Genomic DNA, 46,283 nt, shown 5'->3' with positions numbered 1-46,283 from the left:
CGGCCTCTTCGCCCTCCAGCGGCCCCGCACAGCCCAGCAGCAAGCGATAATCCGGCGCGCCTTTCACCAGGCAGAAGAAGTGCTCTGCCGCTCGCAGCGGGTCGTCAATGCGCAGCAGCCCACGTTCATCCGCCCCGCGCAGCAGCGCTTCCATCCCTGCCAGCACACGCTTGGGCCCGGCCTCGTAGAAATACTCGCCAAAACTCGGGTCCAGGCTGCCCTGAGCCATGATCAGGCGGCTGAGCTTGACCGCTTCGTCACTGCTGATCAGTGCCTGGAAACCACGGGCAATGGTCAGCAGTACCTCTTCTACCGGTACACCCTCGGGGTACTCGAACAACAGGTCAGGCAGCTGGATCTGGCAGGTGGCCATGACTGCCGAGCAGAACAAGGTCTGCTTGTCGGTGAAGTGGCTGTACACGGTGAGCTTTGAAACACCTGCCGCCGCAGCGACCGCATCCATGCTGGTGTTGGCATAGCCAAGGCTGAGAAACAGCGCCTTGGCCGCTTCGAGAATCGCTTCGCGCTTGGCCAGGTCCTTTGGCCGGCCTGGGCCGATGGGTGCGTCGTTGGGCATTGTGGTCTGCATCTGGTTGAAGAGTCGTTCATCTTAACGGGTCAGGCGCCATCCGGCTAAAACCAACCCGCAAAACCTGCTGTTCGCCAGTAGACAGTTGATCGACACTGGTGTCGTCACGCAGGCATTGGATGTGTTGCTTTGTTTTATAAGGTACTGATTTATAACAATTAATTTGTTGGCATGAATCGTGTTGATAGAGCAGTAAGGGCACCTTGCAAGGGTGCCGAGCCTATCGAACAGGAGTCCCCATGCCACGTGAAATTCGTTTGAACGCCTTCGAAATGAACTGTGTCGGCCACCAGTCGCCCGGCCTGTGGCGCCACCCCAAGGACCGCGCCTGGCAGTACAAGGACCTGGACTACTGGACCGACCTGGCCAAGCTGCTGGAGCGCGGCAAGTTCGACGGCATCTTCATCGCCGATGTGATCGGCATCTACGATGTGCTGGGCGGTAATGGCGACGCGGCCATCCGCCAGGCGGCCCAGGTGCCGGTGAACGACCCGCTGGCACTGATCACACCCATGGCGCTGGTCACCGAGCACCTCGGTTTCGGCCTGACGGCCTCGCTCACCTTCGAGCACCCGTACCCGTTCGCCCGTCGGCTATCGACCCTCGACCACCTGACCAAGGGCCGCATCGGCTGGAACATCGTCACCTCTTACCTCGACAGCGGTGCGCGCAACCTTGGGCAGAAGGCGCTGAGCAACCATGACGCCCGCTACGACTACGCCGACGAGTACCTGGAGGTGCTGTACAAGCTGTTCGAAGGCAGTTGGGAAGACGGTGCGGTGGTGCGCGACCGCGAAACCGGCCTGTTCACCGACCCGCGCAAAGTCCACGAGATCCGCCACCACGGCAAACACTTCCAGGTCCCGGGCATCCACCTGTGCGAGCCGTCGCCGCAACGTACACCGGTGCTTTACCAGGCCGGTGCGTCCAGCCGCGGCAAAAATTTCGCTGCCGGCCACGCCGAATGCGTGTTCGTCGCCGCGCCGTCCAAGGTCATTTTGAAAAAGACCGTGGCCGACATTCGCCGCCGTGCCGCCGAGGCCGGGCGCGACCCGCGCAAGGTGCTGATCTTCAACATGCAGACAGTGATCGTCGACGATACCGATGCCAAGGCCCAGGCCAAATGGCAGGAGCTGAAAAGCTACGCCAGCTACGAAGGCGCCCTGGCGCTGATTTCCGGCTGGACCGGCATCGACTTCAGCAAGTACCAGCCTGACCAGGTGCTGGAGCATATCCACACCAATGCCATCCAGTCGGCGGTGGAAGCGTTTTCCACCGCCGACCCGAACAAGCGCTGGACCGTGCAGGAACTGGCCGACTGGGTCGGCATCGGCGGCTTTGGCCCGCTGATTGTCGGCAGTGCGCAGACCGTAGCGGACGAGTTGCAGGCCTGGGTTGAAGAAACTGATGTCGACGGCTTCAACCTGACCTATGCCCTGGCCCACGAAACCTTCCGCGATGTGGTCGAGCTGCTGGTGCCCGAACTACAGCAACGGGGGGCCTACAAGACCGAATACCGCCCCGGCACCCTGCGCGAGAAGCTGTTCGGTGACGGCCCACGGCTGCCGGCCACGCACCCGGCTGCCGGTTACCGCGACCTGAGCCGCCAACCCACCCCGGCCAGCATTACCGAGCCGGCCTGAGCCGACAGGGAGCCACGCGATGAATGTGCATGAATTTACCCCGCCGCAGGCTGATGCCGTGGCCGACAGCCACTTGCAGGCCCTGCAGCGCTGGGCCCGGGAGCGCCCAACCCGGGTCGCCCTGCGCCATCGGCGCCTGGGCGTGTGGAAGGCCTGGCGCTGGATCGACGTACAGCGAGAAGTCGAACGCCTGGCCGATGGCTTGAGCCAGCAGGGCTTTGTGGCAGGCGCGCGGCTTGCCTTGAGCGGCGCCTATGAGCCCAGCCTGGTGTTGCTTGCGTTGGCCGCACGGCGCCTGAATGGCCATACCCTGCTGATCCCCGCCAACAGCCGTGGCGAAGACTTGCAACGCCAGCTGCGCCTGGCCTACCCGGGGTTCGCCTTTGTCCAGCGCCGCGAACAGGTGGCGCAATGGCTACAAACGGGGTTGCACGGCCAGTGGCCGCTGCAGTTGTTTGTGCCGCAAGCCGATGCCGTGCTCACAGGCCAATGGCAGGTTCAGCCGCTGTCGGCGCTGTTTGTCGGTGCTGCACCTGCAGCGCAGCGTTTGGGGTGGGCACAGGTCACCCGGGACGAGGTGCTCTGGGTTGATGAAGGCAGTGAATGGCGCGAAGGCCTGACACACCTGCTCGACCGCTGGCTGGAGCGGGGTGAAGGCCTGGCGTTTCCGGAAACGGCCGAGTCGGCCAGCCGCGATCGCCGCGAAATCGCCCCGACGGCGTTGCTGCTGTCTGCTGAGCGGGTGCAGGCACTGGCCGATGAAATAGAGGCACGGCTGCCGCCTGCTGGCAGTTGGCAACGGCGGCTGTGCGACTGGGTGCAGCAAGATCCGCAACGCGGCCTGCGGCGCTGGCTGAAAACCCGCGTGCGGCAATTGCTCGGCTTCCAGCGCCTGCAACGCATCGATGTGCCCAGCGCCCCTGTTGCCTCGGGCACGGCACGGCCGGCCTGGCTGCGTGATTACCTGGAGCGTGCGGCATGAGCGCCTTGCTGGAGGTGCGCAACGTGTCGCTGTCGTTCAAGGGCGTCAAGGCGATATCAGACCTGTCATTCAGCGTAAGACGCGGGGAGATCTGCGCCCTGATCGGGCCCAATGGCGCCGGTAAAAGCTCACTGCTGAACATCCTCAACGGCGTCTATCGCGCTGATGCCGGCCAGCTGTTTTTCGCCGAACAGCCGCTGCGCCGCCCGCACCCGCTGACCGCCGCACGGCTGGGCATTGGCCGCACGTTCCAGAACAACGCGTTGTTCAAGAAGATGAGCGTGCTCGACAACCTGCTGACCGGGCTGTCGCGCTTTCAGCGCAGTTTCTTCCTGGAGCAGGCACTGGGTTTGCCACGTGCCCGCCGCGAAGCGCGGGCGTTTGCCGAACGCGCCGAGCAGGTGCTGGAGTTTCTGGAATTGCAGGCCTGGCGCGAGGTGGCCGTTGGCAGCCTGCCCTATGGCCTGCAGAAACGCGTGGAGCTGGGCCGTGCGCTGATCGCCCATCCGACGCTGTTGCTGCTCGACGAACCGATGGCCGGCATGAACACCGAGGAGAAGCAGGAAATGAGCCGCTTCATCGCCGATATCAATCGTGACCTTGGCACCACGGTGATCCTGATCGAGCACGACATTCAAGTGGTGATGGGCCTGTCCAGCCATGTGGTGGTGCTGGATTACGGGCGCAAGGTGGGGGATGGCTCGCCCGCCGACGTGCAGGCCAACCCCGATGTAATCGCCGCGTACCTGGGGGCAGCACACTGATGAACTTCTTCCTCGAAACCCTGATCGGCGGCCTGCTCGCCGGCACCATGTATTCGCTGGTGGCGATCGGCTTCGTGCTGATCTACAAGGCCAGCGGCGTGTTCAACTTTGCCCAGGGCGCCATGCTGCTGTTTGCTGCACTGACCTTCGTCAGCCTGCACCAGCAAGGCCTGCCGTTTGCCGTGGCGCTGGCCATTACCGTGGTGGTGATGATCATCGGCGCACTGCTGATCGAACGGCTGGTGCTGCGGCCACTGGTCAACCGCTCACAGATCACCTTGTTCATGGCCACGCTGGGCCTGTCGTTCATCATCGAAGGGCTGGCTCAAGGGCTGATGGGGGCTCAGGTGCGTGCGCTGGACCTGGGCATCGAAGACGTGCCGCTGTTCGTCGGCGACATCATGATCAGCCAGTTCGACCTGGTGGCCGCTGGTGTTTCCGCCGCACTGGTAGCGCTGCTGGCCGTGCTGTTCAACCGCACCCGCATCGGCCTGGCCTTGCGCGCGGTGGCCGACGATACCCGCGCGGCGTTATCGCTGGGCATCAACCTCAACCGCATCTGGCAGGTGGTGTGGGCCGTGGCGGGCGTGGTCGGGCTGGTGGCCGGGCTGCTGTGGGGCGCACGCCAAGGCGTGCAGTTCTCGTTGTCGCTGGTGGTGCTCAAGGCGCTGCCGGTACTGATCATCGGTGGGTTCACCTCGATTGGCGGGGCGATTGTCGGCGGCCTGATCGTGGGTGCCGCAGAGAACCTGGCCGAAGCGTACATCGGGCCGCTGATCGGCGGTGGCATCACCCCTTGGTTCGCCTACTTCCTGGCGCTGATCTTCCTTTACATCCGCCCGGCCGGCCTGTTCGGCGACCGAGCCATCGAACGGGTATGACCGCATGACCACGACTGCCGCGCGCCTGACAGCGCGCTTCGACGACGCACCGCTGACCCTGGTGGCCCGCCACCGCCCGTTGGGCCTGGCCCTGTTGCTGCTGGTGGCCTTTGTCGTGTTGCCCTGGTTGGGCAGCGACTACTGGCTGAATGCGATCCTCATCCCGTTCCTGGTCTTGTCGCTGGCCGGCCTTGGCCTGAACCTGCTGACCGGCTACACCGGGCAGACCTCGGTGGGGGCGGCAGGCTTCATGGCGGTAGGGGCCTTTGCCACCTACGGCTTGCTGCTGCGCGTGCCGGGGCTGCCATTGCCGCTGGCGCTGCTGGGCGGTGGCCTGATTGCCGGGGTGGTAGGGCTGGTGTTCGGCCTGCCCAGTTCGCGCATCAAGGGTTTCTACCTGATGGTCACCACCCTGGCCGCGCAGTTCTTCCTGGAGTGGGTGTTCGCCAAGTTCCCGTGGTTCTACAACTACGCCTCGTCCGGCACCATCAGCGCGCCGCGCCTGGAACTGTTCGGGCATAACCTGGCCACGCCAGTAGGGCGTTACCTGCTGACCCTCAGTTGCGTGGTGGTACTGACCTGGGTGGCGGTCAACCTGGTGCGTAGCCAGGTGGGCCGTAACTGGATGGCGATCCGCGACATGGACACCGCCGCCGCCGTCATCGGCATCCAGGTGGAGCGTTACAAGCGCCTGGCCTTTGCCGTCAGCGCGTTCTACCTGGGCATTGCCGGGGCGCTGTGGGCCTTTGCCTACCTGGGCACGGCCAGCGCCGGCAGCTTCGACATCAACCGCTCATTCCAGATCCTGTTCATCATCATTATCGGCGGCATGGGCAGCATTGCCGGCAACTTCATTGGCGCGGCCTTCATCAGCCTTACGCCGATTTTGCTCAGCCATGCCGGGCAGTGGCTGTTCAACGGCCATGTCGATGCCGGGCAATTGCAGAACCTGCAGAAGATCCTGTTCGGCAGCCTGATCATCTGGTTCCTGATCAAGGAACCCGAGGGCCTGGTGCGCCTGCTGGGCAACCTGCGCGAACGCATTCGCGTCTGGCCGCTGCGCTTCTGAGCGATCCCACACCCATCAACAGCACCTTGACCCGGCCACGGGAAAGGAGGTTCACAACACTTCACCTAAAAGTATCGACCATGCGAAAAACCAACATTCACGTACCTTTCAAACGTCACGCCGCCGCCCTGGGGCTTGCTCTGGGCCTTGCCTCGGCCTGGCAGCCGGTGGCCCAGGCCGCCAGCAACGAACAGTTCTTCCCGTTGGCCACCTACCGGGTTGGCGCTTACGCCTCCAGTGGCATTCCGGTATGGGCCGGGATGATCGACTACCTGCGCTACATCAACGAGGTCGAAGGCGGTATCAACGGCGTCAAGCTGGTCTGGCAGGAATGCGAAACCGAATGGACGGCCGAGAAGGGCATCGAATGCTATGAGCGCTTCAAGAATGGCCTGAACGGTGCGCCGGTGGCGTTGTACCAGCCTAACGGCGCACCGGCGGCCTACGCCCTGGCGGAAAAGGCCGAGGCCGACAAGATTCCGCTGATTACCCTGGGCTATGGCCGCACCGAAGCCACCGACGGCCGGGTGTTCCCCTACAACTTTCCGGTGATGCTGACTTTCTACAGCGAGGCCTCGGCGTTCATCAACTACGTGGCCGAGCGCGAAGGCGGGCTGGACAAGCTCAAGGGCAAAAAGATTGCCACCGTCTACCACGACTCCGCCTATGGCCGTGAAACCCAAGGGCCAATGGCGCTGCTGGCGCAGAAATACGGCTTCGAGAACATCCAGATTCCGGTGGCCGACCCGGGCAACGAACAGGCCGGGCAATGGCGCCAGGTGCGCCAGCAGAAGCCGGACTGGGTGTTCCTGCGTACCTGGGGTGTGTCCACGCCGGTAGCGATCAAGACGGCGGCACGTTTCGGCTTCCCGGTAGACCGCATCGTCGGCGACATCTGGGCCAGCTCCAACGAAGACGTGCTGCCGGCGGGCGAGGCCGGTAAGGGTTATCTGGCATTGACGCCCTATCCCGGCGGCGCCGATTTCGACATTCACCAGCGCATCCGCAAGTACATCGTCGACACCGGCAAGAGCGACCTCAAAGACCCGAAAAGCTTCGGCAGCGTGTACTACAACTCTGGCCTGGTGAACGCGGCCATCGCCGTCGAGGCCATCCGCGCCGGGCAGAAGAAGTTCGGCAACCGCCCACTGACTGGCGAGGAAGGGCGCTGGGGCCTGGAGCACCTGGACCTGGGCGATGCCCGTCTGAAGGAAATCGGCTTCCTTGGCCTGATGCAGCCGCTGAAGCTGTCATGCAGCGACCATGAAGGGGGTGGCGCGGCCAAGGTGCAGCAATGGGATGGCCAGAAGTGGACGCTGGTGACCGACTGGGTACAGGCCGACCGCGCCACCCTGCGCCCGCTGATCGATGCCAAGGCAGGCGAGTTTGCCCGTGAAAAAGGTGTTACCCCCCGCGAATGCGCCAAAGACGAGGCCGCCCCATGACCCACAGCCCGCGTGCTGCCGAGCGTGCCCACGCGCTGTTGGGCGTGCAGGATATCGAAGTGATCTACGACGGCGCGATCCTGGCCGTGGCCGGGGTTTCCCTGCGGGTCGGGCAGGGCGACATCGTCGCCTTGCTGGGTGCCAATGGCGCAGGCAAGAGCACCACGCTCAAGGCCATTTCCGGGTTGCTGCAAGCAGACCGTGCGCGGGTCAGCCGTGGCCACATCCACTTCCAGGGCCAGGACACCGCCGGCATCGCTGCCAACCGCCTGGCGGCCCAAGGCATTGTGCATGTGCTGGAGGGGCGGCATGTGTTCGCCCACCTCACGATCGAGGAAAACCTGCGTACCGGGGGCTTTCTGCGCAAGCCGGCACGGCGCGAACTGGAACAGGCGCTGGAGCGCATCTATGCCTGGTTCCCGCGTTTGAAAACCAAGCGCAAGACCCAGGCCGGGCTGACCTCGGGTGGCGAGCAGCAGATGCTGGCCATCGGCCGTGCGCTGATGACCCAGCCACGGCTGGTGCTGCTGGACGAGCCCTCGATGGGGCTGGCGCCGATCATCGTCGAAGAAATTTTCGACATTGTCGCCCAGCTCAATGTCAAGGAAGGCATGAGTTTTCTGGTGGCCGAGCAGAACATCAACGTTGCCCTGCGCCATGCCGATTATGCCTACATCCTGGAGAACGGCCGGGTGGCGGGTGAGGGGGCTGCTGTGGAGTTGGCTGCGCGCGAAGACCTGCAACATTTCTACCTAGGAGGCAAGGCTGGTTGATAGATCCTGGGGGCGCGCAGCGCCCCCGGAAGTGTTGTATCGCACGCAACAGCAACTGAACAATTTGCCTGTGAAGAACATCCAAACAATTTCATAAATTTATATAAGTATTTGAAATATATAGATTTTATTGGTGGCACGGTTATTGGAATAGCAGAGCGTCCCCGCCCCGGCGGGGTTATCCAACTCATAAGGACGTTCTGCCATGCGCTCGCGCAACTACCCACCCGTCACCCTCGCCCTGGCCATCGGCCTGACCACGCCGGCATTCGCCGAAGACGAAGGTTTTCTCGACGGCACTCAACTGCAAATCATCAACCGCAACTATTACTTCAGCCAGGACTACCGCAACGGCGATTTCACCCGTAACCCCAACACCGGCGAACGCCAGAGCCAGCACCGCGAATGGGGCCACGGCATCATCGCCAACCTGCAGTCGGGGTTCACCCAGGGCATAGTCGGCCTTGGCCTGGACGTGCAAGGCCTGGTCGGGCTGAAGCTGGACGGTGGCAATGGCACGGTGGGCAATGGTGTTGGTGTGCCGGGCATCGTTTCGCGCTCGGGCAGCAACTTCGATGGCGAGCCCAAGGATGCCTACGGCAAGGTCGGCGTAGCGCTGAAGGCGCGCGTGCGGGACACCGAACTGCGCTACGGCGATGTCAGCCCGACCAGCCCGGTGCTGCATGCCAGTGACATCCGCCTGCTGCCGCAGACCCTGCGCGGTTTCATGTTCAACGACCACTCACTGCAAGGCCTGAGCCTGCAGGGCGGCAAGCTGGAGTCCAGCAGCGACCGCAACGCCAGCAACCACCGGGGCGACCTTGGCACCGTGTACGCCGGGCGGCTGAAGGGCGCCAATGATGTGATGTACCTGGGCGGCGACTACCGCTTCAACGACCAGCTGAACCTGCGCCTGCACGCCAGCCGGCTGGACGATGTGTGGAACCAGCAGTTCTTCAACGTCGACTACGTACAGCCGCTGGGCGACAGCCTGACCCTGAAAACAGGCCTGGATTACTACCGCACCCGCGACAGCGGCCAGGCGCTGGCCGGCAAGATCGATAACGATTCCTGGAGCGTGCATGCCGGCATCAACGCAGGCGGGCATGGCTTCAAGCTGTCGTATACGCGCATCGACGGCGACACGCCGTTCGACTATGTGTGGAACACCTACGACATCCAGCTGGACGCGGCATCGCAGGTGTCCGACTTCAACAACCCCAACGAACGGGCCTGGGAAGCGCGCTACGACTACAACTTCGCTGTGCTCGGCCTGCCTGGCCTTTCGCTTACCGCCCGCTATGTGCGTGGCAGCGATATCGATGGCACCCGCGCGGGCGGCGCCTACAGCTACTACAACGGCATCGAGGATGGCCGCCACTGGGAGCGCAACCTGTGGGTGCGCTACGTGGTGCAGGGCGGGCCGGCCAGGAACCTGTCGTTCAACGTGATGCAAGCCACCCACCGGGTAGGCGGCGGCCATACCGCCGAGGCCAACGTCGACGAGTTGCGGGTGATCGTCGAGTACCCGCTGGACATCAGCCTTTGAGTGGCCCCGGCGAACTGTTTGCGGGGCAACAGACAATCTGCAGTTTGTCGGCCTCGGGGCTTTTCGAGCGCCTGGATAACTCACCTAACCATATGAATTTAAAGGCTTTGTAAGGTTGGCACAGGTTCTGCTCAACAGCTGTGGAACCTGTTACGCATGGAGCAGCACATGACGACCCTTTCACCCGCATCCAGCCTGCCTGCGCAGGCCCGTTCGGCGCCACGGCGCGCCGCCCATGTCATCCGCAGCGATGCCGAAGCCATCGAAGTCGCGCAGCGCCTGGCCGAGGAATTTGCCCAGGAGGCCGCCCTTCGCGACCGTGAGCGGCGCTTGCCGTGGGATGAGCTTGACCGCTTTTCCGACAGCGGCCTTTGGGCAATCACCGTGCCCAAGGAGTACGGTGGCGCGGGCGTGTCTTACGCCACGCTCAGCGAAGTGATTGCAACCATCTCGGCGGCCGATTCGTCCCTCGGCCAGCTGCCGCAAAACCACTTTGGTGTACTCAGCAACCTGCGCCTGACCGGCAGCGAAACGCAGAAGCGTGACTACTTCGCCAAGGTGCTGCAGGGCTACCGTTTCGGCAATGCGTTTTCCGAGTCGCGTGGTCAGTACGTGACCACCTTCCAGACGCAAATCCGCTTCAACGGTGGCAGCGCCGTGGTCGATGGCGAGAAGGCGTACTGCACCGGTGCCTTGTTTGCCCATATCGTTCCTGTTGCTGGCGTTGATGAAGAAGGGCGACCGCATATCGCCTTTGTCCCGCGTGATGCCGCAGGCCTCACCGTGGTCGACAGCTGGGACGGCTTTGGCCAGCGCATCACCGCCAGTGGCCAGGTGCGCCTCGACGGCGTGCGGGTTCCGGCGGGCGATGTGATACCGGCCTGGAAGGCCTACGACCAGCCCACCGCCGATGGCCCGATCTCGCAGATCATCCAGGCTGCTGTGGACACCGGTATCGCCCGTGGCGCTTTCGCCGCGACCTTGCAAGTGGCCCGCCAGGCAAGGCCGTGGGCCGACAGTGGCCTGCAGCATGGCTGGCAGGACCCGTTGAGCCAGGCGCTGATCGGCGAACTGGCCTGGCGCCTGCAGGCAGCCGAAGCCATCCTGCGTCGTGCGGCGCAGGCCGTGGACCTGGCGGTTGCCCAGCCTGACGAAGAGCACGTGGCGCAAGCCTCGGTGGTGGTCGGCCAGGCCAAGGTGCTGTCCACGGCCATTTCGCTGGAGGCCTCCAGCCGCCTGCTGGAACTGGGCGGTACGCGCAGTGTTTCGGCCAGCCGGGGGCTGGACCGCTTCTGGCGCAATGCCCGCACGCACACCCTGCATGACCCGGTGCGCTGGAAGTACCACCTGGTCGGTAACCAGTTGCTTAACGGCATCAAGCCGCAACGTCACGCCTGGAACTGAGGAGGCGCCCATGTCCAATACCCATTCCCACGGCCGGAACGACCTGGCCTATGCCCGTCAGGTGGAAGCGGCCCTGCTTGAGTTCTTGCGTGACCGCAATGCCCGCCACGAAACTCTGGTGATTGCCACGGTGGGTGAGGTGCGCATTGCAATTGATGCGGCCGATGCATTGCTGGAGCGGGCCGATGATTCGCAGGCGTCGGCAATTGCATTTCGCCTGGCGGCTGCCGAGGGCGCTCGGCTTGCTGGCGAGGCGTATTTCGAGTTGGCCGGTCGCAGCGTGGCGCGGCCAGAGGTGAGCGGTGGTGAGCCTGTGCTGGCCACCCAACGGCGGTTGTTGGGGGATCACTACCTCAATGGTGCGGCGTTGGCCGACGGCTTGGGTTAGCTGCTGATAGTGCCGGGGCCGCTTTGCGGCCCATCGCCGGCAAGCCAGCTCCCACAGGGGATGTGCAGCTCTTCAGTATTGCGCAGCCCCTGTGGGAGCTGGCTTGCCGGCGATGGGCTGCGCAGCAGCCCCAATGCGGTTACTCAGGACTGCTTGGCCCCCCCACCAATCTGCCACACATACGGCGGTTCAGTACCGTTCACATGCCAGTCGCCGACAATGCGCTCCTTGTAGATTACCGGGTTGTGCGAAGCCGCCGTGCGGGCGTTGCGCCAGTGGCGGTCGAGCTGGCGGCTGGTGCTGGTGGTGGAGGCACCCAAGGCATTGAACAGGTCGCTGGTGGCGCGCAGTACCAGGTCGATGGCTGCCACCTGGGCCTGGGCCGACTCCAGTTCGGCCAGCACATTGGCCTGCTGCTCTGCGGCCGGGTCATTGGCAAAACGTGCCAGGTAAGCCTGTTGGCTGGCCTCGGCGGCGCGCAGGGTTGCGGCTTCGGCGGCATAGACCTGGCCCGAGGCCTTGCCGATCACTTGCAGCACCTGTGGGTCCTCACTGACTGCCGCGCCGTTGCCGTGGCTGAACACCCGGGTGCGCTTGCGGGTCTCGTGGCTGAAGTCGCGCACGGCGGCACGCCCGGAACCGGTGATCACCGCCAGCAGCACCAGCTGGTAGAACGCGGTCTGGTATTTGAAGCGGGTGGCGAAGTCGATGATGTTCTCTTCCTCGACCACGGCATTTTCGAACACCGAGGTACCGCTGCCGGTGGTGCGCTGTCCGAATCCGTCCCAATCGTCGCTCTGGCGGATGCCGGGTTGTTGGGTGCGAATGGCTGCGATCACGTCGGCCCCGGTGTCGTCGCGGCGGGCGAACAGGTCGATCCAGTCGGAGAACAGGCTGCCGGTGCTGTAGTACTTGGTGCCGTTGACCACCCACTGTTCGCCCTGACGCGAGACGCGGGTGATGACATCGCCAATCTTCACCGCGCCGATCTCGGTCCAGGCGCAGCCCACCAGGTCACCCGCAACGAAGCGCTTGAACCACACATTTTGTGGCGCGCTGGCATGGGCGTTGAGGCGGTCCTCGACGAAGGCGAAATGGCCGCGCAGGGCCTGGGGCACGTTGGAGTCAGCTTCGGCCAGTTCGATCAACAACTGGAACAGCTGCGGCAACGAAGCGCCGCCACCGCCGTGCTCGACCGGTACGCGCACGGCACCAAAGCCGGCCTCCTTCAGCCAGCGGATCGGTTCGTGGGGCAGGGTGCGGTTGCGTTCGCGTTCCACGCTGCTTTCGGCAATGCGCGTGAAGATGGGCCTGAAGCGTGCTGCGAGCGTGGCGTAGTCGGCGCCGTTGGCGGGGACGGGCAGGTGTTGTTCGAGGGCAGTCATCGGAATACTCCAGGTACATGAAGGAGGGGGTGTACCGTTGATTGCACAGGTCGTGCCGGCTGGTGGAACGCCCGTGATACGGGGCTTGCGGCGTATATGAGGGATTTCTGGCTGTGGCGGGGTGGGGCAAGTTGTTGATTGGCTGTGGGCTGTGCAACAGCTGACGGCCGTTGAAAAACCGTCTGGATTTCTTTGTAACGCCAGCTTCCCGGCACCGACGGCCTGATTTAATATACTTGCCAGTATAAATATTCGATGTGCACCTCTGCGAAAGGATTCATCATGTTGCGCCATGCCTTGTCCATCGCTCTGCCCGCCGTTGCCGTGCTGTTACTGGCGGCGTGCGGTCAGGAAGCCACACCACCTGCAGCGCCGCGCCCGGCGCTGGTGGTGCAGCCGCAGCCGGCTGAAGCCGCTGCCGACAGTTACCCCGGTGAAGTGCGTGCGCGCTTCGAGCCGGAGCTGGCTTTCCGCATTGGCGGCAAGGTCAGCAAACGCCTGGTCGAGGAGGGGCAGCGGGTCAAGGCCGACCAGCCGCTGGCTGAACTGGACCCGCAGGACGTGCGCCTGCAACTGGAAGCCAACCGCGCCCAACTGGCAGCCGCCGAGGCCAACCTGGCACTGGTGCGCGCCGAGCGCGACCGCTACCAGAAACTGCTGGACCGGCAGATGGTCAGCCATTCCCAGTTCGATAACGCTGAAAACCTCTACCGTGCCGGCCTCGCCCGCTTGAAGCAGGCCAAGGCCGAATTCGATGTGGCCGGCAACCAGGCCGAATATGCCGTGCTGCGTGCCCCACAGGCCGGGGTGATCGCCAAGCGCCAGGTTGAAGTGGGCCAGGTGGTCGCCGCTGGGCAGACCGTGCTCACCCTGGCCGCCGATGGCGAACGGGAAGTGGCTATCGGCCTGCCAGAGCAGCAGTTCGCCCGCTTCGCCGTGGGCCAGCCGGTGAGCGTGGAGCTGTGGTCGCACCCACAGGAGCGCTTCCAGGGCCGTATCCGCGAGTTGTCGCCGGCCGCCGACCCGCGTTCGCGCACCTTCGCGGCGCGCATCGCCTTCACTTCGGCCGCTGCACCGGCCGAACTGGGCCAGAGCGCCCGGGTGTTCATTGCCCATGAGGGGCTGATTCCGCTGTCGGTGCCGCTGTCGGCGGTTACCGCAGAAAACGGTCAGGCGTATGTATGGCGGGTCAACAAGGACAGCCATCTGGAGCGGGCAGTGGTGCGTCTGGGGGCGTATGGCAGCGACAGTGTGCCAGTGCTCGAGGGCCTTGCCCCGGGCGACTGGGTGGTCGCCGCCGGCGGTCATGTGCTGCGCGAGGGCCAGGAGGTTCGCCCTGTGGACCGCAGCAACCGTGTAGTGAACCTGACGGCCAAGGAGTAAGTCCCGATGGGTTTCAACCTTTCTGCCTGGGCGCTGCGCAACCGCCAGATCGTCCTGTTCCTGATGATTTTGCTGGCGGCCATTGGCGCCATGTCCTACACCAAGCTGGGCCAGAGCGAAGACCCGCCGTTTACCTTCAAGGCCATGGTCATCCGTACCCTGTGGCCCGGTGCCAGCGCCGAGGAAGTGTCGCGCCAGGTTACCGAGCGCATCGAGAAGAAGCTGATGGAAACCGGCGAGTACGAGAAGATCGTCTCGTTCTCGCGCCCCGGCGAATCGCAGGTCACCTTCATGGCCCGCGACTCGCTGCATTCCAAGGACATCCCCGAGCTGTGGTACCAGATCCGCAAGAAGGTCGCGGACATCCGTCACACCTTGCCACCGGAAATCCAGGGCCCATTCTTCAACGACGAGTTCGGCACCACCTTCGGTAATATCTATGCGCTGACCGGTGAGGGCTTCGACTACGCGGTGCTCAAGGATTACGCCGATCGCATCCAGATCCAGCTGCAGCGAGTCAAGGATGTGGGCAAGGTCGAGCTGGTCGGCCTGCAGGACGAGAAAATCTGGATCGAGCTGTCCAACCTCAAGCTGGCCACCCTTGGCGTGCCACTGCAGGCGGTGCAACAGGCCCTGCAGGAGCAGAACGCGGTGAGCACCGCCGGCTTCTTCGAAACACCCAGCGAGCGCCTGCAACTGCGGGTGAGCGGGCGTTTCGACAGCGTCGAGCAGATTCGCCAGTTCCCCATCCGCGTGGGTGACCGCACCTTCCGCATCGGCGATGTCGCCGAGGTGCACCGCGGCTTCAACGACCCGCCCGCGCCGCGCATGCGCTTCATGGGTGAGGATGCCATTGGCCTGGCCGTGTCGATGAAGGACGGTGGCGACATTCTGGTGCTGGGCAAGGCCTTGGAAAGCGAGTTCGAGCGCCTGGCGCGCAGCCTGCCGGCCGGCATGGAGCTGCGCAAGGTGTCGGACCAGCCAGCGGCGGTCAAGGCCGGCGTGGGTGAGTTCGTGCAGGTGCTGGTCGAGGCCCTGGTTATCGTGCTGCTGGTGAGCTTCTTCTCGCTGGGCCTGCGCACCGGCCTGGTGGTGGCGCTGGCCATCCCGCTGGTGCTGGCCATGACCTTCGCCGCCATGCATTACTTCGGCATCGGCCTGCACAAAATCTCCCTCGGCGCTTTGGTGCTGGCGCTGGGCTTGCTGGTGGACGATGCGATCATTGCGGTAGAGATGATGGCGATCAAGATGGAGCAGGGCTACGACCGCCTCAAGGCGGCCAGCTATGCCTGGAGCAGTACTGCCTTCCCGATGCTCACCGGCACCCTGATTACCGCAGCGGGCTTCCTGCCCATCGCCACGGCTGCCTCCAGCACCGGCGAATACACCCGCTCGATCTTCCAGGTGGTGACCATCGCGTTGCTGACTTCATGGGTGGCGGCGGTGGTGTTCGTGCCTTACCTGGGCGAGCGCCTGCTGCCAGATCTGGCCAAGTTGCATGCCGCACGCCACGGCAAGGACGGCCATGCGCCAGACCCTTACGCCACGCCGTTCTACCAGCGTGTGCGGCGAGTGGTGGAGTGGTGCGTGCGGCGGCGCAAGACCGTGATCCTGCTGACCATCGCCGCCTTTGTCGGCAGCATCCTGCTGTTCCGTTTCGTGCCCCAGCAGTTCTTCCCGGCCTCCGGGCGCCCGGAACTGATGGTTGACCTGAAGCTGGCTGAAGGGGCCTCGCTGGCAAATACCGCCGAGCGGGTCAAACAGTTGGAGGCGCTGCTCAAGCAGCAGGACGGTATCGACAACTACGTGGCCTATGTGGGCACTGGCTCGCCACGCTTCTACCTGCCGCTGGACCAGCAACTGCCGGCCGCCAGCTTTGCCCAGTTCGTGGTGCTGGCCAAGTCGATGGAAGACCGCGAGCGCCTGCGCAGCTGGCTGATCAGCACCGTGGACCAGCAATTCCCCGACCTGCGCGCCCGCGTTACGCGCCTGGAGAACGGCCCGCCCGTGGGCTACCCGGTGCAGTTCCGGGTGACCGGCGAGCACATCGAGAAGGCCCGCGCGCTGGCGCGTGAAGTGGCTGACAAGGTGCGGGAGAACCCGCATGTGGTCAACGTGCACCTGGACTGGGAAGAACCGAGCAAGGCGGTGTTCCTGGAGATTGACCAGGACCGCGCCCGTGCCCTGGGCGTGAGCACCGCGCACTTGTCCAGCTTCCTGCAAAGCTCGCTAACGGGCACCACGGTCAGTCAGTACCGCGAAGACAACGAACTGATCGAGATTCTGCTGCGCGGCACACAACAGGAACGCGGTGAACTGGGCAACCTCGGCAGCCTGGCATTGCCCACCGATAACGGCCAGAGCGTAGCGCTGTCGCAGGTAGCCACCCTGGAATACGGCTTCGAGGAGGGCATTATCTGGCACCGCAACCGCTTGCCGACCGTGACCGTGCGTGCCGATATCTACGACAAGGAGCAACCGGCCACGCTGGTGAAGCAGATCGAGCCGACGCTGAAGGAAATACGCGCCAAGTTGCCAGATGGCTACCTGCTTGAAGTGGGTGGTACGGTGGAGGATTCCGAGCGTGGTCAGAAATCGGTGAACGCCGGCATGCCGCTGTTCGTGGTGGTGGTGCTGAGCTTGCTGATGATCCAGCTGCGCAGCTTCTCGCGCACGGTGATGGTGTTCCTCACCGCGCCGCTTGGGCTGATTGGCGTCACCCTGTTCCTGCTGGTGTTCCGCCAGCCGTTCGGCTTTGTCGCCATGCTCGGCACCATTGCCCTGGCGGGGATGATCATGCGCAACTCGGTGATTCTGGTGGACCAGATCGAGCAGGACATCGCGGCGGGCATGGAGCGCTGGCAGGCAATCATCGAAGCCACGGTGCGGCGCTTCCGCCCGATTGTGCTGACCGCGCTGGCGGCGGTGCTGGCGATGATTCCGTTGTCGCGTAGCGTGTTCTACGGGCCGATGGCGGTGGCGATCATGGGTGGTTTGATCGTGGCCACGGTGTTGACCCTGTTGTTCCTGCCGGCGTTGTATGCGGCGTGGTTCAGGGTCAAGAAGGGCTGAAGACCGCAGGGGAGGGCTTTGCCCTCCTTTCGCCGGCAAGCCAGCTCCCACAGGTACTGCACATGGCCTAAAGTCAATGCAATCGAGGTGGGAGCTGGCTTGCCGGCGATGGGCTGCAAAGCAGCCCCCGGGGCTATCACAGGGCGCCGAATACCTTCTTGGCCAGGCTGGTAGCTGCCTGGGCCGGGTTCTGGCGAATGCTCTGCTCCTGCTTGCCAATCATCTCGAACAGGCCATCCAGCGCTTTCTCGGTCACGTAGTTCTCGATGTTGGCGTCATCTTTGACCAGCCCAAGGCCTTTGGCCTGTGCGGCAAAGGCATTGTACTGCTGCGCCACGCCAACCTTGTCGGTAGCTTGCTTCACAATCGGCAGGAACTTGGCGCGGATCTGCTCGCGGCTGCTCTTGTTCAGGTACTGGGTGGCCGAGTCGTCACCGCCGCTGAGGATGCCTTTGGCATCGGTCACGCTCATGTTCTTCACGGCATCCACCAGAATTGCCTGGGCCTGCGGCACGGCAGCTTCGGCGGCCTTGTTCATGCTGGTTTCCAGGGCTTCGACCTGTTCACCTTTGCCGAACATTTTCATTGCCTTGGCGGCTTTGCCCAGGTTGCCCGGCAATTCGATACGCACGTCCGGGTTGTTGCTGAAACCGCCCGGGGTGCTCAGTTGCTTGACGGCCAGTTGCGCGCCTTGGGTCAGGGCATCTTTCAGGCCGCCGGTGGCGTCTTTCTGGGTCAGGTCACCCAGCGACAGGGCCAGGGCACTGGCCGACAGCAGCAGGCCGGCGCACAGGGTGGTGAAACGCAGGGAGGTGCGGATCATGAAGCTTTCCTTGTAAACAGATAGAGGCGGGTATCAGCGAACCTGGTCGACCTTGATGCGTACTGATTTCGGGTCGCTGCCGTCGAGCATCACACCATGGTGCTCGGTACTGATGAACAGCAGTTTGCCATCCAGCTCGATGCGCGCACTCACCGAGTAGCGGTGGCCGGGCTTGACCTGCGCAGGGTCGTAGGTGAGGTGGAACGGCAGCGGCACGTTGCCTTTGACCGGGCCGGCCTGGCGGGCCAGGGTCACGGCAGGGGCGTCCATCAGCGAAACATCCTGCAGTTCCACGCTTAAGGTAGCGGCAGGCGGCAGGGCAATACGCTGCAGGTAGAAGACTTCACCGTCCAGGCTGGCCTGGGTGGATGGGGTTTGGCTGGAACAGGCTGCGAGCAGGGATGCGCAACACAGCATAAAGAGTTTTTTCATGGAGTCTCCGGTGTCCTTGGCGTTGGCTTGTGGCCAACCCCAGGGACTTTAGCGGATTTTCCCGGCAGATAAAGCGTTAGATGGTCGAAGTTTCCAGGCCATCGTCACGGTGCAGGGCCACTTGGCGGATCGACAGGCGTAGCTCCGCAGACAGCACACGCTTGGCCACGCCCTCGGCCAGTTCGCCGAGCTTGTTGTGGTAACCCAGCTTGCCTTGAGCGTCGGCATGCAGCACGCCTTGCTCAAGCAGGGTCTGGATGAAGTGGCGGAACAGCGTTTTGTCGAAGAACTCCGGTGCATTCAGGCCATGCAGGATCGACAGGCGTTGGGCCATCATCACGCACAGGTCTTCCAGCGCCTCGGCGCTGAGGCTGTTCTGCCCGTTGTTGAGCAGCAGCGAAGTGGCCATGTAGAAGCGCTGCAGGGTCTGGGTGATGGTGCGGGCGAGCAGGGTCAGCAACACGAACTGCCGCGAGCTGGGCGCAGGGCGTACATACACCTCGCCGTCCAGACGCAGCAGGCCTTGCTCCACCAGCGCGGCCAGCCACTGGTCGATCACTTCCTCCAGCTGCTCTGGCGTCCAGCGCAAGAACAGTTCGGCCTGCAGGTACGGGTATAGCGCTTGTACATACTGGCCCAGCAATTCGCGGCTCATGCGCGAGCTGCTGAGGAAGAAGCTGGCCAGCAGCGCCGGCAGGGCGAAGATGTGCAGCACGTTGTTGCGGTAGTAGGTCATCAGGACCGCATTGCCTTCATCCAGGTACAGGATGCGGCCCAGGGCGTCCTTCTGTTCGGCTACCAGGTTCATGCTGCGCACATGTTCGATCAGCGCCTGGCCGTCGCCGTCGGGCAGGGTGGTATGGGGCGAGTAGGGCACTTGGCGCAGCAGGGCCAGGTACAGGTCCAGCACGCGGGTCAGGGCGCGTTCGTCCAGGGCCAGGCGGCTGGTGGACAGCAGCGCCAGGGCCACCAGGTTGACCGGGTTGATGGCGGCGGCCTCGTTCAGATGACGGGCCACAGTCTCACCCAGGCGGGTGGTGGTAGCGTTGAGCCATTCCGGGCGGTACTGCGGGCCATGGTCTTGGTCACGCCAGCCGGGCTGTTGTTCGTCGAGGAAGCCGGCCAGGCGGATCGGCTCGCCGAAGTTGACGTAAACCTGGCCAAAGCGCTGCTTGAGCGCGCCAAACACCTTGAAGATGTCGAACACCGACTCCTTCTTCTTGCTGGCGCCGCGCAGTTCGCCCAGGTAGGTGCGGCCTTCGAGTACGCGCTCGTAGCCGATGTACACTGGCACGAACACGATCGGCGTACGCGACGAGCGCAGGAAACTGCGCAGGGTAATGGCCAGCATCCCGGTACGTGGTTGCAGCATGCGCCCGGTACGTGAGCGGCCGCCTTCAACGAAGTACTCGACCGGGAAGCCCTTGGTGTACAGGGTGTGCAGGTACTCGTTGAACACGGCGGTGTACAACGGGTTGCCCTTGAACGTGCGGCGCATGAAGAACGCACCGCCACGGCGCAGCAGGTTGCCCACTACCGGCATGTTGAGGTTGATGCCCGCAGCCACGTGCGGCGGGGTGAGGCCGTTGCGGAACAGCAGGTATGACAGCAGCAGGTAGTCGATGTGGCTGCGGTGGCACGGCACGTAGATCACTTCGTGGCCGGGGGCGATGCCTTGCACGTGCTCGATGTGGTTGACCTTGATGCCGTCGTAGATCTTGTTCCAGAACCAGCTCAGCACCACTTCAAGGAAGCGGATGGCGGTGTAGGTATAGTCCGAGGCAATCTCGTTGCCGTAGCGCAGCGCCTGGGCTTCGGCCTTGGCCAGTGGCAGGTTTTCGCGCTGCGCCTCGTCGACGATGGCCTGGCGCACCTGCGGTGCGTGCACCAGGCCTTTGACCAGGTTGCGCCGGTGCGAGATGTCCGGGCCGATGACCGCCGTCTTGAGGTTGCGAAAATGCACGCGCATCAGGCGTTGGGCCATGCGCACTGTGCGCTCGTGCCCCTTGTTGTGCTGCACCAGTTCGCGCAGGTGGATAGGCGCGGAGAACTGCACCCGGGTCTTGCGCCCCAGAATCAATACGGTCAGCAGCCGGCGCAGGCGCCCGGTAACCGCCCAGCTGTCGGCGAACAGCAGCTTCCATGGGCTGGATTCACTGGCCGGGGTCTGGCCCCAGAACACGCTGACAGGAATGATCTGCGCATCTTCCTCGGCATGCTGGGTGATGGCAGCGACCAGGCGCTCGAGCGTTGGTGGCGCGCCGCGTTTGTCCTGGCGGCCCAGCCAGTCCGGGTCGGGGGTGAGGTAGAAGAACCCGGCCGGCTCCTGCAGTGGTCCCACGGCTACCGGCAATACCGGGCGCGGCAGCCCCGCTTTGGTGCATTCGTGGTCGAGCACGGCCAGGTCGGTGAGCGCGGGCGACGGCAGTGCATAGAACACCGGCCGGCTGCGGTCGAGGTTGAGGGACATGGACGACTGGTTGATGGTCTCGGAGCGCACCCACAGGTACAACAGGCGACGCAGGCCGCCGAAGATCAGGCGGTGCAGGGGGGAACGGGTCATGGGGTGTGTGCCCTGGGTGTGATGTTCAGGTGAGTATCCAGCTAATTAGTCTGCCGTATCGGCGTAAGTTCAGCAAAAATCGGCCAACTGCGGGACCGTCATCAATTTTTTTTGTTCTGTGTCATATACTCGGCCTGCCACTTGCAGGATATTTCGGCAAGCGGCGTTGGCACGGGGCCGTGAGCTCATGCCTACAAGGCGATCTTCACAATAAAAATCCGGAGTAGTTCAGATGTCGTCTCGTGAGACTGGGAATGTAAAGTGGTTCAACGATGCCAAGGGTTATGGCTTCATTCAGCGCGAAGGTGGTGCGGATGTATTCGTCCACTACCGGGCGATCCGTGGTGAGGGGCATCGTACCCTGGTCGAAGGGCAGCGCGTGGAATACGCCTGCGTGCAGGGCCAGAAAGGCCTGCAAGCCGAAGACGTAGTGGGCCTCTGAGCCTTTTGCGGTAGGCCTCAAGCTGCAAGTTGACCGTGTAACTTGCAGCCTGAAGCAACCTGTTTCAGCTGGTGCGCCAGGTGATTTCCTCTTCACCGTCGGCGCTGATGCGGACCCAGCGGTCGGCATCTTCTTCCCCGTCTTCCTCCACCCAGCCACCCGGCGCACAGCGCACTTCCACACCCAGTGCGGCGAAGGCGGCGCGGGCGCAGGCGACATCATCAGCCCATGGCGTCTGGTCGCTTTCCAGGTACAGGCTGTTCCATTTCCCTACAGCCTTGGGTAACCAGGTGACCGGAATGTTACCGGCCTGGCATTTGAAGGTATGACCTTTCTGCTTCCATTCGCTGCACGGGCCGATTGCCTGGGCGAGCCACTCGGCAATCTGCTTGTGGTCGACGTCGGCGTCCTTCAGGTAGATCTCGATATCAGGTTGGCGCATAAGGGCTCCGGGTGTGCTCAGTCTTGGCGCACGAAATAGTCATAACGCATGGAAACCGTAACCTCGAACGGCTCGGCCTGGTCGATGACCAGCGCGCGTTTTTCGGCGCTGGCGCGCCAGCCGTGCGGGGTCATGGCCAGCAGGTCGGCGCGGGCCTTGGGTTCGGCCAGGCTCAGGCGGAACTCAAGGTTTTCGCTGTGGGTATGGGCCATCCCGTCGGGGACCAGGGCCAGGTGTTTGTCGTCGGCGTAAGGGCGTACTTCATCGTAGAGCACTTCGCGCAGCTCCATCAGGTGGCCGCTGGTAGGGCCGACCCGCATCAGGCCGCCGCCGGGGCTGAGCAGGCGCCTGGCCTCGGCCCAGTCCAGCGGGCTGAATACGCTGGCGATGAACTGGCAACTGGCGTCGGCCAAGGGCACGCGGGCCATGCTGGCAACCATCCAGGTGACTTCCGGTGCACGACGGCAGGCACGCTTGACCGCCTCGCGGGAAATGTCCAGCGCGTAACCGTCGGCGGCTGGCAGGGCCTGGGCGATCTGTGCGGTGTAGTAACCCTCGCCGCAGCCGATGTCCAGCCAGGCGCCGGGCTGGCGCTCGGCGGCAAGCTCGGCCAGGCGGCTGGCCACCGGGGCATAGTGCCCGGCATCGAGGAAATCGCGACGGGCTTCGACCATGGCCTGGTTGTCACCCGGGTCGCGGCTGTTCTTGTGCTGTACTGGCAGCAGGTTCAGGTAACCCTGGCGGGCGCGGTCGAAGCGGTGGCCGGCGGGGCACACCACACCGTTGTCGAGCCGGCTCAGCGGCGCCTGGCAAAGGGGACAGGCGAGCATCAGGCGAGCAACCGGACCAGGGTCTGGTAGTAGATTTCGGTCAGCAGGTCGAGGTCGCTGGCCAGAATCCGCTCGTCCACCTGGTGAATGGTGGCGTTGACCGGGCCCAGCTCGACCACCTGCGTACCCATGGTGGCGATGAAGCGGCCATCGGAGGTACCGCCGCTGGTGGACGGCTGGGTGTCGCGGCCGGTGACGCCCTTGATGCTGGCCGCCACAGCGTCCAGCAGTTCGCCCGGTTCGGTGAGGAATGGCAGGCCAGACAGCGCCCAGTCGATCGACCAGTCCAGTTCATGCTTGTCTAGAATCGCCGAGACGCGCGCTTGCAGGCCTTCGACGGTGGACTCGGTAGAGAAGCGGAAGTTGAACAGTGCAGTCAGCTCGCCCGGGACCACGTTGGTGGCGCCGGTGCCGGAATTGAGGTTGGAGATCTGGAAGCTGGTAGGCGGGAAGAACGCGTTGCCTTCGTCCCAGTGCTCGGCTGCCAGCTCCGCCAGGGCCGGAGCGGCCAGGTGGATCGGGTTGCGCGCCAGGTGCGGATAGGCCACGTGGCCTTGCTTGCCGCGCACGGTCAGTTTGGCACCCAGCGAACCGCGACGGCCGTTCTTGACCACGTCACCCAGCAGGGTGGTGCTGGAGGGTTCGCCGACGATGCACCAGTCCAGGCGTTCGTTGCGCGCTTTCAGGCGTTCGACCACGGCCTTGGTGCCGTGGTGAGCCGGGCCTTCCTCGTCGCTGGTGATCAGGAAGGCGACCTTGCCACGGTGGTTCGGGTAGTCGTGCACGAAGCGCTCGCTGGCGATCACCATGGAGGCCAGGCTGCCCTTCATGTCGGCAGCGCCACGGCCGCAGAGCATACCGTCGGCGTCGATCAGCGCTTCGAACGGTTCATGCTGCCATTGCTGCACCGGGCCGGTAGGCACCACGTCGGTGTGGCCGGCAAAGCACAGTACAGGACCGTCCTGGCTGCCGTGGGTAGCCCAGAAATTGTCGACGTCTTCAATGCGCATCGGCTCCAGCTGGAAGCCCACGGCGCCCAGGCGGTTCATCATCTGCGCCTGGCAGTCGGCATCGACGGGGGTGACCGAGGGGCGACGGATCAGGTCGCAGGCCAGTTGAAGGGTAGGCGAGAGCTCGGCAGGGGCCGTCATGGGGGACTCCGGGGCAAGGCAAGGCGGGAAAACTGAGGGGCGTTATCTTATATCAAACCGAGGGGGCGGTGGGGCCGCGTTGCGGCCCCACAAGTCTCAAGCCTGTTGCGGTTCTGCAGCCTTCTCCACCGGCTTGGGCAGCGAAGACAGCAAGGCCATCACCAACGCCGCTACATATGGCAACGACTGCACCAGCAACATCGCCACCCAGAAGCGCATGTCCGAACTCGGCAGCCCTTGCACCAGGTAGATGCCCAGCGCCGCGCCCCACAGCAGCAACATGATGAACAGCTCTTCGCGTGCTTCGGACAGCGCCACCAGCAACCCATGGCTGTCGGCATTCTTCGGTGTGCGGAAGAACGGCATGCTGCTGGTGAAGAACCCGTACAGCACCGCCTTGGCGATGGTGTGCGACAGCGCCAGGCCGGCCAGCGCTGCGGCGAAGGCGTCTTTCAAGTTCACGCCTACTGCACGGCGATACAGGAAGATGATCTTGCCCACCTTGAAGAAGAACAGCGCCAGCGGCGGGATGGCGAAGATCATCAGCGGCGGGTCCACGCGGTGCGGGACGATGATCATCGCCGCCGACCACAGCAGCGCGCCGATGGTGAAGAAGATGTTCATGCCGTCGGCGATCCATGGCAACCAGCCGGCCAGGAAGTGATAACGCTGGCCGCGGGTCAGCTCGCTGTCCTTGCCGCGCAGCAGGGCGCTGGCGTGGTGCTTGATGATCTGGATGGCGCCATAGGCCCAGCGGAAGCGCTGCTTCTTGAAGTCGATGAAGGTGTCAGGCATCAGGCCCTTGCCGTAGCTGTTGTGGGCGTAGGCCGCCGACAGGCCTTTTTCGAACACGCGCAGGCCCAGTTCGGCGTCTTCGCAGATGCACCATTCGGCCCAGCCCAGTTCTTCCAGCACCGTGCGCCGGGTCATGGTCATGGTGCCGTGCTGGATGATCGCGTCACGGTCGTTGCGGGTGACCATGCCAATGTGGAAAAAGCCCTTGTACTCGCTGTAGCACAGCTTCTTGAACGCGCTTTCGTGCTGGTCGCGGTAGTCCTGCGGCGACTGCACCACGGCAATTTTCGGGTCGGCGAAGTGCGGCACCATGTGCTTGAGCCAGTTGCGGTCGACGCAGTAGTCCGAGTCGATCACCGCGATCACTTCGGCGTCCTTGGCGGTGTGCGGGATCAGGTAGTTCAGCGCGCCACCCTTGAAACCGGCCAGGGGCGCGACGTGGAAGAACTTGAAACGCTCGCCGAGCTTCTCACAGTGAGCCTTAAGCGGCTCCCACACGGCCGGGTCCTTGGTGTTGTTGTCGATCACCAGCACTTCGTAGTCGGGGTAGTCCAGTGCGGCCAGGGCATCGAGGGTCTGCTTCACCATCTCGGGCGGCTCGTTGTAGCACGGCACATGCACCGACACCTTGGGCCGGTAGGCGCTGTCGGCCTGCACCGGCAGGAACTCGCGGCGGCGCTTGTGTATCCATACCGCCTCGGCCAGTTCGTGGGCTTCGGTCAGCAGCACGATGAACACGCCCAGCGCGCCAAGTGCCAGCAGCACGCCCACGGTCAGGCTGAACCAGGTGCTGTATTGCTGGCTGTAGTCGTAGGCGATCCACACCAGCACCGACCCACACAGGAAGGTGATGAAGGTGAGGAAGGTGCGGCCGCGCTGGCGCAGGGCCGAGCCATCGATGAATAGCACCATGAGGGCAATCATCGCCAGCACTACCGAGGCTACGGCCAGGGCGCGCCACTGCGGGATCGCCACCACCGGGCCGTCAAAGTTGAACTTCTGCTGGCGCTCGGCGTTGTACACGCCCCAGTAGGCGCCTACCGAGCCTTCATCGCTGGCCTTCCACGGCTGGTCATAGGCTTCGATGACGAAGTAGTTGTAGCCACGGCGGTTGAGGGTGTTGACCAGGGTGCGCAGGTAGATGGCCTGGTCGGCCTGGGTGGCATCGGCACCTCCGCGCATGCGGCCGTTGCTCGGCCAGCCGACCTCTGACAGCAGCAGGGGTTTACGCGGGAACTGGTGCCGCAGTTCACGGGCACGGTCGAGCACGAACTCGACCGAATCCTTCATTGGCACGAACTCCCAGTAGGGCAGGATGTGCGCAGCAATCAGGTCGACGTGCTTGGCAATTTCCGGGTTTTCCTTCCAGATGTGCCACTGCTCACTGGTGGTCACGGGTACCTTCACAGCTGCACGCACGCGGTCCAGGTACTTGATCAGGTTTTCCGGGGTAACCTCTTCACGGAACAGCGCCTCGTTGCCGACCACGACCCGCACCACACTGCGCGAGGTGTTGGCCAACTGGATGGCGGTGGCGATTTCGCGTTCGTTGCGTTCCAGGTCCGGGCTGATCCAGATGCCCAGCGTTACCCGCAGGCCGAATTCCTCGGCCAGGCGCGGGATGTCGGCCTGGGTGCCCTCCACGGTATAGATACGGATACTGTCGGTCAGTTTGCTCAACTGCTCCAGGTCCTGGCGCATCTCGTCGTCAGTGGGGTACTGGCCTTTTTGCGGGCTTTCGCCCAGGCGGAACGGCGAATACGAAAAGCCAGAGATCTGCTCTGGCCAGGCGGGGGCGGAAACCGGGCGGTTGATCAGTGCCCAGAACCCGGTGAACAACGCGGCGATGGCCAGGACCACGACCAGGTTCAGGCCGAATTTACGTGAAGACATTGTCGTCCATTTGTGTCGAAGTGATAGGACATTAAAGCAGGGTTGGCAGTGTCTTTCCTAACGATGCAGGCCATGGGCCGGCTGGCATATAATGCGCGCCGGTTTTTTGGGGTATGAAGATGAGCACAGAAGATCCACGCTTCGCCGGCGTTGCCCGGTTATACGGCGACCAAGGGCTGCAGCGCCTGGGCCAGGCCCATGTGGCTGTGGTCGGGATTGGCGGGGTAGGCTCGTGGGTGGCTGAAGCGCTGGCCCGAAGCGGCGTAGGGGAAATCACCCTGTTCGACCTGGACGATGTGTGCGTCAGCAACACCAACCGCCAGGCCCATGCCCTGGAAGGCCAGGTGGGGCGGCCCAAGGTCGAGGTCATGGCCGAGCGCCTGCGGGCGATCAACCCGGCGTGCACGGTGCATGCGGTGGCCGACTTCGTTACCCGCGAGACCATGGTCGAGTACATTACCGAAAACCTCGACTGCGTGATCGACTGCATCGACAGCGTCATGGCCAAGGCGGCGCTGATCGCCTGGTGCCGTCGGCGCAAGATCGCCATCGTCACCACCGGTGGTGCCGGTGGGCAGATCGACCCCACGCAAATCCAGATTGCCGACCTGAACAAGACCTTCAACGACCCGCTGGCTTCGCGGGTGCGTTCCACCTTGCGTCGCGATTACAACTTCTCGCGCAATGTCAGCCGCAACTATGGCGTGCCGTGCGTGTTCTCCAGCGAACAGCTGCGCTACCCCAAGGGCGATGGCAGCGTTTGTCTGCAGAAGAGTTTCGTGGGCGAGGGGGTGCGGCTGGACTGCTCGGGTGGCTTTGGTGCGGTGATGATGGTGACCGCGACCTTTGGCATGGTGGCGGCGAGCAAGGCGATCGAGAAGCTGGTGGCCGGCGCGCGGCGGCCTTCGGAGCGGGTCAAACCTGAGTAAATATTCTCGGGCTTGCTCGGTCCCTGTGGGAGCGGCCTTGTGTCGCGAATGGGGCGCGTAGCGGCCCCTCATTTTCAGCTTCGCCGCGAAGATTGCCGGGGCCGCTTTGCAGCCCTTTCGCGACACAAGGCCGCTCCCACGGGATCGGCGCTTGCCTTGGATTTAGCGGCTGTGGCTCAACTCCGCCATCCGCTGCAGCACTGCATGCAGCCCATTGCTACGCGATGGCGACAGCTGACGCTCCAGCCCCAGCTGTGTAAACCACTCACGCAGGTCCAGCCCGGCCAATTCTTCACTGGCCAAGCCTTGAACCCTTACCAGCAACAAGGCCAGCAGCCCACGCAACAAGCGTGCATCGCTGGTGGCCTTGAACTGCCAAAGCCCATCAACGTGCTCGGCCACCAGCCAAACCAGGCTTTCGCAGCCATGCACCCGGTTGGCGTCGGTCTTCTCGGCATCATCCAGCGGTTCCAGCCGCTCTCCCCACTGCATCAGCAGCCGCGCCCGCTGTTCCCAACCCTTGCCCTGTTCAAAAGCCTCCAGCGCCTGACGTGCTTGCTCCGGCATGCTCATCGCAGCAGCTCCAGGCCCTGATCCAGCGCAGCGAAGAAGCGCTGAAGGTCATCGCTGTCGTTGTACACGCCCAGCGACACTCGAATTGCGCCTTCAAGGCCCAAGCCTTTCAGCAGTGGCATGGCGCAATGGTGCCCGGCTCGTACGGCAATGCCTTGCTCGGTGAGCAGGTGGGCGATATCGGCATTGTGCACCCCCTCGATAACGAAGCTGGCCAAGGCCGCCTGTGGCGCACCGAGCACCCGCACGCCCTCGCGGTCGGCCAGCCCACGGAGCAGGTGCTGGTGCAGGCTGGTTTCGTGAGATTCGACTGCCTGGGTATCCAGGCTGGCCAGGTAGTCCAGGGTTGCGCCCAGGCCAATCACCCCGGCGATTGGCGGCGTTCCCGCCTCGAACCCCAGCGGGGCCGGGCGGAAGCTGGCGCTCTGGTACTCGGCCAGTTGCACCATCTCGCCCCCGAACTGCCAGTGGCGCAACAGTTCCAGCGCCTGAGGGCGGCCATACAGCACGCCAACCCCGTCCGGGCCATACAGCTTGTGGCTGGAGAACACATAGAAGTCGCAACCCAGATGCTGCACATCATGGCGACCATGCACCACCCCCTGGGCACCGTCGACCACGGTCAGTGTGCCCAGGGCGCGGGCATGGGCCAGTAGCGCCGGCAGCGGCTGCCAGGTGCCCAGCACGTTGGACAGCTGGCTGACCGCCAGCACCCGGGTGCGGGGGCCGATCAGTTGCAGCGCCTGCTCCAGGTCGATGCGGCCGCGGGCATCCAGCGGCAGCACCACCAGGCGCAGGTTGCGCCGGCGCGCCAGCTGTTGCCAGGGCAGCAGGTTGGCATGGTGCTCCAGCGCGCTGACGGCGATTTCGTCACCGGCTTCGAGGCGGTGTTCCAGGCCGTAGGCCAGAAGGTTCAGCGCCGAGGTGGCGCCGTGGGTGAACACGATCTGCCGGGAGTCTTCAGCATTCAGCCAGGCGGCGACCTTGTCGCGGCTGGTCTCGAACGCCTGGGTTGCCAGTGCGCCGGGCAAGTGCTGGGCACGGTGCACGTTGGCCGCGCCATGGCCGTAATAATGGCTCAGGGCGTCAAGCAGGGCTTGCGGCTTCTGGGTGGTGGCGGCACTGTCCAGGTAGGTCTGGTGCTGCCGTTGCAGGGCGGCGATGGCGGGGAAGTCGGCACGCCAGGGGGAGGGCTGGAACATGTTCACGGGGCCTGGAATGAAAATCGGGTCTGGCGCGGTGGCGCCAGACCCGATCTTAACACCTCAAACCCGGGAAGGTTCTCAGTTGTGGGCGTGCAGCGCTTCGTTCAGCTCGATGGCCGACTTGTGGGTCTTGCACTCCACGGCGCCGTTCAGCGAGTTGCGGCGGAACAGCAGGTCGGTCTGGCCAGCCAGGTCGCGGGCCTTGACCACTTTGACCAGCTCGTTGTTCTCATCCAGCAGGTTCACCTTGGTGCCCGCAGTGATATACAGGCCGGCTTCGACGGTGTTGCGGTCGCCCAGCGGAATGCCGATACCGGCGTTGGCGCCGATCAGGCAGCCTTCACCCACCTTGATGACGATGTTGCCGCCGCCGGACAGGGTGCCCATGGTCGAGCAACCGCCGCCCAGGTCCGAGCCCTTGCCAACGAATACGCCAGCGGACACGCGGCCTTCGATCATGCCAGGGCCTTCGGTGCCAGCGTTAAAGTTGACGAAGCCTTCGTGCATGATGGTGGTGCCTTCGCCGATGTAGGCGCCCAGGCGCACACGGGCGGTGTCGGCGATACGCACGCCGGCAGGGACCACGTAGTCGGTCATTTTCGGGAACTTGTCCACCGAGAACACTTCCAGCAGCTCGCCCTTCAGGCGCGCTTCCAGTTGCAGCTCGGCCAGTTCGGCCAGATCGACCGCGCCCTGGTTGGTCCAGGCCACGTTCGGCAGCAGCGGGAAGATACCGGCCAGGCTCACACCGTGCGGCTTCACCAGGCGGTGCGACAGCAGGTGCAGCTTCAGGTAGGCCTCTGGGGTGGAGGTCAGGGCAGCGTCTTCGGCCAGCAGGGTGGCGACCAGCGGCTTGTGGCTCTCGGCCAGGCGGGTCAGCAGGGCGGCCTGGGCCGCGTCAACGCCTTTCAGGGCTTCGGCCAGTTGCGCGGCCTGGGCGTTGCTGAAAGCGATGGCCTGGTTGCCACCTTCATAGCCCAGCACCGGGGCTACAGCAGCGACCAGTTCGGCGCTCGGGTTGAGCAGGGGTTGTGCGTAGAACACTTCAAGCCAGGCGCCCTGGCGGTTCTGGGAGCCGACACCGAAGGCCAGGCTGAACAGGGTATTGGACATGTGATTACCTCGTGCGAAATAGGGTAGGGGCTCAGGCCAGGGCAGCGGCGTACAGGTCGGGCTTGAAACCGACCAGGGTACGCGCGCCAAGGTCCAGCACCGGGCGTTTGATCATCGACGGCTGGGCCAGCATCAGCTCGACGGCCTTGGCCTGGTCGAGGTCGGCCTTGCTGGTGTCGTCCAGCTTGCGGAAGGTGGTGCCAGCACGGTTGAGGATGACTTCCCAGCCGTGTTCGTCGCACCAGCGGTTCAGGCTGTCACGGTCGATGCCTTGGGTCTTGTAGTCGTGGAATTCGTAGGCGATGGCCTTGTCTTCGAGCCAGGTACGCGCCTTTTTCATGGTGTCACAGGCTTTGATGCCGTAGAGCGTGTAGGTCATTGTGTGCATTGGGGTCGCAGGTTGCCCCAATCTCTCCGTTTTCCGATGTCAGTCGCGGGATTATGCGGGAACGAACATCGTGGCGCCACGCCCGTGGCACCCATGTTTGTTGAACAAGGTGTGTTCAAGCGACCAGGCGCTGTACCGCCCCGATGATCTCATCGCCGTGTTGCTGTTCGGCTGTGCGCAGATCGAAGGCAGTCTGCAGGTTGAGCCAGAACTCGGGGGTGGTGTCCAGGCAGATGGACAGGCGCAGTGCCATGTCGGCGGAAACACCGCCACGTTCGCGCAGGATATTGTTGACCGTTGGTGTGGCAACGCCCAATGCCCTGGCCAGTGCTGCGGCACTGAAGCCCATTTCTTTCTGGAAGTCCTCCCGCAGGACTTCACCGGGATGGATGGGACGCATACCGTTCTTGAGCATGGTGCACCTCAGTGGTAATCGATAATTTCAACGTTAATCGGCCCGTTGTCGGTCCAGGTGAAGCACAGACGCCATTGGTCATTGACGCGAATACTGTGCTGGCCGACACGGTTGCCGCTCAGCGCTTCCAGGCGGTTGCCCGGTGGCGACCGAAGGTCTCGCAGCTCTGATGCCGCATCGACCATCGCCAGTTTACGTTCCGCTACCGACTTGATATCTGACCAACGCCTTGTCTTTCCAGTCGTGAAGAGTGCTTCCGTTTCGCTACAGCTGAAGCTTCGAATCATGAGCTTGAATGCTTAACGTTATTCGTTAAGCTTGATTATACGTCTGGTTCCTGACAGATCAAGTCTTGAGCAGGCTCATTAAACCGCTCGGTCACTCATGAGTATCATCATGTTACATATTCCCCGGCCACCTGCGACTATCGTGCAGCGGCCCCAAACCGCCGCTCGCCGCTAACATATTGTTTCAATGGCGATGTTTCGCCCTGCTATCGTTTCTGGTTCACAAAGGAAGCTTTCCCGGATGCAGTCCGCCTACACCGTCCTCATCCTGCTGACGCTGGTCAGCCTGTCGAAGCTGGTTGGCCGCATGGTGCCGCTGCCCTTGCCGTTGGTGCAGATTGCCGCCGGTGCCTTGCTGGCCTGGCCGACATTGGGCCTGCATGTGGCCCTGGACCCCGAATTGTTCCTGTTCCTGTTCTTGCCGCCGCTGCTGTTTGCCGACGGCTGGCGCATCCCCAAGCGTGAGTTGTGGCGAATCCGTGGGCCGGTGGTGGCATTGGCCGTAGGGTTGGTGCTGTTCACCGTGGTCGGAGCCGGTTACTTCATTCACTGGTTGTTGCCGAGCATCCCGCTGCCGGTGGCCTTTGCCCTGGCGGCAGTACTGTCACCCACTGATGCTGTGGCAGTGTCGGCCATCACCCAGGACCGCCTGCCCACTCCGCTGATGCACATGTTGCAAGGCGAGGCGCTGATGAACGATGCGTCTGGCCTGGTGACCTTCAAGTTTGCCCTGGTGGCGGCAATCACCGGGGTGTTCTCGCTGGCTGATGCGAGCTTCACCTTTGTTCTGGTGGCGTTGGGCGGCCTGGCGGTGGGTGTCGCCCTGAGCTGGCTGATCGGCCGCCTGCGTGCCTGGATGATCGCCCGCGGCTGGGATGACCCGGCCACCCACGTCGTGTTCATGTTGCTGCTGCCGTTCGCCGCCTATGTATTGGCTGAGCGCCTGGGCGTATCGGGCATCCTTTCGGCGGTGGCGGCCGGCATGATGCAAAGCTGGCTCGACCTGTTGCCACGGCAGACCAGCACGCGGCTGCTCAACCGCAGTGTGTGGTCACTGCTGGAGTTCGCCTTCAATGGGCTGATCTTCCTGCTGCTGGGCCTGCAATTGCCGGACATCATCAAGGCCGTGGTCAGCCACGAACCCACTGTTTGGCCGACCCTGGCCTACCGTTGCCTGGATGTAGTGGCGATCTTTGCTGCGCTGATCTTGCTGCGGTTCATCTGGGTACAGAGCATCTGGCGGTCGATTGGCGTGGTTCGCCGCTGGCGCGGCAAGCCCGCGCTGGTGCTGATGCCCACGGCGCGCTCCTGCTGGTTGCTGACGCTGGGTGGCGTTCGCGGTGCCGTTACCTTGGCCGGTGTGATGTCTATTCCGTTGTTGATAGGGGCGGGCAAGGCCTTCCCGGAACGTGATTTGCTGATCTTCATTGCCGCAGGGGTGATCCTGTTGTCGCTGATAAGCGCCTGCATTGCGCTGCCGTTCTTGTTGCGCGGGGTAACCAAGAGCGCAGACGAGCGCTTGCACCAGGAGGTGCAGGAGGCCTGGCGGCGTACGGCCGAGGCGGCGATCCACGCCCTGGAGGCTGAGGAGGTCATTGACAGCAATGCCCCGCAGGACGCCGCGCAGGCGACACTGGCAACCGAGCTGAAGGCGCGGTTGATGGCGGAATACCGGGATGAGCTGGACAGCTATAACGACAGTGCCGAGGCCAAGGCGCTGGCCGAACAGATGGACTTGCTGGAGCGGCGTTTGCGCTTGCGTGCGCTGCGGGCGCAGCGGCTGGAGCTGTATAACCTGCATCGCCAGCACGAAGTGGGGGATGAGGTGGTGCGCCAGGTGCTGGGGGAGCTGGATATGAGCGAGGCGAACCTGGGGCCGGTCAAGTAGACCCTATCAAGGCCATTCGCGGGCACGCCCGCTCCCACAGGTCAAGCGCTGCATTTGAAATCAGCGCAGCACCTGTGGGAGCGGGCGTGCCCGCGAATGGGGCTGTCAGAGGTTCTGCAGGAATGCGCGAATCCGCTCTGCCGCCTCGATGCATTCAGCCAGCGGCGCAACCAGCGCCATGCGCACGCGCCCCGCACCCGGATTCACGCCGTCTACTTCACGCGACAGGTACGACCCCGGCACCACCGTCACATGTTGGGCTTCAAACAGGTCACGGGTGAATTCGGCATCGTCACCCGGCACTTTGGCCCACAGGTAGAAGCTGCCGTCCGGGCGCTGCACGTCCAGCACCGGCTGCAGAATGTCCAGCACGGCATCGTACTTGGCGCGGTACTGGTCGCGGTTCTCGCGCACATGCGCCTCGTCCTGCCAGGCGGCAATGCTGGCCAGCTGGGTTTGCACCGGCATGGCGCAGCCGTGGTAGGTGCGGTACAGCAGGAACGGCTTGATGATCTCGGCGTCGCCCGCTACGAAGCCCGAACGCAGGCCCGGCAGGTTGGAACGCTTGGACAGGCTGTGGAACACCACGCAACGTTTGAAGTCGCTGCGGCCCAGTTCGGCGCAGGCGGTCAGCAGGCCTGGAGGCGGCGCGTCTTCGTCGAAGTACAGCTCGCTGTAGCATTCGTCGGCAGCGATCACGAAGTCGTGCTCGTCAGCCAGGGCGATCAGCTTCTTCAGGGTATCCATCGGCACCAGCGCGCCAGTGGGGTTGCCTGGCGAGCACAGGAACAGGATCTGGCAACGTTTCCACACTTCGGCCGGCACCGCGTCGAAGTCGGGGTTGAAACCATTGCTTTCCAGGCACGGCAGGTAGTGCGGGGCGGCCCCGGCCAGCAGCGCTGCGCCTTCGTAGATCTGGTAGAACGGGTTGGGGCTGACCACCAGGCCATCATCGGCGCGGTTGACCACGGCCTGGGTGAAGGCGAACAGCGCTTCGCGGGTACCGTTGACCGGCAGGATGTGGCGATCGGCGTCCAGCCAGCCGGCGGGCACGCCAAAGCGCCGTTCGCACCATTGGCCAATCGCCTGGCGCAGTGCCGGCAGGCCGATGGTGCTGGGGTATACCGCCAGCTTGTCGAGGTTGTCGGCCATGGCCTGGGCGACGAACGCCGGCGATTCGTGCTTCGGCTCACCGATCGACAGGGCGATGGCGCGTTTGTCCGCCGCAGGCTTCACGCTGCCCAGCAGGGCGCGGAGCTTTTCGAAGGGGTAGGGCTGAAGCTGGGTCAAGGCATGGTTCATCGGCGCAAGGTCTCGTCAATCGTCTAATCGTTAAAAGGTCACGCGGGTCGGGCTGGCGTCGCTACCTTGGCCGGCCTGCAGTTGCTGCACGATGGCTTCCTGCAGGCGGCTGCACAGCTGCGGGTCGGACAGCGGCTGGTTGTCGGCATCGGTGATGAAGAACACGTCTTCCACCCGTTCGCCGAGGGTGGCGATCTTGGCGTTTTGCAGCGACAGGTCGAACTCCAGGAAAATCCGCCCAAGCCGGGCCAGCAGCCCCGGGCGATCGGGCGCCGTGATTTCGAGGATGGTCACCGGGCGCTGGGCATCGTTGAGGATGGTCACCTGCGGCGGGAAGTCGAAGTGCTTGAGCTGGCGCGGTACCCGGCGCTGGATGATGGTCGGGTAGTCCTCGGGGTTGCGCAGTGCTTCGGTCAGGCCGTCGCGAATCTGTTTGACCCGCTGTGGGTTGTCGCCGATCGATCCGCCGTCGTTATCCAGGACGATGTAGGTGTCGAGGGTGAACTGGCTGCTCGACGTGATGATCCGCGCGTCATGAATGTTCAGGTTCAGCTGCGACATGGCGGCCACCGTCACGGCGAAGAAATCATGCTGGTCGGGGGCATAGATGAAGATCTGCGTGCCGCCTTCGAACTCGCGCTGGGTGGTTTCCTTGATCAGCACCAGCGGCCCGCCATCGGCGGGTTGTTGCAGAATCGCGTCACTGTGCCAGGCCACGTCTGCGGCGTTGTGCTTGAGGAAGTAGTCATCGCCCAGTTGCGACCACAGCTGCTCGACGTCGTCCGGGTCGGTGCCTTCGCGCACCAGGATATCCAGCGCTGCGGATTGTGTCTGGCGAATTTGCTCTTCGCGGTCCAGCGGGTTTTCCAGGCCCCGGCGCAGGGCACGCTTGGTCTCGGTATACAGCTGACGCAGCAGGCTGGCCCGCCAGGAGTTCCACAGGCTGGGGTTGGTGGCGTTGATGTCGGCCACGGTCAGCACATAGAGGTAGTCCAGGCGTGTCTCGTCACCCACGTGCAGGGCAAAGTCGTTGATCACCTGCGGGTCGGACAGGTCCTTGCGCTGGGCGGTGGTCGACATGACCAGGTGGTTCTGCACCAGCCAGACGATCAGGCGGCTGTCCCAGGCCGGCAACTGGTGGCGCTCGCAGAACTTCTTCGCATCCACTGCGCCCAGTTCGGAGTGGTCGCCCTGGCGGCCTTTGCCGATGTCGTGGTACAGGCCAGCCAGGTAGATCAGCTCGGGTTTGGGTAGGCGGCCCATGAGCTTGCTGGCCAGCGGGAATTTCTCGGACACCGGCGTGTATTGCAGCTTGCGCAGGTGCTTGATGAGGTTGAGGGTGTGCGCATCGACCGTATAGATGTGGAACAGGTCATGCTGCATCTGCCCGACAATCAGCCCGAACTCCGGCAGGTAGCGGCCAAGGATGCCGTAGCGGTTCATCCGCCGCAGGTTGCGGTGGATACCGATTTCGCACTTGAACAGCTCGATGAACAGGCTGGTGTTGCGGATATCGGTGCGGAACGTGTCATCGATCAGGTGCCGGTGCTCGCGCAGCAGGCGCACGGTATCGGCACGCACGCCTTTGATTTCCGGGTGCTGGGCCATCAGCACGAAGATTTCCAGCATGGCGAATGGCGTGCGCTTGAACACGTTCGCGTTGGTGGCCTCGATATAGCCATCATGCAGGCGGAACCGCGCATTCAGCGGCTGGGTGGTGCCGCTGTCGTCGTCGGCGAGGATCACTTCCTCGAAATGCTGGATGATCAGGTCGCACAGCTGGCTGATGCTCATCACCACCCGGTAGTACTGCTGCATGAACTGCTCGATTGCCCGCTTGGGGTTTTCGTCGCTGTAACCCAGCAGTGCGGCCAGGCTGCGCTGATGATCGAACAGCAGCCGGTCCTCGGCGCGCCCGGCCAGCATGTGCAGGGCGTAGCGCACCTTCCACAGAAAGTCCTGGGAGGAGGCCAGCAGCTCGTTCTCGCTTTCCAGCAAAAAGCCTTCGCCAGCCAGTGCATGCAGGTTCAGGGTGCCGTACTGGCGGCGCGCCACCCACAGTACCGTCTGGATGTCGCGCAGGCCGCCTGGTGAGCCCTTGACGTTGGGTTCGAGGTTGTACTCGGTGTCGTTGTACTTGTGGTGGCGGGCCTTGAGTTCGGCGCGCTTGGCCAGGAAAAATTCCTTGCTCGGCCACATGTGTGCGGTGCTGGTTACCTCAAGCATGCGCTGGCGCAAGGCCTCGGGGCCGGCAATGGTGCGGCTTTCCATCAGGTTGGTGATGACCGTCAGGTCGGCGCGGGCCTGCTCGGCACATTCGTCGACGGTGCGCACGCTCTGGCCCACTTCCAGGCCGATGTCCCACAGCAAGGTGAGAAAACGTTCGATGGCATCGCGGTACTGCTCGTGCTCGGCGGCGCCCAGCAAGATCAGCAGGTCGATGTCCGAATGCGGGTGCAGTTCACCGCGCCCGTAGCCGCCCACCGCAACCAGGGCGATGCCGCTGTGGTCGCCCCAGTCGAACTGGTTCCACGCCTGTTGCAGGATGTTGTCCACGAGCCAGGCGCGGGCTTCGATCAGTGGGCGGATTTCGCCGCCCGCGCGAAAACGCTTGTCGAGCACCTCGCCGGCCAGGCGGATGGCTTTCTTGAAGGCGGCGATAGGGCTCGCCTTGAGGGCCAGTTCCGCCTGGAACTGGCCGCGGTCGAACAGCTCGGGATCCACCTGGGGCATCGCGTCACGTTCCTGTCGTGGGGTGGCCTGTCGGAGTACGGTCAGGCCGAGGTGCGCGGGATGGTGTCGTCCTTGCGCAGGGTGAAGATCTCGTAGCCGGTCGCGGTCACCACCAGGGTGTGTTCCCATTGGGCCGAGAGCTTGCGGTCCTTGGTGATGGCGGTCCAGCCATCGCCCAGTACCTTGGTGTCGGCCTTGCCCTGGTTGATCATCGGCTCGATGGTGAAGGTCATGCCTTCTTTCAGTTCCATGCCGGTGCCGGCGCGGCCGTAGTGCAGGATTTGCGGCTCTTCGTGGAACACCTTGCCGATGCCGTGGCCGCAAAACTCGCGCACCACCGAGAAGCCGTTCTTTTCCGCGTGCTTCTGGATCACTTCACCGATGTCGCCCAGGCGGCAGCCCGGCTTGACCAGCTCGATGGCCTTGTACATGCACTCCTGGGTCACCTTGGACAGGCGTTCGGCCCAGACCGGCACGGTACCCACGTGGAACATGCGGCTGGTGTCGCCGTGGTAGCCGTCCTTGATCACGGTGACGTCGATGTTGAGCGTGTCACCGTCCTTGAGCGGCTTGTCGTTGGGGATGCCGTGGCAGACCACATGGTTGATCGAGGTGCAGATCGACTTCGGGTAGCCCTTGTAGTTGAGCGGTGCCGGGATGGCCTGCTGGACATTGACGATATAGTCGTGGCACAGGCGGTCGAGCGCTTCGGTGGTGATACCGGGCTTGACGTGTTCTTCGATCATTTCCAGCACGTCGGCGGCCAGGCGGCCAGCGATGCGCATCTTTTCGATGTCTTCTGCGGTCTTGATGGTGACGGTCATTACAGGCTCTCTACGGCGCCGTATACGGCGCGAACAAACGGGAAAGGCCGGATTCTAGCAGAGCAAGGCGCCGATCGGTCGGGATAAAGGCGGCCAGGCTGCTGTCTATAGCTGGCATTCTGGCGCGAAAGCGCAGGTGCTGCAAAAGCCGCTGACGGACGCAACAGTATCCGGGTTCCGTTCGGCTGCGGTCTGTGGTATAAAATGCGCCGCTTTCGGGGACGACCCCGTCAGCACTTAAACCCACACACGTGTCGACACGATGACCTGGGTGCCCCGAGTTGCGAAATTCGCGGGTTGGTCATTGGGATACGTGGAGGCCCAACCCGACTTATCAAGGAACTATCATGTCCCAAGTCAACATGCGCGATATGCTGAAGGCCGGTGTGCACTTCGGCCACCAGACCCGTTACTGGAACCCGAAAATGGGCAAGTACATTTTCGGCGCGCGTAACAAGATCCACATCGTCAACCTGGAAAAAACCCTGCCAATGTTCAACGACGCTCTGTCGTTCGTTGAGCGCCTGGCCCAGGGCAAGAACAAGATCCTGTTCGTCGGCACCAAGCGTTCCGCCGGCAAGATCGTCGCCGAGCAAGCTGCTCGTTGCGGTTCGCCATACGTTGACCACCGTTGGTTGGGCGGCATGCTGACCAACTACAAGACCATCCGCGCTTCGATCAAGCGTCTGCGCGACCTGGAAACCCAGGCCGAAGACGGCACTTTCGCCAAGCTGACCAAGAAAGAAGCCCTGATGCGCTCCCGCGACCTGGAAAAACTGGATCGCAGCCTGGGTGGCATCAAGGATATGGGCGGTCTGCCAGACGCTCTGTTCGTTATCGACGTTGATCACGAGCGCATCGCGATCACCGAAGCCAACAAGCTGGGCATCCCGGTTATCGGCGTTGTCGATACCAACAGCAGCCCTGAAGGTGTTGACTACATCATCCCGGGTAACGATGACGCCATCCGCGCTATCGAGCTGTACATGACTTCGATGGCTGACGCAGTCATCCGCGGCCGCAACAACGTTGCCGGCGGCACCGAAGTTTACGCTGAAGAAGCGGCTGCACCTGCTGCTGAGTAATAGGCGCTAGCGTCTACTTGGCACGCAAAAAGGGGGCTCTGCCCCCTTTTTGCCACCTTGAAATCCTGCTGTCAGCATCGGCCCCGCATCATGGGCTCGCTGAAATGAAAACAGCGGATTAGCAGAATTGAACGCCCGTGACGAACGGGTGGAATGGTTGAAAAACTTTCCAAGAGGATTTTGAAATGGCAGCAATTACTGCAGCGCTGGTAAAAGAACTGCGCGAGCGTACCGGCGAAGGCATGATGGATTGCAAAAAGGCCCTGGAAAAGGCCGGCGGCGACATCGAGAAAGCCATTGACGACATGCGTGCCTCGGGCGCCATCAAGGCCGCCAAAAAGGCTGGCAACGTCGCTGCTGAAGGCGCTATCGCGGTCAAGACCGACGGTAAATCCGCCGTCCTGCTGGAAGTGAACTCGCAGACCGACTTCCTGGCCCTGCAAGACGACTTCAAGAACTTCGTAGCCGAAAGCCTCGAGCAAGCCTTCGCCGAGAAGCTGACCGACGCTGCTCCGCTGATCGCTTCGCGTGAAGCTGCTCGTGAAGCCCTGGTTGCCAAGTGCGGCGAGAACGTCAACATCCGTCGCCTGGTGCGCGTTGAGGGTGACGTTGTCGGTGCCTACCTGCACGGCAACAAGATCGGTGCTGTCGTTGTCCTGAAAGGCGGCGACGTCGAGCTGGCCAAGAACATCGCCATGCACGTTGCAGCTTCGAACCCTGAGTTCCTGGATTCGTCGGAAATCTCCGCCGAGGCCATCGAGCGCGAGAAGGGTGTCTTCCTGCAGCTGAACGCCGACAAGATCGCCGGCAAGCCGGAAAACATCGTTGAGAACATGATCAACGGCCGTATCACCAAGTTCAAAGCCGAAGCCTCGCTGAAAGAGCAAGCTTTCGTCATGAACCCGGAAGTCAAGGTTGGCGAACTGGCCAAGAAAGCCGGCGCTGAAATCGTTTCCTTCACCTACTTCAAAGTAGGCGAAGGCATCGAGAAGCCAGTCGACGACTTCGCTGCTGAAGTTGCCGCTCAGGTAGCTGCTGCCAAGCAGTAAGACAGCCCCGTCTGTCGCCCAAAAGAGGCTGCCCGCTCACGCGCGCAGCCTCTTTGTCAAAACGGCGAAGGGTTTATAAAACTCGCCGCCGCTGGCACCAAAACGGTGCCACGCTACAGTTAGCAGGCTGCAAACAGCCCGCACGAATTTTCTAAAAGTACGCCGCAGGAGAGACTCGCAATGGCTCAGCAGGTGAGTGGTCGCCAACCTCGCTATAAACGCATTTTGCTCAAACTTAGCGGCGAGGCCCTGATGGGCTCGGAAGACTTCGGGATCGACCCGAAAGTGCTGGATCGCATGGCCCTTGAAGTTGGCCAGCTGGTAGGGATCGGTGTCCAGGTCGGCCTGGTGATCGGTGGTGGCAACCTGTTCCGCGGCGCCGCGCTCAGCGCAGCCGGCATGGACCGCGTCACCGGTGACCACATGGGCATGCTGGCCACCGTGATGAACGGTCTGGCCATGCGCGATGCGCTGGAGCGCTCGAACATCCCGGCCCTGGTCATGTCGGCCATTTCCATGGTCGGTGTCACCGATCATTACGATCGTCGCAAAGCTATTCGCCACCTCAACTCCGGGGATGTGGTAATTTTCTCCGCCGGTACCGGCAACCCGTTCTTCACCACCGACTCCGCGGCCTGCCTGCGCGCCATCGAAATCGATGCCGACGTGGTGCTGAAGGCGACCAAGGTCGATGGTGTGTACACTGCCGATCCATTCAAGGACCCACACGCCGAGAAGTTCGATCACCTGACCTACGATGAGGTCCTGGATCGCAAGCTGGGTGTGATGGACCTGACCGCAATCTGCCTGTGCCGTGACCACAAGATGCCATTGCGGGTATTCAACATGAACAAGCCTGGCGCCCTGCTGAACATCGTGGTGGGTGGCGCTGAAGGTACTCTGATCGAGGAAGGCCAAGCATGATCAACGACATCAAGAAAGACGCGCAGGAGCGCATGGGCAAGTCCATCGAAGCCCTGGCTCGCAACCTCGCGGCAATCCGCACCGGTCGCGCCCACCCAAGCATCCTGGACAGCGTCAAGGTCACTGCCTGGGGTAGCGAGATGCCGCTGAACCAGGTGGCCGCGATCACCGTCGAAGATGCCCGCACCCTGAAGATCGTCGCGCACGACAAGAACCTCAGCGCTGCCATCGAAAAGGCCATCCTCACCTCTGACCTGGGCCTGAACCCGTCCAGCGCCGGTACCACCATTCGCGTGCCGATGCCGGCCCTGACCGAGGAAACCCGCAAGGGTTACACCAAGCAGGCCAGCGGTGTGGCCGAGGATGCCAAGGTCGCTGTGCGCAATGTGCGCCGCGATGCCCTGGGCGACCTGAAGAAGCTGACCAAGGACAAGGAAATCAGCGAAGACGAAGAGCGTCGTGCGGCGGACGAGATCCAGAAGCTGACCGACAAGTTCATTGCTGAAGTCGATGCTGCTTACAAAGCCAAGGAAAAGGACCTGATGGCCGTCTAAGGCCGGGGTTTTTTAATGGAAAAGTCCAAGTTGGCGGCACCGTCCTCGGTGCCGCGTCATGTCGCGATCATCATGGATGGCAACAACCGCTGGGCGAAAAAGCGCCTGCTGCCCGGCGTTGCCGGGCACAAGGCGGGTGTCGACGCCGTTCGCGCGGTCATCGAAGTCTGTGCCAAGTCCGGGGTCGAGGTACTGACCCTGTTCGCCTTCTCCAGTGAAAACTGGCAGCGCCCGGCCGAAGAGGTTGGTGCGTTGATGGAGCTGTTCTTCTCGGCCCTGCGCCGCGAGGCCAAACGCCTCAACGAGAACAACATCAGCCTGCGCATCATCGGTGACCGTTCGCGTTTCCACCCTGAATTGCAGGCCGCCATGCGCGAAGCCGAGGCGCTGACCGCCGGCAACAATCGCTTCATCCTGCAGATCGCAGCCAACTACGGTGGCCAATGGGATATCGCCCAGGCCGCCCAGCGGCTGGCGCGGGAAGTGCAAGCCGGTCACCTGCGCCCGGAAGACATCACCCCGGGTCTGCTGCAGACGTGCCTGGCAACCGGCGAGCTGCCGCTGCCGGACCTGTGCATCCGCACCGGTGGCGAGCACCGCATCAGCAATTTCCTGTTGTGGCAACTGGCCTATGCCGAGTTGTACTTCTCCGACCTGTACTGGCCGGACTTCAAACACGAGGCCATGCGCAATGCCCTGGCCGATTTCGCTTCGCGCCAGCGCCGCTTCGGTAAGACCAGCGAGCAGGTCGAGGCTGGAGCTCGTGCTTAATGCTTAAACAACGCATCATTACCGCGCTGATCCTGCTGCCGATCGCGCTGGGCGGTTTTTTCCTGCTCAACGGTGGGGATTTTGCCCTGTTCATCGGCTTCGTGGTGACCCTTGGCGCCTGGGAGTGGGCGCGCCTGGCCGGGCTCATGGCCCAACCGCTGCGCATTGCCTATGCCTTGGTGGTCGCCGGGGCGCTGATGCTGCTGTACATCCTCCCGGAGCTGGCGCCCTGGGTGTTGGGCGCTGCGGTGATCTGGTGGGGCCTGGCCACTTGGCTGGTGCTTACTTATCCGCGCAGCAGCGAGCTGTGGGCCAGTGCCGCCTGTCGGTTGCTGATTGGCCTGCTGGTGTTGCTGCCAGCCTGGCAGGGGTTGGTGCTGCTCAAGCACTGGCCGCTGGGCAACTGGCTGATCCTCTCGGTCATGGTGCTGGTCTGGGCTGCCGACATCGGCGCGTACTTCTCTGGCCGGGCGTTTGGCAAGCGCAAGCTCGCCCCGCAGGTCAGCCCTGGCAAGAGCTGGGAAGGTGTGTATGGCGGCCTGGCCGTCAGCCTGTTGATTACCCTGGGTGTCGGCATCAGCCGCGACTGGGGCTTTGGCCAGCTCTTGCTGGGCCTGCTGGGCGCCGCGTTGCTGGTGATGTCCTCGGTGGTCGGTGACCTGACCGAGAGCATGTTCAAGCGCCGCTCCGGCATCAAGGACAGCAGTAACCTGCTGCCTGGCCATGGTGGTGTGCTGGACCGCATCGACAGCCTGACCGCAGCGATCCCGATCTTTGCTGTGCTGCTGTGGGCTGCCGAATGGGGTGTGATGTGAGTCGCCCGCAGCGTATTACCGTGCTCGGGGCCACTGGCTCCATCGGCCTGAGCACGCTGGATGTGATTGCGCGACACCCCGACCGCTACCAGGTGTTTGCCCTCAGCGGCTATTCGCGTATCGATGAATTGCTGGCCCTGTGCGTGCGCCATCGTCCGGCGTTCGCCGTGGTGCCGAGCGCTGAGGCCGCTGTGCGGCTGCGCGAAGGCCTGGCTGCGGTCGGTTGCGCTACCGAAGTGCTGGAGGGTGAGGCCGGGCTTTGCCAGGTGGCCTCGGCAGCGGAAGTGGACGCCGTGATGGCAGCCATTGTCGGTGCGGCCGGCCTGCGTCCTACCTTGGCGGCCGTCGAGGCGGGCAAGAAGGTGTTGCTGGCCAACAAGGAAGCCCTGGTGATGTCTGGCGCGCTGTTCATGGAGGCGGTACGGCGCAGTGGTGCCGTGCTGTTGCCAATCGACAGCGAGCACAACGCGATTTTCCAGTGCATGCCCGGCGATTATGCGCGCGGCCTGAGCGCGGTCGGCGTACGCCGGATCCTGCTCACGGCTTCCGGCGGCCCGTTCCGTGAAACACCGGTCGAGGCATTGCTGGACGTGACCCCGGAACAAGCCTGCGCGCACCCTAACTGGTCGATGGGGCGCAAGATTTCCGTCGACTCGGCCAGCATGATGAACAAGGGGCTTGAGCTGATCGAAGCCTGCTGGCTGTTCGATGCCGCGCCGGCCAAGGTCGAGGTGGTGGTGCACCCGCAGAGCGTGATCCACTCCCTGGTCGACTATGTGGACGGTTCGGTGCTGGCACAGCTGGGCAACCCGGACATGCGCACGCCGATCGCCAATGCCCTGGCGTGGCCCGAGCGGATCGACTCCGGAGTGGCACCGCTTGACCTGTTCGCCATCGCCCGTCTGGATTTTCAGGCGCCCGACGAACAGCGCTTCCCTTGCCTGCGCCTGGCGCGGCAGGCTGCCGAGGCCGGCAACAGTGCACCTGCTGTGCTCAACGCAGCCAACGAGGTGGCGGTCGAGGCATTTCTCGGGCGGCGTATCCGCTTCCCGGAGATCGCGGGTATGATCGAACAGGTGCTCGACCAAGAGCCCGTCGTGCCGCTGCCATCGCTGGATGCGGTGTTTGCCGCCGACCAGCGTGCCCGGGAGCTTTCCCGTGAGTGGCTGAGGCGTCACGGTCGCTGAAGCCGGCCTGCTGAACATCATTCGGAGATGGACATGACTGCGCTCTACATGATTATCGGCACCCTCGTGGCCTTGGGGGTGCTGGTCACCTTCCACGAGTTCGGCCACTTCTGGGTGGCGCGCCGCTGCGGCGTCAAGGTGCTGCGCTTCTCGGTGGGCTTCGGCACGCCGTTGCTGCGCTGGCATGACCGCCACGGTACCGAGTTCGTGGTCGCGGCGATTCCGCTGGGTGGCTACGTCAAGATGCTCGACGAGCGCGAGGGCGATGTGCCGCCTGCGCTGGCCGGGCAGTCGTTCAACCGCAAGTCGGTTCGCCAGCGTATCGCGATCGTCGCAGCAGGCCCGATTGCCAACTTCCTGCTGGCCATCCTGTTCTTCTGGGTGCTGGCAATGCTGGGTACCCAGCAGGTCCGTCCGGTGATCGGTGCGGTCGACAGTGGCAGCCTGGCTGCGTCGGCTGGCCTGACCGCAGGTCAGGAAATCGTCTCCATTGACGGCAAGCCGACCAACGGTTGGTCAGCGGTCAACCTGCAGCTGGTTCGCCGCCTGGGCGAGAGCGGCACTTTGCAGGTTGGCGTGCTCGACGAGGGCGCCACTGCCGAGCGCCAGTTGCAGGTCAAACTGGACAGCTGGCTCAAGGGCGCCGACGAGCCGGACCCGATCCAGTCGCTTGGTCTGCACCCTTGGCGCCCGGCGATCGTGCCTGTACTGGCCGAGATCGATCCGAAGGGGCCGGCTGCCGCTGCGGGCCTGAAAACCGGTGACAAACTGCTGGCCGTCGATGGCGTGGCCGTGACCGAATGGCAACAGGTTGTCGACAGCGTGCGTGCACGCCCGGATGCCAAAGTCGTGGTGCGCGTGGAGCGTGATGGCGTGGCCCTGGACGTTCCGGTGACCCTGGCCCGCAAAGGCGAGGGCAAAGCAGTCGGTGGCTATCTGGGTGCCGGGGTAAAAGGTGGCGAATGGCCTGCCAGCATGCTCCGCGAAGTCAGCTACGGCCCGCTGGAAGCGGTGGGTGAGGGCTTGTCGCGCACCTGGAACATGAGCGTCCTGACCCTTGAGTCGCTGAAGAAAATGCTGTTCGGAGAGCTCTCGGTAAAAAACTTGAGTGGACCGATAACCATTGCTAAAGTGGCGGGCGCTTCGGCCCAGTCCGGCGTGGGGGATTTCCTGAATTTCCTGGCCTACCTGAGCATAAGCCTGGGGGTTCTTAACCTGCTGCCCATCCCGGTACTGGATGGGGGGCATTTGCTGTTTTACCTGGTCGAGTGGGCGCGCGGTCGTCCGCTGTCGGATCGGGTGCAAGGTTGGGGGGTCCAGATCGGTATCAGTTTGGTCATAGGGGTGATGTTGCTCGCCCTGATCAACGATCTGGGTCGACTATAAAGCTTCGCTCAATTGCGAACCCGCCGTGTTGTCGCGGCGGGTTGTTTATTGCCAGTTGGAATAAAAGGACTTCATGAAACGTCTGCTGCTAACTGCGGTCATGTCCGCACTGATGATCGCTGAAGTTCACGCCGAGTCCTTCACCATCTCCGATATT

Annotated in this window: 41 protein-coding genes and 1 pseudogene; 24 read left to right on the top strand and 18 right to left on the bottom strand. The window is 63.4% G+C overall.

Annotated elements, in window-relative coordinates:
- Positions 1–589, bottom strand: a 589-nt coding sequence (locus tag A0O30_RS13310) for a TetR/AcrR family transcriptional regulator (protein ID WP_105946823.1), incomplete at its 3' end; no start/stop codon positions are given.
- Positions 590–828: 239 nt separating this feature from the next.
- On the opposite strand from A0O30_RS13310, the gene A0O30_RS13305 reads away from it, so the two are divergent.
- The 10 genes from A0O30_RS13305 to A0O30_RS13260 all read left to right on the top strand — a co-directional run bounded on the left by A0O30_RS13305 (position 829) and on the right by A0O30_RS13260 (position 11,487).
- Positions 829–2,232 (top strand): LLM class flavin-dependent oxidoreductase, encoded by a 1,404-nt coding sequence (locus A0O30_RS13305; RefSeq protein WP_105946822.1) that lies wholly within the window; start codon positions 829–831, stop codon positions 2,230–2,232.
- A gap of 19 nt (positions 2,233–2,251) precedes the next feature.
- Complete coding sequence (locus tag A0O30_RS13300; protein WP_105946821.1) at positions 2,252–3,214, top strand: AMP-binding protein; 963 nt, start codon at positions 2,252–2,254, stop codon at positions 3,212–3,214.
- A complete protein-coding gene (locus A0O30_RS13295) occupies positions 3,211–3,978 on the top strand; it encodes an ABC transporter ATP-binding protein (RefSeq protein WP_060497352.1) in 768 nt (255 codons plus the stop codon). Before A0O30_RS13300 ends, A0O30_RS13295 begins: the two co-directional genes overlap by 4 nt.
- The gene (locus tag A0O30_RS13290) at positions 3,978–4,859 is read left to right on the top strand and encodes a branched-chain amino acid ABC transporter permease (RefSeq protein ID WP_060497351.1); all 882 of its coding nucleotides are present in this window, start codon (positions 3,978–3,980) and stop codon (positions 4,857–4,859) included. The genes A0O30_RS13295 and A0O30_RS13290 overlap by 1 nt, the downstream gene beginning before the upstream one ends.
- 4 nt (positions 4,860–4,863) lie before the next feature.
- Entirely contained in the window at positions 4,864–5,928 is a 1,065-nt protein-coding gene (locus A0O30_RS13285; RefSeq protein WP_025753727.1) for a branched-chain amino acid ABC transporter permease, read from the top strand.
- A gap of 80 nt (positions 5,929–6,008) precedes the next feature.
- Positions 6,009–7,373: an ABC transporter substrate-binding protein gene (locus A0O30_RS13280; protein WP_371921624.1), complete on the top strand. Its 1,365-nt coding sequence runs from the start codon at positions 6,009–6,011 to the stop codon at positions 7,371–7,373.
- Positions 7,370–8,146, top strand: a complete 777-nt coding sequence (locus A0O30_RS13275; protein ID WP_105946820.1) for an ABC transporter ATP-binding protein — start codon at positions 7,370–7,372, stop codon at positions 8,144–8,146. Before A0O30_RS13280 ends, A0O30_RS13275 begins: the two co-directional genes overlap by 4 nt.
- Before the next feature lie 205 nt (positions 8,147–8,351).
- Entirely contained in the window at positions 8,352–9,695 is a 1,344-nt protein-coding gene (locus tag A0O30_RS13270) for an OprD family porin (protein ID WP_105946819.1), read from the top strand.
- Between the two features lie 168 nt (positions 9,696–9,863).
- A complete protein-coding gene (locus A0O30_RS13265; RefSeq protein WP_105946818.1) occupies positions 9,864–11,099 on the top strand; it encodes an SfnB family sulfur acquisition oxidoreductase in 1,236 nt (411 codons plus the stop codon).
- Between the two features lie 10 nt (positions 11,100–11,109).
- Entirely contained in the window at positions 11,110–11,487 is a 378-nt protein-coding gene (locus tag A0O30_RS13260; RefSeq protein ID WP_105946817.1) for a hypothetical protein, read from the top strand.
- 143 nt (positions 11,488–11,630) lie between these two features.
- On the opposite strand, the gene A0O30_RS13255 is transcribed toward A0O30_RS13260, so the two are convergent.
- Entirely contained in the window at positions 11,631–12,872 is a 1,242-nt protein-coding gene (locus A0O30_RS13255) for an acyl-CoA dehydrogenase family protein (protein ID WP_105946816.1), read from the bottom strand.
- Between the two features lie 282 nt (positions 12,873–13,154).
- On the opposite strand from A0O30_RS13255, the gene A0O30_RS13250 reads away from it, so the two are divergent.
- Together A0O30_RS13250 and A0O30_RS13245 are read left to right on the top strand one after the other, a co-directional pair.
- Positions 13,155–14,255 (top strand): efflux RND transporter periplasmic adaptor subunit, encoded by a 1,101-nt coding sequence (locus A0O30_RS13250; protein ID WP_105946815.1) that lies wholly within the window; start codon positions 13,155–13,157, stop codon positions 14,253–14,255.
- 6 nt (positions 14,256–14,261) lie between these two features.
- On the top strand, positions 14,262–17,327 hold the full coding sequence (locus A0O30_RS13245) for an efflux RND transporter permease subunit (protein ID WP_105946814.1): 3,066 nt from the start codon (positions 14,262–14,264) through the stop codon (positions 17,325–17,327).
- A 136-nt stretch (positions 17,328–17,463) separates the two neighbouring features.
- Here A0O30_RS13245 and A0O30_RS13240 read toward each other — a convergent pair whose 3' ends face one another.
- The 3 genes from A0O30_RS13240 to plsB all read right to left on the bottom strand — a co-directional run bounded on the left by A0O30_RS13240 (position 17,464) and on the right by plsB (position 21,145).
- Entirely contained in the window at positions 17,464–18,150 is a 687-nt protein-coding gene (locus A0O30_RS13240) for a DUF4197 domain-containing protein (RefSeq protein ID WP_060497341.1), read from the bottom strand.
- Between the two features lie 33 nt (positions 18,151–18,183).
- Positions 18,184–18,582, bottom strand: coding sequence for a YbaY family lipoprotein (locus tag A0O30_RS13235; RefSeq protein WP_105946813.1), 399 nt, complete (start codon positions 18,580–18,582; stop codon positions 18,184–18,186).
- A gap of 76 nt (positions 18,583–18,658) precedes the next feature.
- Positions 18,659–21,145 carry a glycerol-3-phosphate 1-O-acyltransferase PlsB gene (gene plsB, locus A0O30_RS13230; protein ID WP_105946812.1) on the bottom strand — a complete coding sequence of 829 codons (2,487 nt, stop codon included), beginning with the start codon at positions 21,143–21,145 and terminating at the stop codon, positions 18,659–18,661.
- A 232-nt stretch (positions 21,146–21,377) separates the two neighbouring features.
- Here plsB and A0O30_RS13225 point away from each other — a divergent pair, with 232 nt between their 5' ends.
- Complete coding sequence (locus A0O30_RS13225) at positions 21,378–21,587, top strand: cold-shock protein (protein ID WP_003252255.1); 210 nt, start codon at positions 21,378–21,380, stop codon at positions 21,585–21,587.
- Positions 21,588–21,651: 64 nt separating this feature from the next.
- Here A0O30_RS13225 and A0O30_RS13220 read toward each other — a convergent pair whose 3' ends face one another.
- The 4 genes from A0O30_RS13220 to A0O30_RS13205 all read right to left on the bottom strand — a co-directional run bounded on the left by A0O30_RS13220 (position 21,652) and on the right by A0O30_RS13205 (position 26,698).
- On the bottom strand, positions 21,652–22,029 hold the full coding sequence (locus A0O30_RS13220) for a hypothetical protein (RefSeq protein WP_016712948.1): 378 nt from the start codon (positions 22,027–22,029) through the stop codon (positions 21,652–21,654).
- A gap of 17 nt (positions 22,030–22,046) precedes the next feature.
- A complete protein-coding gene (locus A0O30_RS13215) occupies positions 22,047–22,859 on the bottom strand; it encodes a putative RNA methyltransferase (protein ID WP_105946811.1) in 813 nt (270 codons plus the stop codon).
- A complete protein-coding gene (gene dapE / locus A0O30_RS13210; protein ID WP_105946810.1) occupies positions 22,859–24,010 on the bottom strand; it encodes a succinyl-diaminopimelate desuccinylase in 1,152 nt (383 codons plus the stop codon). The genes A0O30_RS13215 and dapE overlap by 1 nt, the downstream gene beginning before the upstream one ends.
- A gap of 96 nt (positions 24,011–24,106) precedes the next feature.
- Entirely contained in the window at positions 24,107–26,698 is a 2,592-nt protein-coding gene (locus tag A0O30_RS13205; RefSeq protein WP_060497336.1) for a glycosyltransferase, read from the bottom strand.
- Between the two features lie 119 nt (positions 26,699–26,817).
- On the opposite strand from A0O30_RS13205, the gene tcdA reads away from it, so the two are divergent.
- On the top strand, positions 26,818–27,627 hold the full coding sequence (tcdA, locus tag A0O30_RS13200) for a tRNA cyclic N6-threonylcarbamoyladenosine(37) synthase TcdA (RefSeq protein WP_177410277.1): 810 nt from the start codon (positions 26,818–26,820) through the stop codon (positions 27,625–27,627).
- Between the two features lie 162 nt (positions 27,628–27,789).
- Here tcdA and A0O30_RS13195 read toward each other — a convergent pair whose 3' ends face one another.
- From A0O30_RS13195 to A0O30_RS13170, 6 genes are all read right to left on the bottom strand, one after another.
- Positions 27,790–28,200 carry a SufE family protein gene (locus A0O30_RS13195; RefSeq protein ID WP_105946808.1) on the bottom strand — a complete coding sequence of 137 codons (411 nt, stop codon included), beginning with the start codon at positions 28,198–28,200 and terminating at the stop codon, positions 27,790–27,792.
- A complete protein-coding gene (locus A0O30_RS13190; RefSeq protein WP_105946807.1) occupies positions 28,197–29,402 on the bottom strand; it encodes a cysteine desulfurase in 1,206 nt (401 codons plus the stop codon). Before A0O30_RS13190 ends, A0O30_RS13195 begins: the two co-directional genes overlap by 4 nt.
- 81 nt (positions 29,403–29,483) lie before the next feature.
- Complete coding sequence (gene dapD, locus A0O30_RS13185; protein WP_060497332.1) at positions 29,484–30,518, bottom strand: 2,3,4,5-tetrahydropyridine-2,6-dicarboxylate N-succinyltransferase; 1,035 nt, start codon at positions 30,516–30,518, stop codon at positions 29,484–29,486.
- A gap of 31 nt (positions 30,519–30,549) precedes the next feature.
- On the bottom strand, positions 30,550–30,897 hold the full coding sequence (locus A0O30_RS13180) for an ArsC family reductase (RefSeq protein ID WP_028699979.1): 348 nt from the start codon (positions 30,895–30,897) through the stop codon (positions 30,550–30,552).
- A 124-nt stretch (positions 30,898–31,021) separates the two neighbouring features.
- The gene (gene graA / locus A0O30_RS13175; RefSeq protein WP_105946806.1) at positions 31,022–31,321 is read right to left on the bottom strand and encodes a type II toxin-antitoxin system antitoxin GraA; all 300 of its coding nucleotides are present in this window, start codon (positions 31,319–31,321) and stop codon (positions 31,022–31,024) included.
- 8 nt (positions 31,322–31,329) lie between these two features.
- On the bottom strand, positions 31,330–31,608 hold the full coding sequence (locus A0O30_RS13170) for a type II toxin-antitoxin system RelE/ParE family toxin (protein ID WP_105946805.1): 279 nt from the start codon (positions 31,606–31,608) through the stop codon (positions 31,330–31,332).
- Between the two features lie 241 nt (positions 31,609–31,849).
- On the opposite strand from A0O30_RS13170, the gene A0O30_RS13165 reads away from it, so the two are divergent.
- Entirely contained in the window at positions 31,850–33,496 is a 1,647-nt protein-coding gene (locus A0O30_RS13165; protein WP_016712939.1) for a Na+/H+ antiporter, read from the top strand.
- A gap of 105 nt (positions 33,497–33,601) precedes the next feature.
- Here A0O30_RS13165 and dapC read toward each other — a convergent pair whose 3' ends face one another.
- The 3 genes from dapC to map are packed head-to-tail and all read right to left on the bottom strand — an operon-like array spanning position 33,602 to position 38,355.
- Positions 33,602–34,798: a succinyldiaminopimelate transaminase gene (gene dapC, locus A0O30_RS13155; RefSeq protein ID WP_105946804.1), complete on the bottom strand. Its 1,197-nt coding sequence runs from the start codon at positions 34,796–34,798 to the stop codon at positions 33,602–33,604.
- A gap of 30 nt (positions 34,799–34,828) precedes the next feature.
- Complete coding sequence (locus tag A0O30_RS13150; protein ID WP_105946803.1) at positions 34,829–37,531, bottom strand: [protein-PII] uridylyltransferase; 2,703 nt, start codon at positions 37,529–37,531, stop codon at positions 34,829–34,831.
- Between the two features lie 41 nt (positions 37,532–37,572).
- On the bottom strand, positions 37,573–38,355 hold the full coding sequence (gene map, locus A0O30_RS13145) for a type I methionyl aminopeptidase (protein WP_060497328.1): 783 nt from the start codon (positions 38,353–38,355) through the stop codon (positions 37,573–37,575).
- Between the two features lie 347 nt (positions 38,356–38,702).
- Between map and rpsB the strand changes: the two genes are divergently transcribed.
- The 9 genes and pseudogenes from rpsB to A0O30_RS28220 form a co-directional block, all read left to right on the top strand.
- Entirely contained in the window at positions 38,703–39,440 is a 738-nt protein-coding gene (gene rpsB / locus A0O30_RS13140; RefSeq protein ID WP_003252287.1) for a 30S ribosomal protein S2, read from the top strand.
- Positions 39,441–39,625: 185 nt separating this feature from the next.
- On the top strand, positions 39,626–40,489 hold the full coding sequence (gene tsf, locus A0O30_RS13135; protein ID WP_105946802.1) for a translation elongation factor Ts: 864 nt from the start codon (positions 39,626–39,628) through the stop codon (positions 40,487–40,489).
- Between the two features lie 180 nt (positions 40,490–40,669).
- Positions 40,670–41,413, top strand: a complete 744-nt coding sequence (gene pyrH, locus A0O30_RS13130) for a UMP kinase (RefSeq protein WP_003252294.1) — start codon at positions 40,670–40,672, stop codon at positions 41,411–41,413.
- The gene (frr, locus tag A0O30_RS13125; protein WP_016712934.1) at positions 41,410–41,967 is read left to right on the top strand and encodes a ribosome recycling factor; all 558 of its coding nucleotides are present in this window, start codon (positions 41,410–41,412) and stop codon (positions 41,965–41,967) included. Before pyrH ends, frr begins: the two co-directional genes overlap by 4 nt.
- A 15-nt stretch (positions 41,968–41,982) precedes the next feature.
- The gene (uppS, locus tag A0O30_RS13120; protein ID WP_016712933.1) at positions 41,983–42,738 is read left to right on the top strand and encodes a polyprenyl diphosphate synthase; all 756 of its coding nucleotides are present in this window, start codon (positions 41,983–41,985) and stop codon (positions 42,736–42,738) included.
- Complete coding sequence (locus A0O30_RS13115; RefSeq protein ID WP_016712932.1) at positions 42,738–43,553, top strand: phosphatidate cytidylyltransferase; 816 nt, start codon at positions 42,738–42,740, stop codon at positions 43,551–43,553. Before uppS ends, A0O30_RS13115 begins: the two co-directional genes overlap by 1 nt.
- On the top strand, positions 43,550–44,740 hold the full coding sequence (ispC, locus tag A0O30_RS13110; protein WP_105946801.1) for a 1-deoxy-D-xylulose-5-phosphate reductoisomerase: 1,191 nt from the start codon (positions 43,550–43,552) through the stop codon (positions 44,738–44,740). The genes A0O30_RS13115 and ispC overlap by 4 nt, the downstream gene beginning before the upstream one ends.
- Before the next feature lie 33 nt (positions 44,741–44,773).
- Entirely contained in the window at positions 44,774–46,126 is a 1,353-nt protein-coding gene (rseP, locus tag A0O30_RS13105) for an RIP metalloprotease RseP (protein WP_105946800.1), read from the top strand.
- Positions 46,127–46,199: 73 nt separating this feature from the next.
- Positions 46,200–46,283 (top strand): annotated as a pseudogene (locus A0O30_RS28220) (outer membrane assembly protein); the annotation flags it as partial.

Origin of the sequence: Pseudomonas sp. LLC-1 (assembly GCF_002992185.1) — a bacterium.
GTDB classification, from domain to species: domain Bacteria; phylum Pseudomonadota; class Gammaproteobacteria; order Pseudomonadales; family Pseudomonadaceae; genus Aquipseudomonas; species Aquipseudomonas monteilii.
This window is presented reverse-complemented; position numbering and strand designations above follow the sequence as displayed.

What these genes read in the sequence shown, in the direction of transcription:
- rpsB (WP_003252287.1), top strand. Translation starts at nt 38,703, where the DNA reads ATGTCCCAAGTCAACATGCGCGATATGCTGAAGGCCGGTGTGCACTTC.
- A0O30_RS13165 (WP_016712939.1), top strand. Translation starts at nt 31,850, where the DNA reads ATGCAGTCCGCCTACACCGTCCTCATCCTGCTGACGCTGGTCAGCCTG.
- tsf (WP_105946802.1), top strand. Translation starts at nt 39,626, where the DNA reads ATGGCAGCAATTACTGCAGCGCTGGTAAAAGAACTGCGCGAGCGTACC.
- A0O30_RS13220 (WP_016712948.1), bottom strand. Translation starts at nt 22,029, where the DNA reads ATGCGCCAACCTGATATCGAGATCTACCTGAAGGACGCCGACGTCGAC.
- A0O30_RS13205 (WP_060497336.1), bottom strand. Translation starts at nt 26,698, where the DNA reads ATGTCTTCACGTAAATTCGGCCTGAACCTGGTCGTGGTCCTGGCCATC.
- dapC (WP_105946804.1), bottom strand. Translation starts at nt 34,798, where the DNA reads ATGAACCATGCCTTGACCCAGCTTCAGCCCTACCCCTTCGAAAAGCTC.
- A0O30_RS13260 (WP_105946817.1), top strand. Translation starts at nt 11,110, where the DNA reads ATGTCCAATACCCATTCCCACGGCCGGAACGACCTGGCCTATGCCCGT.
- tcdA (WP_177410277.1), top strand. Translation starts at nt 26,818, where the DNA reads ATGAGCACAGAAGATCCACGCTTCGCCGGCGTTGCCCGGTTATACGGC.
- A0O30_RS13285 (WP_025753727.1), top strand. Translation starts at nt 4,864, where the DNA reads ATGACCACGACTGCCGCGCGCCTGACAGCGCGCTTCGACGACGCACCG.
- A0O30_RS13255 (WP_105946816.1), bottom strand. Translation starts at nt 12,872, where the DNA reads ATGACTGCCCTCGAACAACACCTGCCCGTCCCCGCCAACGGCGCCGAC.
- dapE (WP_105946810.1), bottom strand. Translation starts at nt 24,010, where the DNA reads ATGACGGCCCCTGCCGAGCTCTCGCCTACCCTTCAACTGGCCTGCGAC.
- rseP (WP_105946800.1), top strand. Translation starts at nt 44,774, where the DNA reads ATGACTGCGCTCTACATGATTATCGGCACCCTCGTGGCCTTGGGGGTG.
- A0O30_RS13300 (WP_105946821.1), top strand. Translation starts at nt 2,252, where the DNA reads ATGAATGTGCATGAATTTACCCCGCCGCAGGCTGATGCCGTGGCCGAC.
- A0O30_RS13180 (WP_028699979.1), bottom strand. Translation starts at nt 30,897, where the DNA reads ATGACCTACACGCTCTACGGCATCAAAGCCTGTGACACCATGAAAAAG.
- frr (WP_016712934.1), top strand. Translation starts at nt 41,410, where the DNA reads ATGATCAACGACATCAAGAAAGACGCGCAGGAGCGCATGGGCAAGTCC.
- A0O30_RS13170 (WP_105946805.1), bottom strand. Translation starts at nt 31,608, where the DNA reads ATGATTCGAAGCTTCAGCTGTAGCGAAACGGAAGCACTCTTCACGACT.
- A0O30_RS13190 (WP_105946807.1), bottom strand. Translation starts at nt 29,402, where the DNA reads ATGTTCCAGCCCTCCCCCTGGCGTGCCGACTTCCCCGCCATCGCCGCC.
- A0O30_RS13225 (WP_003252255.1), top strand. Translation starts at nt 21,378, where the DNA reads ATGTCGTCTCGTGAGACTGGGAATGTAAAGTGGTTCAACGATGCCAAG.
- A0O30_RS13245 (WP_105946814.1), top strand. Translation starts at nt 14,262, where the DNA reads ATGGGTTTCAACCTTTCTGCCTGGGCGCTGCGCAACCGCCAGATCGTC.
- A0O30_RS13115 (WP_016712932.1), top strand. Translation starts at nt 42,738, where the DNA reads ATGCTTAAACAACGCATCATTACCGCGCTGATCCTGCTGCCGATCGCG.
- A0O30_RS13240 (WP_060497341.1), bottom strand. Translation starts at nt 18,150, where the DNA reads ATGATCCGCACCTCCCTGCGTTTCACCACCCTGTGCGCCGGCCTGCTG.
- A0O30_RS13305 (WP_105946822.1), top strand. Translation starts at nt 829, where the DNA reads ATGCCACGTGAAATTCGTTTGAACGCCTTCGAAATGAACTGTGTCGGC.
- A0O30_RS13235 (WP_105946813.1), bottom strand. Translation starts at nt 18,582, where the DNA reads ATGAAAAAACTCTTTATGCTGTGTTGCGCATCCCTGCTCGCAGCCTGT.
- A0O30_RS13250 (WP_105946815.1), top strand. Translation starts at nt 13,155, where the DNA reads ATGTTGCGCCATGCCTTGTCCATCGCTCTGCCCGCCGTTGCCGTGCTG.
- dapD (WP_060497332.1), bottom strand. Translation starts at nt 30,518, where the DNA reads ATGTCCAATACCCTGTTCAGCCTGGCCTTCGGTGTCGGCTCCCAGAAC.
- graA (WP_105946806.1), bottom strand. Translation starts at nt 31,321, where the DNA reads ATGCTCAAGAACGGTATGCGTCCCATCCATCCCGGTGAAGTCCTGCGG.
- A0O30_RS13150 (WP_105946803.1), bottom strand. Translation starts at nt 37,531, where the DNA reads ATGCCCCAGGTGGATCCCGAGCTGTTCGACCGCGGCCAGTTCCAGGCG.
- plsB (WP_105946812.1), bottom strand. Translation starts at nt 21,145, where the DNA reads ATGACCCGTTCCCCCCTGCACCGCCTGATCTTCGGCGGCCTGCGTCGC.
- A0O30_RS13270 (WP_105946819.1), top strand. Translation starts at nt 8,352, where the DNA reads ATGCGCTCGCGCAACTACCCACCCGTCACCCTCGCCCTGGCCATCGGC.
- uppS (WP_016712933.1), top strand. Translation starts at nt 41,983, where the DNA reads ATGGAAAAGTCCAAGTTGGCGGCACCGTCCTCGGTGCCGCGTCATGTC.
- A0O30_RS13215 (WP_105946811.1), bottom strand. Translation starts at nt 22,859, where the DNA reads ATGCTCGCCTGTCCCCTTTGCCAGGCGCCGCTGAGCCGGCTCGACAAC.
- map (WP_060497328.1), bottom strand. Translation starts at nt 38,355, where the DNA reads ATGACCGTCACCATCAAGACCGCAGAAGACATCGAAAAGATGCGCATC.
- pyrH (WP_003252294.1), top strand. Translation starts at nt 40,670, where the DNA reads ATGGCTCAGCAGGTGAGTGGTCGCCAACCTCGCTATAAACGCATTTTG.
- A0O30_RS13195 (WP_105946808.1), bottom strand. Translation starts at nt 28,200, where the DNA reads ATGAGCATGCCGGAGCAAGCACGTCAGGCGCTGGAGGCTTTTGAACAG.
- A0O30_RS13290 (WP_060497351.1), top strand. Translation starts at nt 3,978, where the DNA reads ATGAACTTCTTCCTCGAAACCCTGATCGGCGGCCTGCTCGCCGGCACC.
- A0O30_RS13280 (WP_371921624.1), top strand. Translation starts at nt 6,009, where the DNA reads ATGCGAAAAACCAACATTCACGTACCTTTCAAACGTCACGCCGCCGCC.
- A0O30_RS13275 (WP_105946820.1), top strand. Translation starts at nt 7,370, where the DNA reads ATGACCCACAGCCCGCGTGCTGCCGAGCGTGCCCACGCGCTGTTGGGC.
- A0O30_RS13295 (WP_060497352.1), top strand. Translation starts at nt 3,211, where the DNA reads ATGAGCGCCTTGCTGGAGGTGCGCAACGTGTCGCTGTCGTTCAAGGGC.
- A0O30_RS13265 (WP_105946818.1), top strand. Translation starts at nt 9,864, where the DNA reads ATGACGACCCTTTCACCCGCATCCAGCCTGCCTGCGCAGGCCCGTTCG.